Origin of the sequence: Leifsonia araucanica (genome assembly GCF_051161895.1) — a bacterium.
Lineage (GTDB): Bacteria > Actinomycetota > Actinomycetes > Actinomycetales > Microbacteriaceae > Leifsonia.
Genome location: NZ_JBMBTW010000002.1, coordinates 452,385 through 508,922 on the forward strand (window position 1 = coordinate 452,385; position 56,538 = coordinate 508,922).

Annotated in this window: 52 protein-coding genes and 2 tRNA genes (2 of these 54 running past the window's edge); 34 read left to right on the forward strand and 20 right to left on the reverse strand. The window is 70.2% G+C overall.

Features of this window, described 5'->3' with window-relative positions; genetic code table 11:
- The 5 genes from ilvD to ACN6M5_RS02150 all read left to right on the forward strand — a co-directional run.
- Positions 1-1,361, forward strand: the 3' portion of a protein-coding gene (gene ilvD / locus ACN6M5_RS02130) for a dihydroxy-acid dehydratase (RefSeq protein ID WP_434948345.1). 334 nt of this gene lie to the left of the window's left edge; the window shows 1,361 of its 1,695 coding nt (coding positions 335-1,695); the start codon falls outside the window, past its left edge; the stop codon is at positions 1,359-1,361.
- Between the two features lie 49 nt (positions 1,362-1,410).
- Positions 1,411-3,219 (forward strand): acetolactate synthase large subunit, encoded by a 1,809-nt coding sequence (locus ACN6M5_RS02135; RefSeq protein ID WP_247597363.1) that lies wholly within the window; start codon positions 1,411-1,413, stop codon positions 3,217-3,219.
- Between the two features lie 2 nt (positions 3,220-3,221).
- Positions 3,222-3,731, forward strand: a complete 510-nt coding sequence (gene ilvN / locus ACN6M5_RS02140; RefSeq protein WP_055892785.1) for an acetolactate synthase small subunit — start codon at positions 3,222-3,224, stop codon at positions 3,729-3,731.
- A 39-nt stretch (positions 3,732-3,770) separates the two neighbouring features.
- The gene (gene ilvC / locus ACN6M5_RS02145; protein ID WP_085370264.1) at positions 3,771-4,799 is read left to right on the forward strand and encodes a ketol-acid reductoisomerase; all 1,029 of its coding nucleotides are present in this window, start codon (positions 3,771-3,773) and stop codon (positions 4,797-4,799) included.
- Between the two features lie 131 nt (positions 4,800-4,930).
- Entirely contained in the window at positions 4,931-5,659 is a 729-nt protein-coding gene (locus ACN6M5_RS02150; protein ID WP_434948346.1) for a copper homeostasis protein CutC, read from the forward strand.
- A 76-nt stretch (positions 5,660-5,735) separates the two neighbouring features.
- On the opposite strand, the gene ACN6M5_RS02155 is transcribed toward ACN6M5_RS02150, so the two are convergent.
- Positions 5,736-6,197, reverse strand: coding sequence for an anthrone oxygenase family protein (locus ACN6M5_RS02155; RefSeq protein ID WP_434948347.1), 462 nt, complete (start codon positions 6,195-6,197; stop codon positions 5,736-5,738).
- 60 nt (positions 6,198-6,257) lie between these two features.
- Here ACN6M5_RS02155 and ACN6M5_RS02160 point away from each other — a divergent pair, with 60 nt between their 5' ends.
- Positions 6,258-6,947: a TetR/AcrR family transcriptional regulator gene (locus ACN6M5_RS02160; protein WP_434948348.1), complete on the forward strand. Its 690-nt coding sequence runs from the start codon at positions 6,258-6,260 to the stop codon at positions 6,945-6,947.
- 51 nt (positions 6,948-6,998) lie between these two features.
- Here the strand turns inward: ACN6M5_RS02160 and ACN6M5_RS02165 are convergent, their stop codons facing one another.
- Entirely contained in the window at positions 6,999-7,388 is a 390-nt protein-coding gene (locus tag ACN6M5_RS02165) for a DoxX family protein (RefSeq protein WP_434948349.1), read from the reverse strand.
- Between the two features lie 259 nt (positions 7,389-7,647).
- Here ACN6M5_RS02165 and serA point away from each other — a divergent pair, with 259 nt between their 5' ends.
- From serA to ACN6M5_RS02180, 3 genes are all read left to right on the forward strand, one after another.
- The gene (gene serA, locus ACN6M5_RS02170; protein WP_085370271.1) at positions 7,648-9,240 is read left to right on the forward strand and encodes a phosphoglycerate dehydrogenase; all 1,593 of its coding nucleotides are present in this window, start codon (positions 7,648-7,650) and stop codon (positions 9,238-9,240) included.
- Between the two features lie 233 nt (positions 9,241-9,473).
- Positions 9,474-9,839 carry a YciI family protein gene (locus tag ACN6M5_RS02175; RefSeq protein WP_434948350.1) on the forward strand — a complete coding sequence of 122 codons (366 nt, stop codon included), beginning with the start codon at positions 9,474-9,476 and terminating at the stop codon, positions 9,837-9,839.
- A gap of 34 nt (positions 9,840-9,873) precedes the next feature.
- Complete coding sequence (locus ACN6M5_RS02180) at positions 9,874-11,109, forward strand: RNA polymerase sigma factor (protein WP_434948351.1); 1,236 nt, start codon at positions 9,874-9,876, stop codon at positions 11,107-11,109.
- Here the strand turns inward: ACN6M5_RS02180 and ACN6M5_RS02185 are convergent.
- Positions 11,106-11,648, reverse strand: a complete 543-nt coding sequence (locus tag ACN6M5_RS02185; RefSeq protein ID WP_143465954.1) for a TetR/AcrR family transcriptional regulator — start codon at positions 11,646-11,648, stop codon at positions 11,106-11,108. The two genes, ACN6M5_RS02180 and ACN6M5_RS02185, sit on opposite strands and share 4 nt — an antisense overlap.
- 59 nt (positions 11,649-11,707) lie before the next feature.
- On the opposite strand from ACN6M5_RS02185, the gene ACN6M5_RS02190 reads away from it, so the two are divergent.
- From ACN6M5_RS02190 to ACN6M5_RS02200, 3 genes are all read left to right on the forward strand, one after another.
- Positions 11,708-13,240 (forward strand): MFS transporter, encoded by a 1,533-nt coding sequence (locus ACN6M5_RS02190; protein ID WP_434948352.1) that lies wholly within the window; start codon positions 11,708-11,710, stop codon positions 13,238-13,240.
- 100 nt (positions 13,241-13,340) lie between these two features.
- On the forward strand, positions 13,341-14,405 hold the full coding sequence (locus ACN6M5_RS02195) for a 3-isopropylmalate dehydrogenase (RefSeq protein WP_085370277.1): 1,065 nt from the start codon (positions 13,341-13,343) through the stop codon (positions 14,403-14,405).
- A 38-nt stretch (positions 14,406-14,443) separates the two neighbouring features.
- A complete protein-coding gene (locus ACN6M5_RS02200; RefSeq protein ID WP_434948353.1) occupies positions 14,444-15,574 on the forward strand; it encodes a branched-chain amino acid aminotransferase in 1,131 nt (376 codons plus the stop codon).
- Here the strand turns inward: ACN6M5_RS02200 and ACN6M5_RS02205 are convergent.
- Positions 15,571-16,677 (reverse strand): aminotransferase class V-fold PLP-dependent enzyme, encoded by a 1,107-nt coding sequence (locus ACN6M5_RS02205; RefSeq protein WP_434948354.1) that lies wholly within the window; start codon positions 16,675-16,677, stop codon positions 15,571-15,573. The two genes, ACN6M5_RS02200 and ACN6M5_RS02205, sit on opposite strands and share 4 nt — an antisense overlap.
- A gap of 74 nt (positions 16,678-16,751) precedes the next feature.
- Here ACN6M5_RS02205 and ACN6M5_RS02210 point away from each other — a divergent pair, with 74 nt between their 5' ends.
- The 6 genes from ACN6M5_RS02210 (at position 16,752) to ACN6M5_RS02235 (ending at position 22,004) form a co-directional block, all read left to right on the forward strand.
- Positions 16,752-17,702, forward strand: coding sequence for a LysR family transcriptional regulator (locus ACN6M5_RS02210; protein ID WP_434948355.1), 951 nt, complete (start codon positions 16,752-16,754; stop codon positions 17,700-17,702).
- Entirely contained in the window at positions 17,699-18,595 is an 897-nt protein-coding gene (locus ACN6M5_RS02215) for a ketopantoate reductase family protein (RefSeq protein ID WP_434948356.1), read from the forward strand. Before ACN6M5_RS02210 ends, ACN6M5_RS02215 begins: the two co-directional genes overlap by 4 nt.
- 24 nt (positions 18,596-18,619) lie before the next feature.
- Complete coding sequence (locus ACN6M5_RS02220) at positions 18,620-19,387, forward strand: fumarylacetoacetate hydrolase family protein (RefSeq protein WP_085370284.1); 768 nt, start codon at positions 18,620-18,622, stop codon at positions 19,385-19,387.
- A gap of 12 nt (positions 19,388-19,399) precedes the next feature.
- On the forward strand, positions 19,400-20,917 hold the full coding sequence (gltX, locus tag ACN6M5_RS02225) for a glutamate--tRNA ligase (RefSeq protein WP_434948357.1): 1,518 nt from the start codon (positions 19,400-19,402) through the stop codon (positions 20,915-20,917).
- A 7-nt stretch (positions 20,918-20,924) separates the two neighbouring features.
- Positions 20,925-21,875 carry an NAD(P)/FAD-dependent oxidoreductase gene (locus ACN6M5_RS02230; protein WP_434948358.1) on the forward strand — a complete coding sequence of 317 codons (951 nt, stop codon included), beginning with the start codon at positions 20,925-20,927 and terminating at the stop codon, positions 21,873-21,875.
- 57 nt (positions 21,876-21,932) lie between these two features.
- Positions 21,933-22,004, forward strand: a tRNA-Gln gene (locus tag ACN6M5_RS02235).
- A gap of 58 nt (positions 22,005-22,062) precedes the next feature.
- Here the strand turns inward: ACN6M5_RS02235 and ACN6M5_RS02240 are convergent.
- The 5 genes from ACN6M5_RS02240 to ACN6M5_RS02260 form a co-directional block, all read right to left on the reverse strand.
- Positions 22,063-26,247 (reverse strand): SdrD B-like domain-containing protein, encoded by a 4,185-nt coding sequence (locus tag ACN6M5_RS02240; RefSeq protein ID WP_434948359.1) that lies wholly within the window; start codon positions 26,245-26,247, stop codon positions 22,063-22,065.
- 180 nt (positions 26,248-26,427) lie between these two features.
- Complete coding sequence (locus ACN6M5_RS02245; protein ID WP_434948360.1) at positions 26,428-27,354, reverse strand: Ppx/GppA family phosphatase; 927 nt, start codon at positions 27,352-27,354, stop codon at positions 26,428-26,430.
- A gap of 32 nt (positions 27,355-27,386) precedes the next feature.
- The gene (locus ACN6M5_RS02250) at positions 27,387-27,584 is read right to left on the reverse strand and encodes a hypothetical protein (protein ID WP_085370292.1); all 198 of its coding nucleotides are present in this window, start codon (positions 27,582-27,584) and stop codon (positions 27,387-27,389) included.
- Positions 27,585-27,606: 22 nt separating this feature from the next.
- On the reverse strand, positions 27,607-28,113 hold the full coding sequence (locus ACN6M5_RS02255) for a hypothetical protein (protein WP_434948361.1): 507 nt from the start codon (positions 28,111-28,113) through the stop codon (positions 27,607-27,609).
- Between the two features lie 56 nt (positions 28,114-28,169).
- Positions 28,170-29,849 carry an HAD family acid phosphatase gene (locus ACN6M5_RS02260; protein WP_434948362.1) on the reverse strand — a complete coding sequence of 560 codons (1,680 nt, stop codon included), beginning with the start codon at positions 29,847-29,849 and terminating at the stop codon, positions 28,170-28,172.
- A gap of 176 nt (positions 29,850-30,025) precedes the next feature.
- On the opposite strand from ACN6M5_RS02260, the gene ACN6M5_RS02265 reads away from it, so the two are divergent.
- The 3 genes from ACN6M5_RS02265 to sufU all read left to right on the forward strand — a co-directional run bounded on the left by ACN6M5_RS02265 (position 30,026) and on the right by sufU (position 32,149).
- Positions 30,026-30,352: a hypothetical protein gene (locus tag ACN6M5_RS02265; RefSeq protein WP_434948363.1), complete on the forward strand. Its 327-nt coding sequence runs from the start codon at positions 30,026-30,028 to the stop codon at positions 30,350-30,352.
- Between the two features lie 76 nt (positions 30,353-30,428).
- Positions 30,429-31,706 (forward strand): SufS family cysteine desulfurase, encoded by a 1,278-nt coding sequence (locus tag ACN6M5_RS02270; RefSeq protein ID WP_434948364.1) that lies wholly within the window; start codon positions 30,429-30,431, stop codon positions 31,704-31,706.
- A complete protein-coding gene (gene sufU / locus ACN6M5_RS02275) occupies positions 31,703-32,149 on the forward strand; it encodes a Fe-S cluster assembly sulfur transfer protein SufU (RefSeq protein WP_434948366.1) in 447 nt (148 codons plus the stop codon). Before ACN6M5_RS02270 ends, sufU begins: the two co-directional genes overlap by 4 nt.
- A gap of 113 nt (positions 32,150-32,262) precedes the next feature.
- On the opposite strand, the gene ACN6M5_RS02280 is transcribed toward sufU, so the two are convergent.
- The 4 genes from ACN6M5_RS02280 to ACN6M5_RS02295 form a co-directional block, all read right to left on the reverse strand.
- Positions 32,263-33,024: an amino acid ABC transporter ATP-binding protein gene (locus tag ACN6M5_RS02280; protein WP_085370301.1), complete on the reverse strand. Its 762-nt coding sequence runs from the start codon at positions 33,022-33,024 to the stop codon at positions 32,263-32,265.
- On the reverse strand, positions 33,021-33,908 hold the full coding sequence (locus ACN6M5_RS02285; RefSeq protein ID WP_434948367.1) for an amino acid ABC transporter permease: 888 nt from the start codon (positions 33,906-33,908) through the stop codon (positions 33,021-33,023). Before ACN6M5_RS02285 ends, ACN6M5_RS02280 begins: the two co-directional genes overlap by 4 nt.
- A 25-nt stretch (positions 33,909-33,933) precedes the next feature.
- Complete coding sequence (locus ACN6M5_RS02290) at positions 33,934-34,782, reverse strand: ABC transporter substrate-binding protein (RefSeq protein ID WP_434948368.1); 849 nt, start codon at positions 34,780-34,782, stop codon at positions 33,934-33,936.
- Between the two features lie 113 nt (positions 34,783-34,895).
- Positions 34,896-35,864, reverse strand: a complete 969-nt coding sequence (locus ACN6M5_RS02295; protein ID WP_434948369.1) for a Dyp-type peroxidase — start codon at positions 35,862-35,864, stop codon at positions 34,896-34,898.
- 448 nt (positions 35,865-36,312) lie between these two features.
- On the opposite strand from ACN6M5_RS02295, the gene ACN6M5_RS02300 reads away from it, so the two are divergent.
- The 3 genes from ACN6M5_RS02300 to ACN6M5_RS02310 are packed head-to-tail and all read left to right on the forward strand — an operon-like array spanning position 36,313 to position 40,300.
- Positions 36,313-37,635 carry a quaternary amine ABC transporter ATP-binding protein gene (locus tag ACN6M5_RS02300; RefSeq protein WP_434948371.1) on the forward strand — a complete coding sequence of 441 codons (1,323 nt, stop codon included), beginning with the start codon at positions 36,313-36,315 and terminating at the stop codon, positions 37,633-37,635.
- Positions 37,635-39,341 carry an ABC transporter permease/substrate binding protein gene (locus ACN6M5_RS02305; RefSeq protein ID WP_168689243.1) on the forward strand — a complete coding sequence of 569 codons (1,707 nt, stop codon included), beginning with the start codon at positions 37,635-37,637 and terminating at the stop codon, positions 39,339-39,341. The genes ACN6M5_RS02300 and ACN6M5_RS02305 overlap by 1 nt, the downstream gene beginning before the upstream one ends.
- 23 nt (positions 39,342-39,364) lie before the next feature.
- Positions 39,365-40,300, forward strand: a complete 936-nt coding sequence (locus ACN6M5_RS02310) for an alanyl-tRNA editing protein (RefSeq protein ID WP_434948372.1) — start codon at positions 39,365-39,367, stop codon at positions 40,298-40,300.
- On the opposite strand, the gene ACN6M5_RS02315 is transcribed toward ACN6M5_RS02310, so the two are convergent.
- Positions 40,260-41,036, reverse strand: a complete 777-nt coding sequence (locus ACN6M5_RS02315; RefSeq protein WP_434948373.1) for a nuclease-related domain-containing protein — start codon at positions 41,034-41,036, stop codon at positions 40,260-40,262. The genes ACN6M5_RS02310 and ACN6M5_RS02315 overlap by 41 nt on opposite strands.
- A gap of 65 nt (positions 41,037-41,101) precedes the next feature.
- The gene (locus ACN6M5_RS02320) at positions 41,102-41,323 is read right to left on the reverse strand and encodes a hypothetical protein (protein ID WP_434948375.1); all 222 of its coding nucleotides are present in this window, start codon (positions 41,321-41,323) and stop codon (positions 41,102-41,104) included.
- 48 nt (positions 41,324-41,371) lie between these two features.
- On the opposite strand from ACN6M5_RS02320, the gene ACN6M5_RS02325 reads away from it, so the two are divergent.
- Positions 41,372-41,635 carry a hypothetical protein gene (locus ACN6M5_RS02325; protein ID WP_085370315.1) on the forward strand — a complete coding sequence of 88 codons (264 nt, stop codon included), beginning with the start codon at positions 41,372-41,374 and terminating at the stop codon, positions 41,633-41,635.
- A gap of 3 nt (positions 41,636-41,638) precedes the next feature.
- Here ACN6M5_RS02325 and ACN6M5_RS02330 read toward each other — a convergent pair whose 3' ends face one another.
- On the reverse strand, positions 41,639-43,027 hold the full coding sequence (locus ACN6M5_RS02330) for a cryptochrome/photolyase family protein (protein ID WP_434948376.1): 1,389 nt from the start codon (positions 43,025-43,027) through the stop codon (positions 41,639-41,641).
- 4 nt (positions 43,028-43,031) lie between these two features.
- Positions 43,032-43,670, reverse strand: coding sequence for an MBL fold metallo-hydrolase (locus tag ACN6M5_RS02335; protein ID WP_085370316.1), 639 nt, complete (start codon positions 43,668-43,670; stop codon positions 43,032-43,034).
- A gap of 77 nt (positions 43,671-43,747) precedes the next feature.
- Here ACN6M5_RS02335 and ACN6M5_RS02340 point away from each other — a divergent pair, with 77 nt between their 5' ends.
- From ACN6M5_RS02340 to ACN6M5_RS02350, 3 genes are all read left to right on the forward strand, one after another.
- Positions 43,748-45,919 (forward strand): heavy metal translocating P-type ATPase, encoded by a 2,172-nt coding sequence (locus ACN6M5_RS02340; protein ID WP_434948379.1) that lies wholly within the window; start codon positions 43,748-43,750, stop codon positions 45,917-45,919.
- Between the two features lie 345 nt (positions 45,920-46,264).
- Entirely contained in the window at positions 46,265-47,167 is a 903-nt protein-coding gene (locus tag ACN6M5_RS02345; RefSeq protein ID WP_434948380.1) for a YegS/Rv2252/BmrU family lipid kinase, read from the forward strand.
- A gap of 86 nt (positions 47,168-47,253) precedes the next feature.
- Positions 47,254-47,326 (forward strand) — tRNA-Glu (locus tag ACN6M5_RS02350).
- A gap of 68 nt (positions 47,327-47,394) precedes the next feature.
- On the opposite strand, the gene ACN6M5_RS02355 is transcribed toward ACN6M5_RS02350, so the two are convergent.
- From ACN6M5_RS02355 to ACN6M5_RS02365, 3 genes are read right to left on the reverse strand one after another with little or no spacing between them, the layout of a single operon-like run.
- Positions 47,395-47,982 (reverse strand): DUF5666 domain-containing protein, encoded by a 588-nt coding sequence (locus tag ACN6M5_RS02355; protein ID WP_434948381.1) that lies wholly within the window; start codon positions 47,980-47,982, stop codon positions 47,395-47,397.
- Positions 47,983-48,006: 24 nt separating this feature from the next.
- Entirely contained in the window at positions 48,007-49,401 is a 1,395-nt protein-coding gene (locus ACN6M5_RS02360) for a sensor histidine kinase (RefSeq protein WP_434948382.1), read from the reverse strand.
- Complete coding sequence (locus ACN6M5_RS02365) at positions 49,394-50,083, reverse strand: response regulator transcription factor (protein ID WP_434948383.1); 690 nt, start codon at positions 50,081-50,083, stop codon at positions 49,394-49,396. Before ACN6M5_RS02365 ends, ACN6M5_RS02360 begins: the two co-directional genes overlap by 8 nt.
- Before the next feature lie 260 nt (positions 50,084-50,343).
- On the opposite strand from ACN6M5_RS02365, the gene ACN6M5_RS02370 reads away from it, so the two are divergent.
- The 6 genes from ACN6M5_RS02370 to ACN6M5_RS02395 form a co-directional block, all read left to right on the forward strand.
- The gene (locus tag ACN6M5_RS02370; RefSeq protein ID WP_143465958.1) at positions 50,344-51,450 is read left to right on the forward strand and encodes a TerC/Alx family metal homeostasis membrane protein; all 1,107 of its coding nucleotides are present in this window, start codon (positions 50,344-50,346) and stop codon (positions 51,448-51,450) included.
- On the forward strand, positions 51,447-52,259 hold the full coding sequence (locus ACN6M5_RS02375) for a PP2C family protein-serine/threonine phosphatase (RefSeq protein WP_168689248.1): 813 nt from the start codon (positions 51,447-51,449) through the stop codon (positions 52,257-52,259). The genes ACN6M5_RS02370 and ACN6M5_RS02375 overlap by 4 nt, the downstream gene beginning before the upstream one ends.
- Positions 52,260-52,270: 11 nt before the next feature.
- Positions 52,271-53,536, forward strand: coding sequence for an FHA domain-containing protein (locus ACN6M5_RS02380; protein WP_434948384.1), 1,266 nt, complete (start codon positions 52,271-52,273; stop codon positions 53,534-53,536).
- A complete protein-coding gene (locus ACN6M5_RS02385; RefSeq protein WP_434948385.1) occupies positions 53,533-55,236 on the forward strand; it encodes a serine/threonine-protein kinase in 1,704 nt (567 codons plus the stop codon). Before ACN6M5_RS02380 ends, ACN6M5_RS02385 begins: the two co-directional genes overlap by 4 nt.
- Complete coding sequence (locus ACN6M5_RS02390) at positions 55,233-55,958, forward strand: hypothetical protein (protein ID WP_168689251.1); 726 nt, start codon at positions 55,233-55,235, stop codon at positions 55,956-55,958. The genes ACN6M5_RS02385 and ACN6M5_RS02390 overlap by 4 nt, the downstream gene beginning before the upstream one ends.
- Positions 55,959-56,119: 161 nt before the next feature.
- Positions 56,120-56,538, forward strand: the 5' portion of a protein-coding gene (locus tag ACN6M5_RS02395) for an Ig-like domain-containing protein (protein ID WP_434948386.1). It continues 4,798 nt past the right edge of the window; the window shows 419 of its 5,217 coding nt (coding positions 1-419); its start codon is at positions 56,120-56,122; its stop codon lies beyond the right edge, outside the window.

The following is a 56,538-nucleotide window of genomic DNA, read 5'->3' on the forward strand; positions in this document are numbered from 1 at the left end:
TGATGGCGGAACGCCTCGACGGCACCGTTCTGCTCGCCGGCTGCGACAAGTCGCTCCCCGGCATGCTGATGGCCGCGGCGCGTCTCGACCTCTCCGCCGTCTTCCTCTACGCGGGCTCGATCGCCCCCGGCTGGGTCAAGCTCTCCGACGGCACGGAGAAGGACGTCACGATCATCGACTCCTTCGAGGCCGTCGGCGCCTGCAAGGCGGGCAAGATGAGCGAAGAAGACCTCAAGCGCATCGAGTGCGCCATCGCCCCGGGCGAGGGTGCCTGTGGCGGCATGTACACCGCCAACACCATGGCCTCCGTCGCAGAGGCGCTCGGCATGAGCCTCCCCGGCTCGGCAGCGCCGCCCTCGGCAGACCGCCGCCGCGACTACTTCGCCCACCGCTCGGGCGAGGCCGTGGTCAACCTGCTGAAGCTCGGCATCACCGCGCGCGACATCCTCACCAAGAAGGCGTTCGAGAACGCCATCGCGGTGGCCATGGCGTTCGGCGGCTCCACCAACGTCGTGCTCCACCTGCTCGCCATCGCCCGCGAGGCGGAGGTCGACCTCACGATCGACGACTTCAACCGCATCGGAGACAAGGTCCCGCACATCGGCGACCTCAAGCCGTTCGGCAAGTACGTGATGAACGACGTCGACCGTCACGGCGGCGTCCCCGTCGTCATGAAGGCGCTGCTCGACGCCGGTCTCCTGCACGGCGACTGCCTCACCGTCACCGGCAAGACCGTCGCGGAGAACCTCGCAGAGATCAACCCGCCCGCTCCGGACGGCGAGGTCATGCGCAGCCTCGACAACCCCATCCACGCCACTGGCGGCATCACGATCCTCAAGGGGTCGTTCGCTCCGGAGGGCGCCGTCGTCAAGACCGCGGGCTTCGACGCCGAGGTCTTCGAGGGTCCCGCCCGCGTGTTCGAGCGCGAGCGCGGAGCAATGGATGCTCTGACGGAAGGCACGATCAAGGCCGGCGACGTCGTGGTCATCCGCTACGAGGGTCCGAAGGGCGGCCCGGGGATGCGCGAGATGCTCGCCATCACCGCCGCCATCAAGGGCGCGGGCCTCGGCAAGGATGTACTACTATTGACGGACGGACGATTCTCAGGCGGCACAACCGGCCTCTGCATCGGCCACATAGCACCCGAAGCGGTGGACGCAGGTCCCATCGCCTTCGTGCGCGATGGTGATCTGATACGGGTCGATATCGCGGCTCGCTCCCTCGACCTACTTGTCGATGAGTCAGAGCTGACCGCCCGCCGTGAAGGCTGGGCGCCTCTTCCCCCGCGCTATACCCGTGGCGTTCTCGCGAAGTACTCCAAGCTCGTGCACTCCGCTGCGGAGGGCGCGGTCACGGGGTAGCTCCGCTTCCTCGCATCATCCGTTTCGTACGTAAGGGACTCGCCCACACATGTCCTCGGAACCCAGTTCTCCTAGTACCGTGTTGCCATCCGCGACGCCTGGAAAGGCGTCGCCCGAATCGCTGACGGGCTCCCAGTCCGTCGTCCGCACCCTGGAACTCCTCGGCGTCACCGACGTCTTCGGGCTCCCGGGTGGAGCCATCCTCCCCATCTACGACGCGATCATGGACTCCACCAAGATCCGTCACATCCTGGTCAGGCACGAGCAGGGCGCCGGCCACGCCGCAGAGGGCTACGCCTCGTCGAGCAATAAGGTCGGCGTGGCGATGGCCACCTCCGGTCCCGGAGCGACCAACCTCGTCACGGCCATCATGGACGCCCACATGGACTCGGTCCCCGTGGTGTTCATCACGGGCCAGGTCTTCTCCACCCTGATGGGTACGGATGCGTTCCAGGAGGCGGACATCGTCGGCATCACGATGCCGATCACCAAGCACTCCTTCCTGGTGAAGCGCGCGGAGGACATCCCGTCCACCATCGCAGCGGCGTACCACATCGCGGGAACCGGCCGTCCCGGCCCGGTGCTCGTCGACATCACCAAGGACGCGCAGCAGAACACGGTGCCGTTCATCTGGCCGCCCAAGGTCGACCTGCCCGGCTACCGTCCGATCACCAAGGCGCACGGCAAGCAGATCCTCGCGGCGGCGCAGCTGCTCGCCGAGGCGAAGAAGCCGATCCTCTACGTGGGCGGCGGCGTCATCCGCTCCCGCGCGTCCCAGGAGCTCCTCGAGCTCGCCGAGGTCACCGGGGCGCCCGTCACCACCACGCTGATGGCGCGCGGCGCGTTCCCCGACTCCCACAAGCAGCACCTCGGCATGCCCGGGATGCACGGCACCGTCCCCGCGGTGCTCGCGCTCCAGGAGTCCGACCTCATCGTGTCGCTCGGCGCGCGGTTCGACGACCGCGTCACCGGCAACACCTCGCTGTTCGCTCCGAACGCGAAAGTCGTCCACGTCGATGTCGACCCGGCTGAGATCTCCAAGATCCGGATCGCCGACGTGCCCATCGTCGGCGATGCCAAAGACGTCATCGTCGATCTGACCGCCGCCTTCAAAGAGGCCGCGAAAGACCAGGCGCCCGACACTGTCGAATGGTGGACGTACCTGAACGGGCTCCGCGAGGAGTTCCCGCTCGGGTTCTCGCCGACGACGGACGGCCTGCTCGCCCCGCAGCACATCATCCAGCGGATCGGCGAGCTGACCGGACCGGAGGGCATCTACACCGCCGGGGTCGGCCAGCACCAGATGTGGGCGGCGCAGTTCATCAAGTACGAGCGGCCGAACGCGTGGCTCAACTCGGGTGGGGCTGGCACGATGGGATACTCGGTGCCCGCCGCGATGGGTGCCAAGGTGGCCCAGCCCGACCGCGTGGTGTGGTCGATCGACGGCGACGGCTGCTTCCAGATGACCAATCAGGAACTCGCCACCTGCACGATCAACAACATCCCGATCAAAGTCGCGATCATCAACAACTCGTCGCTCGGCATGGTCCGCCAGTGGCAGACGCTGTTCTACGACGGCCGGTACTCCAACACCGACCTGAACACCGGCCACGACACCGTGCGCGTCCCCGACTTCGTGAAGCTGGCAGAGGCGTACGGCGCTCTCGGCATCCGCGTCACCAAGGAAGAGGAAGTGGATGCGGCGATCAAGCTGGCGCTGGAGACCAACGACCGTCCCGTGGTCATCGACTTCGTCGTGAGCGCGGACGCGATGGTCTGGCCGATGGTTCCGCAGGGCGTCAGCAACAGCTACGTCCAGTACGCCCGCGACCACAGCCCCGCCTTCGGAGAGGAGTAGACATGAGCACGCACGTTCTGAGCCTCCTCGTCGAGGACAAGCCGGGTCTGCTGACCCGTGTTGCCGGTCTGTTCGCGCGCCGCGGCTTCAACATCGAATCCCTGGCGGTGGGTACGAGCGAGGTCGACGGCCTCTCCCGCATCACGGTCGTCGTCGACGTCGAAGACCTGCCGCTCGAACAGGTCACCAAGCAGCTGAACAAGCTGATCAACGTCATCAAGATCGTGGAGCTCGACCCTGCGCAGTCCGTGCAGCGCGAGCACCTGCTGATCAAGGTGCGCGTCGACAACACCACCCGCTCGCAGGTGCTCGAAGCCGTCAACCTGTTCCGCGCCCGCGTCGTCGACGTGGCCACGGACGCCCTCGTGATCGAGGTCACGGGTGACAGCGGAAAGACCCAGGCGCTGCTCAAGGTGCTCGAACCGTACGGGATCAAGGAGATGGCGCAGTCCGGCCTCCTCGCGATCGGCCGCGGCTCGAAGTCCATCACCGAGCGCGTTTTCAAGAACTAACCGTTTCTGCAGAACCACACGAACAAGGAGAATCCCCCAGTGGCTGAGATCTACTACGACAACGATGCTGACCTGTCGATCATCCAGGGCAAGAAGGTCGCCGTCATCGGCTACGGCTCGCAGGGTCACGCGCACGCGCAGAACCTCCGCGACTCCGGCGTCGAGGTCGTCATCGGCCTCAAGGAGGGCTCGAAGTCGAAGCCCAAGGCCGAAGAGGCAGGCTTCCAGGTCCTGAGCGCCGCGGACGCGGCGAAGTGGGCCGACGTCATCGTCATCCTCGCGCCGGACCAGGTGCAGCGTCACCTCTACGCCGACGACATCCAGCCGAACCTCGAAGAGGGCAACGCGCTCGTCTTCGGCCACGGCTTCAACATCCGCTTCGGCTACATCGAGGCCCCGGAGGGCGTCGACGTCATCATGGTCGCCCCGAAGGGCCCGGGCCACACCGTGCGCCGCGAGTACGAGGCCGGCCGTGGCGTCCCCGTGATCGTCGCCGTCGAGAAGGACGCCACCGGCAACGCGTGGCCCCTCGTCCTCAGCTACGCCAAGGGCATCGGCGGCCTCCGCGCCGGCGGCATCAAGACCACCTTCACCGAGGAGACCGAGACCGACCTGTTCGGTGAGCAGGCCGTGCTCTGCGGCGGTGTCTCGCAGCTCGTCCAGTACGGTTTCGAGACCCTGACCGAGGCGGGCTACCAGCCGCAGGTCGCATACTTCGAGGTTCTGCACGAGCTCAAGCTCATCGTGGACCTGATGTGGGAGGGAGGCATCGCCAAGCAGCGCTGGAGCGTCTCCGATACCGCTGAGTACGGCGACTACGTCTCCGGCCCGCGCGTCATCGACCCGCACGTCAAGGAGAACATGCAGGCCGTTCTCGCCGACATCCAGTCCGGCGCGTTCGCCGAGCGTTTCATCGCCGACCAGGATGCAGGGGCGCCGGAGTTCCTCGCTCTCCGCAAGAAGGGCGAGCAGCACCCGATCGAGGCCACCGGCCGCGAGCTGCGCAAACTGTTCGCCTGGAACGCGTCGAACGACGACGACTACGTCGACGGCGAGGTCGCGCGCTGATCGTCGCCTAGCGACCGACTGGCTACTCTGAAGAGGTGCCGCTTCCGCCCCGGCGGAGGTCGGCACCTCTTCTGCTTTTCACGCTCTAATCGCGCGCGTTCCACGCTCGCGCCCACACCCCGGAGGTTCCCGTGTCCCGTCGTCTCGCCGTCGAGATCGCTGTCCAGGACAGGGCGGGCGTTCGCGTCGCCCTGGAGGCGGGCGCCCACCGCATCGAGCTCTGCTCCGCGCTCGGCGTCGGCGGCCTCACGCCCTCCGCCGGCCTCATCGAGGCGGCGGTCGCCGAAGCGCAGAGCGCGGGGCACGACGGTTTCGTGCACGTCCTGATCCGCCCCCGCGCCGGAGGTTTCGTCTACGACGCCGACGAGGTGGAGCTGGCGCTGGCCGACATCCGCTACGCCAGGCGCGCAGGCGCATCCGGTGTCGTGGTGGGCGCGCTGGACGCCGTCGGGGCCGTGGACACGGACGCGGTCGCCCGCTTCGTCGCCGAGGCCGGCGACCTCGACGTCACCTTCCACCGCGCCATCGACATCGCGCCGGACCCTCTCGGCGCCCTCGACACGCTCGCCGCGCTCGGCGTCCGCCGCATCCTGACGTCCGGAGGAGCATCCCGCAGCATCGACGGCGTCGGGATGCTCGCCGCCCTCGCCGCCGAGTCCGCCGGCCGCGTGCAGGTGATGGCAGGCGGGGGAGTCGGCGTCACCGACATCGCAGGCATCGCGGCGACCGGCGTGGATGCGGTGCACCTCTCGGCGCGCACGACCGTGACGGGCTCGCCGTCCGGCCCCGGCGGCGGTGCGGCCTCGTACGACGTGACGGACGCCGCGGTCGTGCGGGAGGCACTGGCCGCCGCGTACTGAGCGGGGGAGCGTGCGGCGGCGGCAACGCGGCCGCGCCGTGTCAGCGGTGCCGCGCCAACGCATCCGGTGCGCGGGGTCAGAGCGGGTACGTCACCGCGGCCGCGGCGAGCAGCGCGAGCGCCACGACGCCGGGGACCACGCGCAGCAGGTGGAACGACACCCAGCGGTCGCGGTGTGCGCGCCAGTTGGGTGGGAGCGTGTCGACGGTCCAGGATTCGATGGTCTTGACGATCGGCACCTCGACCGCCATCGTCACCACCAGGGTGAGCGCAAGGAGCACGAACGCGACCGCAACCAGGATGAGCGTGACCGGATGCCCGAACGCCGCGACCGCGACCGCGGCCGCCACCACGAGCAGCGCGAGCGGCATCAGCACGGTCATCACGGGAGCGAGGTTCGCGCTGAGCCGCGCGACGAGCGGCAGGAGCACAGCAGGCTCGAACGTCGCGATGGTGCGGGTGAGCGCGATCCACGGCCCCCAGTACACGCCGACGACCAACCCCACCAGCACGATGCCGGCCACCAGAAGAGCGGACACGCTGACTCCTTTCGATAATTACAGTGACAGTATAAATATGGTTGCTGTAAAATCAATGGCATGAGCGACCGAACGGTGGTCTGGGACCACGACGACGCGGGGGAGCAGCTCGGCCTCCGCGAGCAGAAGAAGCGCAGGATGCGTCGGCTGCTGTCCGACACCGCCACCGAACTGTTCGTCGAGCGCGGGTTCGCGGCGGTCCAGGTCGCAGAGATCGCCCGCGTCTGCGGCGTCTCCGAGAAGACGGTGTTCAACTACTTCCCCAGCAAAGAGGCCCTGCTGCTCGACCGCGGCGACGCCACCGAGGCAGGACTGCGACGCGCGCTGGCCGACCACACCACCCCGGCCGCCGCCGCGGTCGCGACGATGCTCGACCGGGAACTCGGACGTCTCACCGACTGGATCGCCGCCCAACCGGATGAGCGCGCGGCATACGACAAGACCGCCAGGTTCGGCGCCCTCATCGCCGAGACGCCGTCGTTGCGCGCCCACCAGCGCGAGCAACAGGATGCGCTGGTCGCCCTGGCCGCCGAGTCGCTCGCCGCCCGCTACGGCTTCGAAGCCGCCGACCCTGAGCCACAGATCGCGGCCACGGCGCTCGTCGGGCTGACCGACATCCAGGCCGTCGCCCTGCGCCGCGAACTCGCGGCGCGCACACCGGTCGCGCACCTGCGCGCGGCGGTCGCCGCCGACGTGACCCGCGCGGCCACCGTTGTCGCCGGGCTGGAGGCTTCCCTCAGAGCTCGCTGAAGACGCGCGGCGCGATCAGCGACCCGGCGCGGGATGCACCGGAGGCGGCCTTCAGAGCGCGCAGAACACGCACAGCGCAATCAGCAGCACCTGCAGCAGCAGGCGCGGGATGAGCGGGGTGCCGAACGCGCCGAACCGTTCCTTGTGCCGCGCCGCGTACGCGTTGGCGGGGAACACCGCGACGAGGAACACCGCGAGGCAGATCGCCGCCGCCACCCGCGTCCACGGCACGAGCAGGCCGATGCCGCCCGCCAGCTCGCACACACCCGTCAATACGACGAGGACGCTTGGACTGAACGGCGCACCCCAGCGCATCCTGGGCGGGATCATCGCGGCCATTCCGCGGGCGGGCCCGGGAACGAAGTGCAGGACGCCCATCCCCACGAACACGCACGCGAGCGCGATCCGCACGACGAGCTGGACGGTTTCGAAGGCGGTCACGCCTCCCAGTCTGCCCTGCCTTCCACAGTGCGCCGCGCGCGAGGCGAGCCAAACGCGCGGTTTCTGGCGCACGGATCGTCATTCCTGCATGAGTCGTGCGTGCCGTGGGGCGCTGGACGCGGAGGTGTTGACGGGCCGCGCAGCCAGACGTAACGCGGCGAAAGGCACCCCCGCCCAGCCGGTAGAGTTGTTGCGATCCGCGCCCCAATGGCCAGTGGCGCTTTCTCCCAAGTCTGCTCCGAAACTAAGGAACTGCCACGTGACAAAGCCGGTCGTGCTGATCGCCGAAGAACTTTCGCCCGCCACCGTCGACGCCCTCGGGCCGGACTTCGACATCCGCAGTGTGGACGGGACCGACCGGGCTGCTCTGCTCTCCGCGGTGGCCGACGCCGACGCCATCCTGGTGCGGTCGGCGACCAAGGTCGACGCAGAGGTCATCGGCGGCGCTCCCAAGCTGCGCGTCATCGCGCGTGCAGGTGTCGGGCTCGACAACGTCGACATCAAGGCGGCGACCAACGCCGGTGTCATGGTCGTGAACGCGCCGACCTCCAACATCATCTCCGCCGCCGAGCTCACCGTCGGCCACATCCTCAGCCTCGCCCGGCACATCCCCGCCGCGCACAACGCGCTGGCGCAGGGGCAGTGGAAGCGTTCGAAGTACACCGGCACCGAGGTTTACGAGAAGACCGTCGGCATCATCGGGCTGGGCCGCATCGGCGCGCTCATCACCGCGCGCCTGCAGGCGTTCGGCACCCGCGTGATCGCGTTCGACCCGTACGTCACCTCCGCCCGTGCTCAGCAGCTGGGCGTTCAGCTGGTCACGCTCGACGAGCTGCTCGCCGAGGCCGACTTCATCACCATCCACATGCCGAAGACGCCGGAGACCACCGGCATGATCAGCGACGACCAGCTCGCGCTGATGAAGCCGACCGCGTTCATCGTCAACGTCGCCCGCGGCGGGCTGATCGACGAGGATGCGCTCTACCGCGCCCTGTCCACCAACTCCATCGCCGGCGCCGGGCTCGACGTGTTCGTCAGTGAGCCGCCCACCGAGTCTCCGCTGCTCGCGCTCGAGAACGTCGTCGTCACCCCGCACCTCGGCGCATCCACCGACGAGGCGCAGGAGAAGGCCGGCGTGTCCGTCGCCAAGTCTGTGCGGCTGGCGCTGTCCGGCGAACTGGTCCCGGATGCGGTCAACGTCGCCGGCGGCGTCATCGACCCGTACGTGCGCCCCGGCATCCCGCTGGTCGAGAAGCTCGGCCAGGTGTTCTCCGGTCTCGCCCACAGCCCGCTCACCAGCGTGGACGTCGAGGTGCGCGGCGAACTGGTCGACTACGACGTGAGCGTGCTCAAGCTCGCCGCGCTGAAGGGCATCTTCACCAACGTCGTCAGCGAGACCGTCTCGTACGTGAACGCACCGCTGCTCGCCGAGCAGCGCGGCATCGAGGTGCGCCTCATCACCGACTCGGTCAGCGAGGAGTACCGCAACCTGATCACCCTGCGCGGCGCGCTCAGCGACGGCTCGCAGGTGTCGGTGTCCGGCACGCTCACCGGCACGAAGCAGATCGAGAAGGTCGTCGAGATCAACGGCTACGACGTGGAGGTCCCGATCGCGGAGCACCTCATCGTCATGGTCTACGACGACCGTCCCGGCATCGTCGCCGTCTACGGCCAGGAGTTCGGCGAGGCGGAGATCAACATCGCCGGCATGCAGATCGCCAGGACCTCCGCGGGCGGCAAGGCGCTCAGCGTGCTCACGGTCGACTCGCGCATCCCGGATGGGCTGCTCGAGAAGGTGCGCATCGCCATCGACGCCGACCTGATGCAGGAGATCGACATCACCGAGTCCTGACCGGACCCGCACTCGTTCCCGCTCCGTCCGAGCGGAGTCTCCGGCCGCCACGCCGCCGAGGACTCCGCTCGGGCGGAGTTTCGTCGTTCTGCCGGCCGCTTCTCCGCGAGAACGGATGCACCCGAGGAGGCAGGCGCAGAAAAAAGTGGGGCGGGCTGTCGATTTTCGCGGTTGACTGACGTCGTAGTGGTGTTCACACCGATGCGCGCGAGCGCGAGACGTAAGGAGACATCATGTCCGACGAGTACGTTCTGCTGATCAAGGAACCGAACTGGGACCCGGCCGCGATGACCGAGGAGCAGTGGGCGGCAGGCATGGCCGGCCACCGGGCGTTCCAGGATGCGGTGGTCGCCGCCGGCGAGAAGATCGTCGCGAGCGCCGCCCTGCAGCCGATCAGCGCAGCCACCAGGATCACCCCGAGGGACGGCGACAGCCCGCTCTTCACCGACGGGCCGTTCGGCGAGACCAAGGAGGTCGTCACCGGGTTCTACAGCTTCACCGCCGCCACCCCGCAGCAGGCCCGCGAGCTGGCTGCGCTCGTGCCGACGGAGGGCTGGAACGAGCTGTTCCCAGTCCTCGTCCTGAGCTCGGTCAACTGATTGTGCCGGTGGTCACCGCTTGCTTGAATGGGCTGTGACCACCGCCACCGAGCGTGCCTTCCGCACGGATGCGCCGCGCATCCTGGGCGCTGTCGCCCGCTCGACCGGCGACCTCCAGGTCGCGGAGGACGCCGTGCAGGAGGCGTTCGCCCGCGCCGTCGCCGAAGAAGCGGCCGGACGGGAGCCCGCGAACGCCGCCGCCTGGATCACGACGGTGGCCAAGCGCATCGCCGTCGACATGCGGCGGCGCGAGGGCACCGCCGTTCGCGCGGCGCCGATGCTCGCCGCCGAGGCTGCGCGCGCGGCCGACCGGCAGGCGGAGATCGACATGCAGGCTGACGAGGTGTTCACCGGCGACGAGCGACTGGAGCTGATCCTGCTCGTCTGCCACCCGGACGTCGCAGAGGAGACGCGGGTGGCCCTCGCGCTGCGTTTCGTCTGCGACGTGCCGACGGCGCAGGTCGCGGAGGTGTTCCTGGTGCAGGAGCCGACGATGGCCGCGCGGCTCACGCGGGCCAAGAAGCGCATCCACGACTCCCGGCTGCGGTTCACCGCCGGCGACGACGCGGCTCTGACGGCGAGGCTCCCGGATGCGCTCACCACCGTCTACCTGCTCTACACCGTCGGCCACGCCCGCGCGGACGGACGGCTCCGCACCGACGCGATCGAGCTGGCCAGGGACGCGTACCGCCTCCGCCCCCACGACGAGGAGGCGGCTGCGCTGCTCGCCCTGCTGCTGCTCACCGAGGCGCGGCAGACGACCAGGATCTCCGACGCCGACGAGTTCGTCACGCTCGCAGACGCCGACCGGTCGCGCTGGAACGCGGGGATGCTGGCGGAGGGGGAGCGCCTCGCCACCGTCGCGCTGAGCGGGGCGGCCGGGCTGCCCGGCCGGTTCGCGCTGCAGGCGGCCATCGCCGGGCTGCACGGCATCGCGCCGACCTGGGAGGCCACGGACTGGCCGGCGATCGCCCGGCTCTACGACGGGCTCGTGCTGGGGTGGCCGTCCGCTGCCGCGCAGCTCGGGCGCGTCGTGGCGCGCGGCTACAGCGCGGACGCGGGGCCGGAGGCGGCGCTCGCCGACCTGGATGCGCATCCCGAGCTGTTCGACGGGGTGGTCGCCGCGCAGGCGCTCGCGGTGCGCGCCGACCTGCTGCGGCTGGCGGGGGACGCGCGGGCGGCGGACGCGTACGCCGCGGCGATCGAGGCCGCCCAGGATGCGCGGGTGCGGCGGTTCCTGCAGGCCCGGCTCGAGGGGCTCGGCTCCTAGGAGTCGGCCAGCCGCTTCACCAGCTCGATCACCCTGTCCATGTCCGTCTCACTGCGCAGGACCGCGTTCGTGTCCGGCAGGAGAGCGGTGTTGTAGTACATCCCGTCGCCGATCAGCATGATGATGCGGGCCACGAGCGGGTCGCCGACCGACGATTCGAGGATGGACAGCCAGGAGCGCTGCATCGCGGACAGCGCATCCCGTGCCCTGCTGTCCGCACTCTGGGCGAGGCGGGCGACGGCGACGATGGAGCGTTCGAGGTCGTTGTCGGTGGGCACCGAGGTGCGGATGAAGTAGGCGACGGGGCCTTCCGGGGCGGAGCGCATCCGGTCGAGGTCGGCGTCGACGTGCGCGCTCAGCCGGGCGAGGACGCCGTCGACCATCGCGTCCTTCGAGGCGAAGTGGTAGAGCAGGCCGCCCTTGGAGACGCCGGCGCGGGCGGCGACGGCGTCGAGGGTCGCGGCGCGTTCGCTCTGCTCGGCGAGCAGTTCCTCGAACGCGTCGAGGATGCGGTCGCGGGCGGAGGGGGTTTCTGCCATGTGCACATGGTAGCCGCTCCGGCTTGCTTACTGTACCGTCCAGACGGTACAGTTGCTACATGTCCACGCCGAGCATCATCACGCCAACGCCCGCCGTCGCGCCCCGCGCCGGTGCGCGTCAATGGGTGGCGCTCGCTGTGCTGATGCTTCCCGTGCTGCTGGTCTCCGTCGACAACACGGTGCTCAGCTTCGCGCTGCCCGCCATCTCCCAGGCGCTCGAACCGAGCGGCACGGGGATGCTCTGGATCATCGACGCGTATCCGCTCGTGCTCGCGGGACTCCTCGTCTCGATGGGCAGCCTCGGCGACCGGATCGGCCGCCGCAAGCTGCTGCTGATCGGCGCCACCGGGTTCGCCGTCGTCTCCGTCGGCGCCGCCTTCGCGCCGACGACCGAGTGGCTCATCGCCGCGCGCGCCAGCCTCGGGTTCTTCGGCGCGATGCTGATGCCGTCCACGCTGTCGCTGCTGCGCAGCATCTTCACCGACCGGGAGCAGCGCAGGCTCGCCATCGCCGTCTGGGCATCCGGGTTCGCGGCCGGCTCGGCCCTCGGCCCGATCGTCGGTGGCGTGCTCATCGAGCACTTCTGGTGGGGATCGGTGTTCCTGCTTGCTGTGCCCGTGCTCATCCCGTTGCTCGTGCTCACCCCGCTGCTGGTACGCGAGTCTCGCGACCCGAACCCCGGGCCGATCGACGTCCCGAGCATCCTGCTGTCGCTGCTGACGATGGCGCCCATCGTGTACGGGATCAAGTCGCTCGCCTCCGACGGACTCTCCGTGGCCGGGGTGCTCGCCATCGTGATCGGGGCCGTGTCCGGCTGGCTGTTCGTGCGCAGGCAGCTGCGCAGGCCCATCCCGATGCTCGACATGCGGCTGTTCCGGCGGGCGTCGTTCAGCGGCGCCGTGCTGATCAACCTGCTGAGTGTGGTGTCGCTCGTTGGCTACCTTTTCTTCGTGTCGCAGCATCTGCAGCTGGTGCTCGGCCTCAGCCCGATCGACGCCGGCCTCGTGCTCATCCCCGGTCTCGCCACGATGATCGTGGCCGGACTGGTGGTGGTGCCGATCGCGCGGCGCGTGCGGGCGGCGATCGTGGTGCCCGTCGCGCTGCTGATCTCGGCGGTCGGCTACCTCGTGGTCGCCCTGTCGGGTGGGGATGCGCAGGCCGGGGTGCTCATCCTGTCGTTCGTCCTGCTCGGGCTCGGGATCGGCGCGGCCGAGACGGTCTCGAATGAGCTGATCCTGACGAGCGCTCCCGCCGAGAAGGCCGGTGCGGCCTCCGCAGTGTCGGAGACGGCGTACGAACTGGGCGCCGTGCTCGGAACGGCGACGCTCGGCACCATCCTCACCGCGTCGTACCGTTCGGCGGTGGTGCTGCCGGACGGCCTCACCAGCGCGCAGGCGCACGCGGCGGGGGAGACCCTCGGCGGTGCGACGACCGTGGCCGGTCAGCTGCCCGGCGACCTGGGCGAGCAGCTGCTGGCGTCCGCGCGCGCCGCGTTCGACTCCGGCGTCGCCCTGACCGCCGGCATCGGCGTCGGGCTCATGGTGGCCGCGGCGGCCCTCGCGGTGTTCTCGCTGCGGAAGATCGGGCGCTGACGCGGATCCGGGCGCTGACGCGCATCCGGCTGGCGCGCATCCACCCGGTCGCTCGCCGGTAGTCTGGGATGGTCCGCCCGCAACGAACAGCAGGAGTGCCATGTCCGAGTCCCCGTCCGTCGTCAAGCTCGCCGTCATCCCGGGAGACGGGATCGGACCGGAGGTCGTCGCCGAGGCGGTCAAGGTGCTCGACGCCGTCACGGAGGGCAGCGGACTCACCTTCTCGAAGACCCCGTTCTCGCTGGGCGCTCAGCGCTACCTCGAGACCGGCGACGTGCTCACCGACACCGATCTGGATGCGATCAAGCAGCACGACGCCATCCTGCTCGGCGCCGTCGGCGGCGTGCCGGGCGACCCCCGCCTCGCCGGGGCCAACATCGAGCGCGGGCTGCTGCTGAAGCTCCGCTTCACGCTCGACCACTACGTCAACCTGCGCCCGACCACGCTGTTTCCCGGCATCGCCAGCCCGCTCGCCGACCCGGGCGACGTCGACTTCGTCGTCGTGCGCGAGGGCACCGAGGGACCGTACGTCGGCAACGGCGGCGCCATCCGCCAGGGAACGCCGCACGAGATCGCCAACGAGGTCTCCGTGAACACGGCGTACGGCGTCGAGCGCGTCGTCCGCTACGCCTTCGACCAGGCGGAGCAGCGCAGCAAGAAGCTCACGCTCGTGCACAAGACCAACGTGCTCACCTTCGCCGGCTCGCTCTGGAAGCGGATCGTGGACGCTGTCGCCGCCGAGCATCCGGAGGTGGCGGTCGACTATCTGCACGTCGACGCCGCCACGATCTTCCTGGTCACGAATCCTGCTAGATTTGACGTGATCGTCACAGACAACCTCTTCGGCGACATCCTCACCGATCTCGCGGCCGCAATCAGCGGCGGCATCGGACTGGCGGCCTCGGGCAACATCAACCCTGCAGGCGAATTCCCCAGCATGTTCGAGCCGGTTCACGGATCGGCCCCCGACATCGCAGGCCAGCAGAAGGCCGACCCCACCGCTGCGATCCTCTCCGTAGCACTCCTGCTCCGACACCTCGGACGGGTGGAGCTCGCGGAGCGGGTGGAGCAGGCGGTGACCGCCGACCTCGCCAGCCGCGGCACAGCATCCCGCGCCACCGCCGAAATCGGCGACGCGATCGCCACCGCCGTGGCGCAGAATTAGTTCATCCGCTTCGAACGAGCGCAGCGCAAAGGATTCTCATGACATCTCCGACCAGCATCACCCTCACGGGAGCACCGACCCCCAGCGGTCTCGCTTTCGCCGTCACCAGGAACGAGGAGGCGCGCAGCGCAGCCGAGCGTGAGGAGATCCTCGCGAACCCGGGCTTCGGCAACTACTTCACCGACCACATGGTGGACCTGTGCTGGTCGGTCAAGGGTGGCTGGCACCGGCCGCGCGTCTCGCCGTACGGCCCGATCCAGCTGGAGCCGTCCGCCGCCGTCCTGCACTACGCGCAGGAGATCTTCGAGGGTCTGAAGGCCTACCGTCACGAGGACGGCTCGGTCTGGACCTTCCGCCCGGAGGCGAACGCCGCCAGGATGCAGCGCTCGGCATACCGCCTTGCGCTGCCGGAGCTCCCGGTCGACTACTTCATCGACTCGCTCAAGCAGCTCATCGCCGTGGACGGCGACTGGGTGCCGAGCCAGCCGGAGACGAGCCTCTACCTGCGTCCCTTCATGTTCGCCAAGGAGGCGTTCCTCGGCGTCCGCCCGGCGAACAAGGTCGCCTACTACCTGATCGCGAGCCCGGCCGGCGCGTACTTCTCCGGCGGAGTGAACCCGGTCTCGATCTGGCTCTCCGACCACTGGTCCCGCGCGGGCAAGGGCGGAACGGGAGCGGCGAAGACCGGAGGCAACTACGCGTCCAGCCTGCTTCCCCAGGCCGAAGCGGCCGAGCACGGCTGCGCGCAGGTGCTGTTCCTCGACTCGGTGGAGGGCAAGTACCTGGAAGAGCTTGGCGGGATGAACGTGGTGCTCGTCTACAAGGACGGCACCCTGGTGACCCCCGAGTCCGACAGCATCCTGGAGGGCATCACCCTCGAGTCCGTGCTGCAGCTGGCCCGCGACCGCGGTCACAAGGTCGAGCAGCGCAAGGTGACGATCGACGAGTGGCGCGTCGGCGTGGAGTCCGGCGACATCGTCGAGGTGTTCGCCTGCGGCACCGCCGCCGTGATCACCCCGATCGGCGAGCTCAAGTCGGACACGTTCACCGTCGGCGACATCACCGCCCCTCCCGGGGAGCTCACGATGTCGCTGCGCGAGGAGCTCACCGACATCCAGTACGGCCGCGTGCGCGACCGCCACAACTGGATGATGCGTCTCGACGGCTAGGAGCCTGACGGCCCCGGCCCTGCGCTTCCGCGATCCTTCGCGGGAAGCGCGTCGCCGGCCCGTGCGACGTCGTCGGGCGAGTTCCAGAGGTGGAAGGCCACCCGGGCACGCCCGGCGCGTCCGGACGCCCGGATGCCGGAGGCGGTGAGGGCGGCGAGATCGGAGCCGTCCGCATCCGGCCAGGTGACGATCGCCTGACCGAGGGCCGGAAGGCCGAGGCGGTCGCAGAGGGCGTCGCCGAGGCTGCTCGTGTATGCGTGCACCGCGTTCTGATCGAGCCCGGCGAAGAATGCGAGCGCGGCGGCGGTGCCCGGCCAGACCGGCCAGGCGGGGGAGACGTCGAAGCGGCGCGCATCCCGGGCCAGGTGCATGTCCGGGCCGTAGCAGGACGCCCAGGGATCGTCTCCGGCGAACCAGCCGGCCTGCGCGGGTCGCAGCTCGTCGAGCATCCGGTCGCCCACGGTGAGGAAGGCCGAGCCGCGCGGGGCGCACAGCCACTTGTAGGCGTGGCAGGCGGTGAGGTCGAACCGGGAGGCGTCGACCGGGAGCCAGCCGACGGCCTGGGTGAGGTCGGCGAAGGTGAGCGCGCCGTGCGTGGCCGCGGCGGCGATGATCGCGTCGGCGTCCGCGACAGCCCCCGTCGCTGACTGCACGAGCGAGAAGGCGACCAGCCTGGTGCGCGGGCCGATGGCGTCGGCGACGCGGTCGAGCGGCGCGTGCACGACGGTGACGCGCCTGTGCTTCTGCGCGAGGAACGGGAAGACCATCGAGCTGAAGTCGCCGTCGACGCAGACCACCTCCGCGCCGTCCGGGACGGATGCGGCGACGGTCGCGGCGATGGCGGAGACCTGCGAGCCGATCGCCACCCGGTCGGCCGGGACGCCGACGATGCTGCTGAAGGTGGCCCGCGCCTCCTCGACGGCGGCGCCGTACGCGGCCGGGGTGGCCTCTCCGCGCTCCCAGGCGTCCAGCTCGGCCCGGGATGCGCTGAGCGTCGCCCGCAGCGGAAGGCCCTGCGTGCACGCGGCCAGGTAGCCGGCCCCGCCGACGAAGGCGGCTCGCGCATCGCCGAGCGGCTGCGGAACGATGACGGGTGCTGGCATGCCTCCAGCGTGCCGATCCCGAACCTATTCGAGAAGAGCAGGTGTTGAATCGTATCCATCACCTGTGGTTATGTGTGCGTGTGTCCCTCGACGATCTCGACTCCCACAGCCTGCGCGTCGTGCGCGCCATCGCCGACCACGGCTCGATCACCCGCGCCGCCGACGCGCTCGGCTACAGTCAGCCCGCCATCAGCCAGCACCTCAAACGGCTCGAAGCCCGGCTCGGGATGCCCGTGGTCACCCGGGCGGGACGCGGCGTGCGGCTGACCGAGGCCGGCAGGGTGCTCGCCCGCCACGCCACGACCGTCACCACGGCACTGGATGCTGCGGCCGGGGAGCTCGCCGACCTGCAAGGTCTCCGGTCGGGGCGGATGCGGCTCGCGGCGTTCCCGTCCGCGTCGTCGACCATCGTGCCGCGGCTGCTGCGCACGATGGGGGCGGCGCATCCCGGGGTGAGGATCACGTACACGGAGGCGGAGCCGCCCGAGGCCGTCGCTGCCGTTCGCGCGCAGACAGCGGATCTCGCGATCACGTTCAGCTATCCGGGGGACCGGGTCGACCCGCACCGGGAGAGCGCGCGCGGACTCGCGGTCATCCCGGTCTGGCGCGACGAGATGCTGCTCGTGCTTCCCGCAGGGCACCGGCTCGCGGACGCGGAGGCGGTCGACCTGGCCGACCTGGCGACCGAGTCGTGGATCGCCGGCTGCCCGCGCTGCCGCGGCCACCTGCTCGAACTGACGGACGCACGCGACTTCGTGCCACGGATCGCCTACGAGACGGACAACTTCGTTGCGGTGGTGAGCATGGTCGCCGAGGGCGTGGGCGTCGCCCTGATCCCGTCGCTCGCCATCGGTTCCGCCGGGCACAACGACGGGGTGGTCATCCGGCCCACCGTCAACCACGACCACCGCACGGTGAACCTGGTCGGGGCCGTCGGCGCCGACGCGGTGCCCGCCATCGCGAGCACGGCGTCCGCACTGCTCGAGCTCGACGGGGCCGCCTGGTCGCTAGCATCGGTGTCATGAGCACCGAGCAGCGTCCCGTGATCGCCGTCGTCGGACCGGGGGCGGTCGGGGGACTCGTCGCCTGGCTGCTGCACCGCGCAGGAGAAGACGTGGTCGCCGTCGGGCGGCCGGCGACCGTCTCCGCCATCGAGGCGAACGGCATCGAGCTGCGCGACACGGGAGGGGCCGCCGCGGAGAGGTTCGGCACGGGTGTCGAGCGGGTGCCCGCCAGCGTCGACGTGCCGGAGGGTGCGAGCGTCATCGTCGCGACCAAGACGTACGGGCTCGACGACGTGCTGCCCGGTATCGCAGCGGCGCGGCCCGCCGAGGTGCTGTCGCTGCTCAACGGCGTCGAGCACATGGGGCAGCTGCGGGATGCGCTGCCCGGCGTGCCCGTGGCCGGCGCGAGCATCGCGGTGTCCGCGCTCCGCGCATCCCCGTCGGCGATCGACCTGCGGAGCCCCTGGGTGCGGATCGAGGTGCCCGAGCCCGCTGCCGGGTTCGCGTCGGTCGCGGCGCTGACCGCGGCCGGCCCGGCCGTGCGCGTGCGCGGGACGGAGGGAGAGGTGCTCTGGGGCAAGTTCCGGATGCTCGCGTCGATCGCGCTGCTCACCTCGTACTGGCGGCAGCCGGTGGCCGCTGCCCTCAGCGAGGACCCCGAGCTGACGGAGGCGCTGCTCTCCGAGGTGGTGGCGTGCTCGAACGCATCCGGGGTCCCCGCGACGACGCGGCAGCTCGTCGAGACGCTGTCCGGGGTGCCGGGCGGGATGCGCACCTCGCTGCAGGAGGACCTCGCAGCCGGTGCGCCGAACGAACTGGACGCCCTCGGCGGCGCCCTGCTGAGGATCGGCGCGGCCAACGGGATCCCGACCCCGGCGGTCGAGCGGATCGTCAGTGCGCTGAGCGTGGCCTGACGGCGGGGCAGTAGGCTCGGGAGCGTGAAAATCGCGCGCTTCAGCCATGAGGGATCCATCGACTACGGCATCGTCGACGAGGACGCCCTCGTCGTCCTCGCCGGAGACCCGATGTTCGCCGGATTCGACACCACGGGGGAGCGGGTGCCGCTCAGCAAGGTCGGCGCGCTGCTCGCGCCGGTCATCCCGCGCTCGAAGGTCGTCGCCGTCGGCAAGAACTACCGCGACCACGCCGCGGAGATGGGCGGCGACGCGCCGGAGGAGCCCCTGTTGTTCCTCAAGCCGAACACCGCCGTCATCGGGCTGGGCGACGCCATCGTGCTGCCTCCCCAGTCGAAGCAGGTCGACTTCGAGGGGGAGCTCGCCGTGGTGATCGGGAAAATCGCCCGCAACGTCTCCGCGAAGGACGCGCACGAGTACATCTTCGGATACACGGTCGCCAACGACGTCACCGCCCGCGACCTGCAGAAAACCGACGGCCAGTGGACGCGCGCCAAAGGCTTCGACACCTTCTGCCCGCTCGGCCCGGTGATCGAGACCGAGCTGAAGCCGGACGCTTACCTGCGCACGCGGGTCAACGGCGAGCTCAAGCAGGATGCCACGATCGCGGACATGGTGCACGACATCCCGTCCATCGTCGAGTACGCGTCGAGCGTCTTCACGCTGCTGCCCGGGGATGTGATCCTCACCGGGACGCCGGCCGGCATCGGCCCGATTGTCGCGGGAGACACGGTCGAGGTGGAGATCGAAGGCGTCGGCTCCCTCGTGAATCCGGTGCGGGCCGCCAAGTAGGATTGAGGGAGTATGTCTGACTCCACTTCGCACCCGTTCTCCACCGCAACCGGCTCCGACGTCCGCGTCCGGTTCTGCCCGTCGCCGACCGGCACGCCGCACGTCGGCCTGATCCGCACCGCCCTGTTCAACTGGGCGTATGCGCGGCACACCGGCGGCAAGCTCATCTTCCGCATCGAAGACACGGATGCTGCCCGCGACAGCGAGGAGAGCTACGGCCAGATCATCGAGGCGCTCACGTGGCTGAAGCTCGACTGGGACGAGGGTGTGAACGTCGGGGGACCGGACGGTCCGTACCGCCAGTCGGAGCGCTACGACATCTACCGCGATGTGATCGAGAAGCTGAAGGCGTCCGGCCACATCTACGAGAGCTTCGCCACCGGCGAGGAGATCGAGGCGCGCAACGTCTCGCTCGGCCGCGACCCCAAGCTCGGCTACGACAACTTCGAGCGCGACCTCAGCGACGAGCAGAAGGCCGCGTACCGTGCAGAGGGCCGCCAGCCGGCTCTGCGCCTGCGCGTGCCGGACGACGACCTCAGCTTCGACGACCTGGTGCGCGGCGAGATCACCTTCCCGGCCGGATCGTTCAGCGACTTCGTCGTCGTGCGCCCGAACGGGCACCCGCTCTACCCGTTCGTGAACCCGGTGGACGACGCGCTGATGGGGGTCACCCACGTGCTCCGCGGCGAAGACCTGCTCTCGTCGACGCCGCGCCAGATCGCGCTGTACCACGCGCTGATCGACGCGGGCATCACCACGTTCGTGCCGCGCTTCGGCCACCTGCCGTACGTGATGGGCGAGGGGAACAAGAAGCTCTCCAAGCGCGACCCGGAGTCCAACCTGTTCCACCACCGCGACCGCGGGTTCATCCCGGAGGGGCTGGTCAACTACCTGGCGCTGCTCGGCTGGTCTCTCACGCACGACCGCGACGTGTTCTCGATCGACGAGATGGTCGCGGCGTTCGACGTGGTGAACGTCAACCCCAACCCTGCGCGCTTCGACCAGAAGAAGGCGGAGTCGATCAACGGTGACCACATCCGGTTGCTGGAGGTCGGGGACTTCGCGGAGCGGACCATCCCGTACCTGGTGGCGGACGGCATCCTCACGGAGCCGCTCACCGACGCCCAGCGCGCCATCCTGGCCGAGGCGGCCCCTCTGGTGCAGGAGCGCGTGCAGCTGCTCGGCGAGACCCCGGCGATGCTCGGCTTCCTGTTCACCGACGCTGCGTCGCTCGAGATCCAGGACGACGCGCGCGCCTCGCTGCCCGCCAACGCCGGAGAGGTGCTCGCCGCCTCCATCGGCGCGCTCGAACTGGTGCCGCTCGACGAGTGGAACCACGCGAACATCGAGTCCGCCCTCCGGGATGCGCTGATCGAGGCTCTCGGGCTGAAGCCGCGCGTCGCGTTCGGCCCGCTCCGCGTCGCCGTCTCCGGCCGCCGCATCTCGCCGCCGCTGTTCGAGTCGATGGAGATCCTCGGCAAGGCCGAGAGCATCGCGCGCCTCGACAAGCTGTCCGCCTCGCTCGGATAGGCGCGCCGTGCCACGGGAGTCACACGAGGTCGTCGTCGTCGGCGGCGGCCCCGCCGGGCTGTCCACTGCGCTCAACCTGGCGCGGGCGCGCCGCGATGTGCTCGTGGTCGACAGCAACCGGCCCAGGCACGCGGCGACCCTCGTCGCCCGCGGCTACCTGACCCGCGACGGCATCGCCCCGCTCGAACTGCGCCGCCTCGGCCGCGAAGAGGTCGAGGCGTACGACGGCGGGGAGGTGACGTTCGCCGTCGCCCAGAGCATCGAGGTGGAGGGCGACGGCTTCCGGGTGCGCGCGAAAGGCGTCAGAGGAGCAGCGGACATCGACGTGCTCGCGCAGACGGTGGTGATCGCCACGGGGCTGCAGGAGACGCTGCCCGCCGTGCCGAGCATCCGGGCGTATTACGGCACCCAGCTGCACAGCTGCGTGGAGTGCGACGGCTACGAAAAGGCGGATGCGCCACTCGCCCTGATCGGCGAGACGGACGACCTCGCGGAGCGCGCCATGCTGCTCACGCAGTGGACGGACGATCTGATCGTCTTCACCAACGGCGTCGGAACGATAAGCGACGACGACGAGCGGGTGCTCTCCCGGCTCGGCGTGCGCGTCGAGCGCCGCGCGATCGACGACGTGGTGGGGGAGCGAGGGACAATGACGGGCGTGCGCCTGGCGGACGGCACGGTCATCGACCGCGCGGGCGGCTTCGTGCGCCCGGTCTGGACCCCGTCGCTCGCATACGCGGCCGGGCTCGACCTGGACGCGGACAGCGACGGCTACCTGCTCACGGACGCCCACGGCCGCACCTCGGTGCCCGGGGTGTACGCGGTCGGCGAGACGACGCCTCCCGGCCCCCAGCAGCTCATCGTGGCCGCGGGCTCCGGAGCGGTCGCGGCCTCGGCGATCAACCGTGACCTCATCGGACTCGCGATCGACGGCGCGCCCGGGATCGCCGTTTTGTAATTGAGGGTCGGCGTAGGATAAAGTTGACTCTCGTGCCCGGGCTTCGGTTCGGGACAGTGGGGTATGGTGTAATTGGCAACACGGCGGTTTCTGGTACCGTTGTTCTTGGTTCGAGTCCAGGTACCCCAGCAGTGAAAAACCCCCGGTCGCCCGGGGGTTTTCTTGTTGGTGCCGTGAGGTTCGGTGCTCACCCCCGGCCCGGCCTGCGCCTCCTGCGCGTCGCGAGCAGGACCGCACCGGCCAGCACCGCCACGAGGGCGAGCGACGTCAGGCCTCCGCTGAGGTCCGAGCCGGTGGAGGCGAGGCGGCCAGCGGGGGCGCTGGAGGGCGCTGAGGGCGAGCCTGGCGCGTTGACGGGCGGCGGTGGCGTCAGCGGCGGCGCAGGGGGCGCCAGGGGCGGCACCGGAGGCACTGGCGGAGTGGCCGGCACCGGCGGAACCGGCGGCGTCGCGATCTCCGGCCCCACCACGCCCTGGTCGATATCGGTGCGGTGTTCGCCCGCGCCGAGCGCGATCGTGCCGGTGACGCCCGTGGCGGGGTCGCCGTCCGAGTCCAGCGCGGGGTCCCCGCCCGCTCCCTGCGTCGTGAACGTCTGCCCGGCGCCCAGGCTGGCGGGGGAGAACGTGATCGTGTAGCTGCCCGGTCGCAGCTGGTCGAAGACGTAGTGGCCGAGGCTGTCCGTCGTCGTAGTCGCCGAGACCGGTGCGCCTGTGACGTCGGTACCGTTCAGGGTGACCGCGAAGCCGTCGACGCCGTGCTCGCCCGCATCCTGGAGGCCGTTCGCGTTCGCATCCAGCCAGACCGTGTCCCCGATCGAGCCGAACTGCTGCTCGCCGAAGTCGTAGTGGATCGCCGCATCGCCGGCGGCCAGGTTCACGCCGGTCACGGTGTCGGTGCCCGCCGTGCCTCCGTGGCTTCCGACGAACGACGACGGGGTGGTGGAGGTGAACCCGTCCGGCTGGGTCTGGGTGACCGCGTACGTTCCCGGGATGAGGCCGACGAAGCCCGGGACGGGGGCCGTCGCGGGATGCGCGCAGTCCGGCCGGGCGGCGTACACCGTCTCTCCCGCGGCGAACGCGTAGTACCCGGAGGCGTTGGTGCAGGCGTACAGGGTGACGGCGGCGCCGCGCTCGTCGGTGCCGGTGAGCGTGATCAGGACGCCGGGCAGTCCGGTGTCTTTCGCGCTGAGCGCGTTGTCGTAGTCGGCGTCGACGAAGACGGTTCCCGCGAGGGATGCGCGGCTGAGGAAGGCCGCGTTGGCCTGGGCCTGCGCGTCGCCGTCGCTGACCGCATCCGGCGACTGGAAGAACCGGACGCTGTTCGGAGCGCTCGAGTACCCGCCGAGCGGCGCCGTCGCGGTGTACGTGATCGTGAACGACGAGTGCGCGGGCATCGTGAAGGGCCCAGCGGTGATCCCGTCGGCGGTCGACGCGAGCGAAGTGGGACAGGTCGCGCCGACGACGCCGTCGGTCGCGCGCGGCGACGGGGAGCACGCCACACCGCCGAACCCGGACGGGTTGCCGGCGCGCAGGGTCGCATCCAGTGGGTCGGCGAGGTAGGCCGTGCGGCTCTGGCCGGAGTAGTTCGTGAAGACCGACGTGTACGTGATCGTCTCGCCCGCGTACGCGACCGTCGGGTCGACCGTCTTGGTCACGGACAGGCCGGTGCTGCCCGGACGGGGGCTGACCGTCGCGCTGTCGATGACCGTCGGCCACCTCAGCGGGTCGTCGTCGGATGCGCCGAACATCGCCCGGTTGGTGAGGTCGCCGGTCGGGGTGCGCGGGAGGGCCATCGTCACGGTGAAGGTGACCGAGGATCCTGGCGCCATCGTCGGAGTGCCGTCGCCCGGCGTCGACCAGGAGGCGTCGAAGAACGCGCTGAACGACGGGTTGGCGTCTGCCGCGATCGGCGTGTCCGCTCCATCGACCCCCTGGCTGGACCCGGGATGCACGGTGTAGCTCGGGCAGGACGCGCCAGGACCGGCCGCGCAGGTCACCGTGCTGGCCGCGAGATCCACATCCGACAGGGTGAGGCCGGCGGCGCTCGTGAACGCGTCGCGCAGGCGCGGGACTTCGAGCCCGGAGGTCGAGGTGTTGGTCGCGGTGATCGTGAAGGTCGCGTCCCCGTCGGCGTCGAAATGCGGAGAGGTCGCCGTCTTCACCACGCTCAGCGACGTGGTGCAGGTCGGGTGGTCGATCGAGAACTCCACGAAGTCGGAATTGTTGCCGTACGGATCCCAGTCGACCAGGTCGGGCGCGATGCTGCTGGGGACGCCCACGTCGTTGTAAGCGTCGATGGCGGCGCTCTGCGGGCTGCACTGGGCGAACTCCGGTTTGATCAGCGGGGCTCGGAACGGCACGGTGAGGCGGATCTCGCCGCCCACCGGCATCGCAGCGGGCGAGCCTGCCGGGGTCGTGATGTCGTAGTGGATGAGGCTGACGTCCGTCATCCGGTCGCTCGTGGAGTACCAGTATGCCGGGTCACCGTCCGACTGCGGCGGGGCGGTCGGGCAGGCGGCGCCGTTGGCCACCGACTGGCAGGTGATGCCGTCGGGGACGAGGCCGGTGCCGCTCGTCCCGGTGGCGGTCTGGTACATCGCGTTGAACCCGACGCTGGCCTGATCGTCGATCGAATACTCGGTGAGGTCGGTGCTGTTGACGCTGTTGTTGGTCACGTCGAGCTGGAAGTAGACGAGCTGGCCCGGCTTCAGTGTGCCCGCCGGGGTGGTGCCCGCCGCGTCGAGGAACGGACCCGTCTTGACGACCCCGAGGTCGTACGGCCGCGATGCGCAGTCGCGTCCCTGCAGGGCGTCGGTGCGGACGACGCGGCCGTTGTTGCCTTGGAAGGTGCCGAGGAGTTCGTCGTCGCCGGTCGAGTCGGCGTCCGTGCCGGTGTCCGTCGCGATGAGGGTGCGGAAGTCGACGGTCATCGGCCGGCACTGCGTCGCGTCGTCGATGTTCTGGTACGTGCCGTGATAGGTCACCGTCAGTGTCCCTCCCGCCGGGACGGTGACGGCGCTGCTCCGGATCCTCTGGCTCTCCGGGGTGTCGCCGCTCCCGTCGACCGCCCAGGATGCGGGGCAGACGGCGCCGCCGGTCGCGGTGCAGGTGATCGCGGCCAGGTCGAAGGTGGAGGCCGCGCCGGGGAGCCGCGCGGGCGCCTCGGCCTGCAGGTACGCGTCGGTGATGTCGTCAGGCCCGGCGTTGGAGTACGTGGCCGTGTACGCGAACGGTCCGCCCGGCGCCCACGCTCCGGCCGCGGGGACGGCGTCCGCCGCGTCGGTGCGCAGGTCGAAGTTCCGGCAGGCGGGCGGCGTCCACGTCGTCTCGGCGTGGGCGGTGTTGTCCGCGACAGAGCCGTCGGTCTCCGCCGGGACACCCGCGAGCGTGTCGACGTCGAACGGCCAGGTCACCGGCGCACTGCCGCAGCCGGGGGTTCCCCGCGTGTACGTGACGCGCAGGACGATGGCGCGGCCGGGCTGCAGGCCGGACACCTGCGCGCCGCCTCCCGCTGTCGTGGCGACGATGGGGCCCCCGCCGACACCGGTCACGGCCGCGCAGTCGCCGGTGGACGCCGCCTGGTCGCAGCTGACCCCCGAGAACGCCGGATCGCCCGGACTCGCAGGGGTACCCGCCGCGACCGGGATGCCGGAGGACCACTGCGCGGTGAGCAGGTCGAACGCCTGCGACCCCGTGTTGGTGATGGTCACGTCCGCGACCAGGCCGGCCGGCTCGTGGTCGTCGAGGGTGACGGCGACGCCGTGCGCGAAGCCCGCGAGCGTGTACTGGTAGGTGAGGTCGGCGGTGTTCGTGCCCGGGGCGAGGTCGCCGAGCGGCGAGGAGACCTGGATGGACGCGCGCGCCGACTGCGTGCTGGTCGCGATGTGCTGAGCGGTGGCGGTGAAGGTCAGCTTCCCGCCCTGTGGCACCGCGAGCCCGGTGGCGCCGACGGCCCCCGTGGCGGTGGCGAAGGTCCACGGCCCGGTCGGGCAGACGGCGCCGCCGGTGGCCGTGCAGTGGATGCCCGCTGTCCACCAGTCGACCGGCTTCCCGGATGCGTCTGTTCCGTCGAACGTCGGAACGGTCAGCGTGACGTCGCCGTCGGTGAGCGGCACGGCGACGGAGTTCTCCACGGTGAACGTGAACGTCGAGGTGTCGTGCCACCCCACGGTGGTGCGGTCGGTCGCGATGTTCACCACCGCATCCGGGGCTGCCGTCGCGGCGAGGGCGGCGGGCGCCCAGCCGGCGACGACGAGCAGCGCCGCGGTGGCGGTGGCGATCAGCGCGCGGGCCGCGAGGCGGGGGAGGCGCGCGTGGCGGCGGTGGATGAGCGCGGTGGCGTTGGCACGATGGCGAGGTGGTACGGAGGGCATGACGATGGAGCTTTCCCGGGTGTGCACGGCGATCCCGCGCGGAAGATGCGGTCACGGCCCACGTCGGGTTGGGGCCGATATCCACGGATATTGCTCGCAAGGTTAGGCGGCGGGAAAAGGCCGCGACTATCCCGTGTGGGACGCATCCTGTCCACAATCGGCCACGAGGGCCCAGCCGGGTCAGCCCAGGTGGTCGAGGTAGCGCAGGATGATGCCCTCGCGGAGCGCCCACGGGCACACTTCGAGTTCGTCCACGCCGAAGGCGCGCATCGTCTCGCGGAGGACGACGCCGCCCGCGACGATCTGGAACGTGCGGTCCGCGGTGATCCCCGGCAGCGCCGTGCGGGCATCGGCCGGCAGCTGTGCAAGACGCGGCACCCAGTCGGACAGCTCCGACCGCTTCAGCAGGCTGCGCTCCGTTCCGCCGGGGCCGGGCGCCGTCGACCCGGCGAGGCGGGCCAGGGAGCGGATCGTCTTGGAGGTGCCGACCACGTGGCCGCCGGATGCGCGGGAGCCGAACTGCGACACCGCGTCCTGCAGGACCGAGCGGGCGTGCATCCGGAGCGCGTCGACCTGGGGTGCGGTGGGCGGGTCGTCGTGGAGGAACCCGATGGTGCTGCGGCCCGCGCCGAGCGGGACGGACACCGCGATGTCCGGGTACTCGTCGCGACCGGAGGCGATCTCCAGCGAACCGCCGCCGATGTCGAACAGCAGCAGGTCGCCGGCCGACCAGCCCGACCAGCGGCGCACGGCGAGGAAGGTCAGCTTCGCCTCGTCCTCGCCGGACAGCACCTGGAGGTCGACGCCGGTCTCCGCGGTGATGCGTGCGAGCAGCTCAGGGCCGTTGCTCGCCTCGCGGATGGCGGACGTGGCGAACGGCAGCAGCTCCTCGATGCCCTCCTGCTCCGCCACCCGCATCGCAGACGCGATGGCGTCCAGGATGGCTTGACAGCCCTCGTCGCTGATCGCGCCGTCCGCGGTGATGTAGCGCATCAGCCGCAGCACGGACTTGTGGGTGGCAGCCGGGATGGGGCGGGCGCCGGGGTGAGCATCGACGACGAGAAGGTGGATGGTGTTCGAACCGACGTCGAGAACTCCGAGGCGCATAGTCAGACAGTACTGGCTCAGACAGTGCTGTCTCAGCGCCCCTGCCTGTGACGCACCCAGAACCCGATCAGCACGCCGCCGCCGATCGCGACGAGCACGCCGATCCCGCGCACGATCCATTGGGTCTGGCCGGTCGCCGCGTCGAAGATCAGCGGCGCGCCGAGTCCGACGGCGACGAGGAGGATGCCGCCGATCAAGAACCAGGGGGAACCGTTCGTGCGCTCGACCATGCTCACGAGGATACCGGTGCGGTCACCGCGCGCGGGGCCACCCGTCGTCGAAGGGTGCGGAGAGGGCTGGATCGACCTTCTCCGGTGTGGGCTGCTGGGCCTCGAGTCGCTTGAGGCGGCGTCCGGAGGTGACGTACAGCACGGTGAGGACGAGGAATTCGATCGCCCCGGCCACGGCGCTCGCGGTGGCGCTCTCCGTTCGCGGGTGGCGGCTGTTCCCGACGAACAGGCTGAGCGTCGTCGTGACGGTGAGGAAGCCGAACAGGATGCCCAGGCGGCGGCTCAGTTTCGCCCTCGCGGTCATCCTCCACCAGGGCCGGGGAGGATCGCGCAGCTCGTCCGCTCCGCGGAAAATCCGCGCGCCGACCAGATAGAGCGCGAGGTCGGCGACGGTGGAGAAGACCACCCACGCCAGCGAGTTGCCGGTGGTCGCGATGATCGCTCGCACCCCGAGCCCGACGACGCACCACCCACCGACTGCATAGGCCCACTTGCCCCGCACCGTCGTGATCCTGAGCGGCTTCCGCATCCGCGCACCTCCCTTGCCGGAGTCAGCGTACTGGACGCCGACTCCGGCAGGGGGTTCTACGGCAGGTAGTACGTCGGGTTCGGCAGCTTCACCGCGCGGTCGGCCGAGCCGCCGATCAGGTCGCTGAACTGGTCGCCGTAGTTGGCGACGATGTCGTACTTGCCTCCGGCAGCAGACTCGACGTGGGCCCTGGTCTGCGACTTGTACTCGATCGTCGTGCACTTGGCCGCGGCGCAGGTGATGTACGACGGCTGCTGGGATGCGCCGACGCCCGTCCACTTGGTGTAGTAGTTCTGCGGTGTGAAGCCGGTGTATCCGACCTTGGCGAGGTTGCCGAGGGTGGCGTCCTTCTGGGCGTCGTTGCGTCCGGTGAGGCCGATCAGCGTGCATCCGGACTTCTGGGCGACCGCGGCGAGCGTGGTCATCGACGGGGTGGCGGGGAAGCGCTGGTCCTGCACCCAGACGTCCTGTTCGGCCGGGTTGAAGGTGAAGTGCATGTCCGCCACCTCCATGTCGTACGTCCACAGGGTGGTGTCGTCGGCGTCGAGGACGATGGCGGGGTTCTTGTGCAGCTTCTTCTCCACGAAGCAGGTCGCGGCGAGCACCGGAAGCTGCCGGAGCACCAGGCTGCGCATCTCGCGGATGTACGGGGAGTCCGTCTTGTTCGCGATGCCCGTGCCCGGGTCGCCGTAATAGGTGGCGATCGTGGACTTCACCGAGTCGATGTTCGGGATGCCCTCACCGCCCTGGGTCGCGCCGCTCGTGCCGTCCGGCGCCATCGTGAAGTGCGTGCGCGGCGACAGGGCCGGCTCGCTCACGCCGGGGAGGTCGGGGGAGGGCAGGTAGTACGTGGGGTTCGGCAGCTTCAGCGCGCGGGTGGCGTATCCGCCCTGCAGGTCGGACCACTGATCGCCGACGTTGAGGTCGATCGTGTATCCGAGGTCCTGGATGTGCTTCCTGGTGAGCGCCTTGTACTCGACCGTGGTGCACTTCGCCGTGGCGCAGGTGATGTACGACGGCTGCTGGGAGGCGCCGACGCCGGTCCACTTGGTGTAGAAGTTCTCCGCGGTGAACGGGGTGTATCCGACCTTGGACAGGTTGCCGAGGGTGGCGGCCTTCTGGTCGTCGTTGCGGCCGGTGAGGCCGAAGACGCTGAAGCCGATGGCCGCGGCCTTGTTCACGAAGGCGACCATCGCCGGGGTCGCGGGGAAGCGCTGGTCCTGCACCCACACGTTCTGTTCGGCGGGATTGAAGGTGAAGTGCATGTCCGCCACCTCCATGTCGTACGTCCACAGCGTGGTGTCGTCGGCGTCGAAGACGATCGCGGGCTTCTCGCCCCTGGCCTTCGCCGCCGCGTACTCGGCCGGCAGCTTCGCCGTCTCGCCGGCCACGATCGTCGACATCTCGCTGATGTACGGCGACGCCGTCTTGTTCGCGATGCCGGTGCCGGGGTCGCCGTAGTAGGTGGCGATGGTCTTCTTCACTGAGTCGATGTTCGGGATGCCCTCCCCGCCCTGCGTCGCGCCGCTCGTGCCGTCCGGCGCCATCGTGAAGGAGGTGCGCGGCGCAAGCTGCTGCCCGTGGCCGTTTCCGTGCCCCGGTCCCGGGTCCCAGGCGGACGCGGCGGACACGTCGACGACGCCGAAGCCGACGACGATGGCCAGCACGCCCGCGGCCCCGGCGGCGAGGCGGATGCGGCGCGGATGGGCGGTTCTCTCGGTGGACCTGAGCAACATTGCAGACACCAATCAATCGAGGGGGTCCACCCCCGAACGGGGGTCTGGGAGCACACTAGCCGGATGCGGTCTGACGCGCCAGACGCGCTCGGCCGGCCCGCGCGAATGAGCGGACGCCTCGTGGCTCCCGGTGCCGGGCCTTGTCTGGCGGATCGCGGGTGGCCTAGCATCTCGCCATGACCGACGCATCGCCGACCGTGGCCTTCGACCTGCTCACCACCCGCCTCCTCGACGACCCGGACGACGACGTCGTCGTGACGGAGAAGGGCCTGAACGTCCACGGGAAGCTGTTCGCGTTCCTCGACGGGGACGCCCTGGTGGTCGACCTGCCGGCCGCGAGGGCGCTCGACCTGGTGGACCGCGGGATCGCCTCTCCCGCATCCGGAGGGGTGGTGGATGCGCGCGGCTCGTGGGTCGCGATCGGCGACGTGGAGGACTGGCAGGAGCTCGCCTCCGAGGCGCACCAGTTCGTCGGGGAACCGCCGGTCGGCCGCGACTCCTGACGGGCGGAGTCTGCGCATCCGGGAATGCCGTAACCCTCGACTGCATTGCAGTTTGAGGAAGTAAGGTTTTCAACGCATGCACACCGACACCATCGATCTCACCCGAATCCGCGCGGACTTCCCGATCCTCGGCCGCGAGGTCAACGGGCACCCGTTCGTCTATCTCGACTCCGGAGCGACCTCGCAGAAGCCGCGCCAGGTGCTCGACGCCGAACGCTCCTTCGTCGAGCAGTACACCTCGGCCGTCCACCGCGGCGCGCACACCGTCGCAGGGGAGGCCACCGAGCTGTTCGAGGACGCGCGCGCACGCGTCGCCTCCTTCGTCGGCGTCGACGCCGACGAACTGGTGTGGACGTCCAACGCGACGGAGGGCATCAACCTGCTCGCGTACAGCATCTCGAACGCGTCGCTCGGGCGCGGGGGAGACGCGGCGGCGCGGTTCAGGATCGGGGAGGGCGACGAGATCGTCGTCACGGAGTCCGAGCACCACGCGAATCTCGTGCCGTGGCAGGAGCTCGCCGCCAGGACCGGGGCGACCCTCTCGGTGATCGGCCTGCACGACGACGGACAGCTCCGCCTCGACGAGGCCGCCGCCGTCATCACGCCGCGCACGAAGATCGTCGCGTTCACCCACGTCTCCAACGTGCTCGGCGCGATCAACCCGGTCGAGACGCTCGTCGCCCTCGCCCGCGGGGTCGGTGCGCTCACCGTCCTCGACGCCTGCCAGTCCGCGCCGCACCTGGCGCTCGACCTGCACGCCGCCGGCGTCGACTTCGCCGTGTTCTCCGGCCACAAGATGCTCGGGCCCACCGGCATCGGCGCGCTCTACGGCCGCAGCGAACTGCTGAACGCCCTTCCGCCGTTCCTCACCGGCGGCTCCATGATCACCACGGTCACCCTCACCGGCGCCGAGTACCTCCCGGCGCCGCAGCGGTTCGAGGCGGGGACGCAGCGCGTCTCCCAGGCCGTCGCGCTCGCCGCGGCAGTGGACTACCTCGACGCGGTCGGGATGGCCGCCATCGAGGCGCACGAGGAGGAGCTGGGGGCGCGCATCCTGGACGGGCTGGCCGAGATCCCCGGCGTGCGCGTGCTGGGACCTGGGCGCGACGTGCCAAGGGTCGGGCTCGCGAGCTTCGTGGTGGACGGCATCCACTCGCACGATGTCGGCCAGTTCCTCGACGACCGCGGCATCGCCGTGCGCGTCGGCCACCACTGCGCCCAGCCGGTTCACCGCCGCTTCGGCGCGACGGCCAGCACCCGCATCAGCACATACCTCTACAGCACTGCGGACGAAGTGGATGCGGCCGTCGCGGCCGTCGCTGACGCCCGCTCCTTCTTCGGAGTCGACCGATGAGCACGTCCGACCTTCAGAACCTCTACCAGCAGGTCATCCTCGACCACGCCAAGGAGAAGCACGGCTACGGCCTGCGACCGGATGCGGCGGGAAGCTCGCACCAGCTCAACCCCACGTGCGGAGACGAGGTGACGCTCAACGTGCATCCATCGGCGGAGGGCGGTATCGCGTCGATCAGCTGGGAGGGACACGGCTGCTCCATCTCGACGGCGTCGGCGTCGCTCCTCAGCGACATCGTGCACGACGTGTCGCGCGAGGAGCTGGCCGATGCGGTGGCCGCGTTCCGCGAGCTGATGCAGTCGAAGGGCACGATCGACGGCGACGAGGAGCTGCTCGGCGACGCCGTCGCCCTGGCCGGCGTCTCGAAGTACGTCACCCGCATCAAGTGCGCCATGCTGCCGTGGGTGGCGCTGGAGGACGCGCTGGCCACGTCGGCCGCGTAGTCGCGCTCGGTTCGAACGGAGTTCCCGCCGGACACGCCGTGCGTGCGTCCGCTTGAGCGGAGTTCGGACGCGAATCTTCGCGATTCTCCGCGTGAGCGGTCAGGCGGCGGCCGTCAGGCGACCCAGCCGGAAAACCGGGCGAGGAACTCGCGGGTGCGCTGCTCGCGCGGCGCACCGAACAGTTCCGACGGCGACCCCTGCTCGGCGATCACGCCCGCGTCGAGGAACACCACGCGGTCGGCGACGTCGCGCGCGAACGCCATCTCGTGCGTCGCCATGACGATGGTCGTGCCGGACGCCTTCAGGTCGCGCACCAGTTCCAGCACCTCGCCGACGAGTTCGGGATCGAGGGCGCTGGTCACCTCGTCGAGCAGCAGGAGCTCCGGGTCGGTCGCGATGGCGCGCACGATGGCGGCGCGCTGCTGCTGACCGCCGGAGAGCCGGTCCGGGAACTCCTTCGCCTTGTCGCCGAGGCCGATCGCCGCCAGCAGCTCGTGTGCCTTCGCCTCCGCCGCCCTGCGCGGGATGCGGTGCACGCGGCGGCTGGCGAGCGTCACGTTGTCGAGCACGGACAGGTGCGGGAACAGGTTGTAGTGCTGGAACACCACGCCGATGCGGCCGCGCACCGCATCCATCCGGGTGCGGGGGTCGCTGATGTCGTCGCCGACGAGGAAGATCTGCCCATCGTCGATGGGTTCCAGCAGGTTGATCGTGCGCAGCAGCGTCGACTTGCCTGACCCGCTCGCACCGATCAGGGCCACCACCTCGTGCCGGTGCACGTCGAGGTCGATGCCGCGCAGCACCTCCGTGTCTCCGAACCGCTTGCGCAGCCCGGTCAGCCGGAGCACGGGCTCCGCGGTGTCCTGGTCGCTCATACGACGCTCCCGATCTGCTCGCGCCTGCGCACCCGCGCCGAATACCAGTCGGTGAGCCGGATCATCGGAAGCGCCAGCACCACGAAGAGCAGCCCGGCGAGCACGTACGGGGTGAAGTTGTATGTGGCGGCCGTCTCGATCTGCGCGGCGCGCACAGCATCCACTGCTCCCAGGATGGAGATGAGGCCGACGTCCTTCTGCATGGCGACGAAGTCGTTCATCAGCGCGGGCGTTACCTTGCGGACCGCCTGGGGCAGGATCACCAGCCGCAGCGTCTGGTAGTGGCTGAGGCCGAGGCCGCGGGCCGCCAGCCGCTGCGAGGGATGCACGGCCTCGATCCCGGCGCGGAACACCTCGGACACGTATGCCGAGTAGACCAGGATGAGCGCGATGGTGCCCCAGAACTCGGCGGGCATGCGCGGGAAAACGCCGAGCCCCGGCAGGCCGAAGCCGACGAGATACAGCACGATGATCAGCGGCATCCCGCGGAACAGGTCGGTGTAGCCCGCCGCCAGCGCGCGCAGCGGGAAGAAGATCGGTCCGCGCAGGGTGCGCGTCGTGGCGATCAGGATGCTCACGATCAGCACACCGATCGCGGCGACGATCAGCACCCGGATGTTGAGCAGCAGCCCCTCGAACACCCGCGGCCACGCCTGCACGGCCACGGCGGGGTCGAAGAAGGTCTGCTGGACGGCGGCCCAGCCGGGGGTGTTGATGACGAAGAACCAGGCGACGACGGCGACGACGACGGTGCTGGCGAGGCTGATCAGCACGGAGCGCGTCGTCTGCCTGCGCCGGAACGCGCGCCGGCCGAGTTCGACGGCGCTGGGCTGCTCGACGTCGCTGGGCTGCCCGGCGGCGCCCGGTTGCTGGATGGTGTTCACCCGTTGAACGTTAGCCGGTCGGCCGCTACTTCAGCACCGGGGCGTTGCCGTCGGTGGCGAGCCACTTGGCGGCCAGCGTGTCCAGGGTTCCGTCGGTGCGCAGCGCGTCGACCGCGGCCGTCACCTTCGCGGTGAGCGGGCTGCCCTTGGCGAGCACCAGACCGAACTGGTCGCCGTCCTGCCCGGACGCCTTCGGCAGCTGGCCGACGATCTTCCCGTCCTTCAACTCGGCGTCGCGCAGGTAGAAGGCGGTCGGCAGGTCGACGACGATCGCATCCACCTGCTTGTTCTCCAGGGCGAGCTTGGCGTCGTCGTTGGAGTTGAACGCCTGAACGCCGCCGGAGGGCGCGATCTGCTTCTCCGCCGCCGTGAAGCTGGTGGTGGCCGACTGGGCGCCGATCGAGAGCTTCTTGAGGTCGGCGAGCGAGGTGGCCTTGGCCGCGGGGGAGGCGCCGGTGGTGACGACCACCTGCGTGGTCTCGTAGTACGGAGAGGAGAAGTCGACGGCCTTCTTGCGCTCGTCGGTGATGGAGAACTGCTGCAGGTTGAAGTCGAAGGTCTTCGGTCCGGGAGCGATGGCCTGGTCGAACGTGGTGCGCACCCAGGTGACATCGGTCTTCGCGAAGCCGAGCTTGTCCGCGACCGCGTACGCGACGGCGGCCTCGAAGCCCTTGCCGGACTCCGGCTTGTCGTCGATCACCCACGGCGAGTATGCGGGCTCCGCCGTGGCGATGGTGAGCTTGCCGGGCGTGACGTATGCGTCGTCGGCCTTCGTGCTTGCCGAGCCGGTGGATCCGGAGCCGGACGCGCATCCGGTGAGGGCGAGCGCTGCGGCCGCGACGATGGCGGCGACGGTGAGGATGCGGCGGGACATGGCGGCTCCGGGCTGTGATCGGGGGCGGGGTGCGTGCGGGTCTCTCAGCATGGCGCATCCCGCGCCGCGCGGGCAACGCGGCCGGTCACAGTGTTACGCCGGAGGCACGGCGGTCAGTCGCCCAGCGCGTTCAGGATGGCGCGGGGCGGCGCGAAGAAGGTGGTGCCGGTCGCCGCCGTGGAGAAGTCCAGGATGCGGTCGTAGCTGCCCTCCGGGTCTCCGACGAACATCCGCTGCAGCATCCGCTCGATCACCCAGAGGGCGCGCGAGTACCCGATGAAGTACGTGCCGAACTCGCCGTGCCCGACCCGGCCGAACGGCATGTTGTCGCGCAGGATGTCGTGCTCGACGCCCGCCTCGTCGGTGATCGTGGCGAGGGTCTTGTGGGACTTCTGGCCGTACTCGGCGTCGTCCAGTTCCACGTTGTCGAGCTTGGTGCGGCCGATCACCCCCTCCTGGGCCGGTGTCGGCAGCGCGCCCCACTTCGTGAGGTCGTGCAGGTACTTCTGCACCACGACGTAGCTGCCCCCTGCGAACTCGGGGTCCTCGTCTCCGACGAGCGTCGACGACGCCATCTCCCCGTCGGCCGGGTTCGCGGTGCCGTCCACGAACCCCAGCAGGTCGCGGGAGTCGAAGTAGCGGAAGCCGGTGACCTCATCGACCACCTGGACGCTGTCGCCGAGGGCGTCCAGCAGCAGCCGCTCGAATTCGAAGGTGAAGTCGCCGCGCTCCGCCCTGATGTGGAACAGCAGGTCGCCCGGGGTCGACACGGCGGTGTGCACCGGTCCGCGGATCTCGGCGAACGGGTGCAGCTCGCGGGGGAGACCGCGCCCGGTGAGCCTCGTCCAGATGCCCGCGCCGATCGCGACGTTGCAGGAGAGGTGGGCGTTCAGGTCGCGGAAGCCGACCGTCTTGACCAGGCCGGACAGGTCGGAGAGCACGTCCTTCACCGTGGAGAACGCCTCGTCGGAGTCCGCGACGGACACCACGAGGAAAACGGCGGAACGGGAGAGCGGGGCATCGACGCTCTGGGCGTCGATCGGGACGCGCTGCCAGGCGTGGTCGCCGGTGTCGGAGGTCATGGGGAGAGTCTGCCGCACATCCCCTGCCCGCAGGAAGAGCGACGGCACTCAGGTAACGGAAAGGTAACGATGGCAGGGCCCGAGCGATCCGCATCAGCACGCGGATGTCGGTGTATGCCGCCGACGGAATGTGGTGTGAAATGCAGAATCTCGATTGGCTTTCTGTACAAACACATTGATAACGTCGAGTCGCCCCGTTGGCCGTGACCGGCAGAAACGGGGCCGCAACAACCCAGCCCGCGTTCCGGGAATGAGGGGCCGAGGTGTACACCGGCCCCGCACGCCGGAGCGTACGGTCGGGCGGTGTGGGCGTGCCCCGATGGCGCGTCGGCAGCCGGTGATTCGCGGATCGGACGATCCGCTTGAGTCGACCAGCTGTTCACGCTGCCCACCCGGGCGCAATCACGGGCACGCACCAGGGCATCGCCGCGCGTGCCACGGAGGAAAAGTGAGCGAATCTGCCGCCGTCGAAGCGCGCAATCTGTACAAAGTGTTCGGACGTAAACCCGGCGACGTCGTTCGCCGGCTGCAGGGCGGGGCGACCCGCGACGAGGTCGCAGGCTCGGGAACCGCAGCGGTGATCGATGCGAGCTTCTCCGTGCGCCCCGGCGAGATCTTCGTGGTCATGGGTCTGTCCGGTTCGGGCAAGTCCACGCTGATCCGCTTGCTGAACGGGCTCCTCGAGCCGACCGCCGGCGAGGTGGCGGTGATGGGCACGACGATCACGGGCCTGCCGCCCAAGAAGCTCCGGGATGTGCGGCAGAAGCACATCTCGATGGTGTTCCAGCACTTCGCCCTCCTCCCGCACCGCACCGTGCTCGACAACCTCGCATACGGTCTCGAAGTGCAGGGCGTGCCGATCGCGGAGCGCCGCGCCAAGGCGGAGACCGTGCTCGACCTCGTCGGGCTGTCCGGCTGGGGAGACAAGCTCCCCGGAGAGCTCTCCGGCGGGATGCAGCAGCGCGTCGGCCTCGGCAGGGCACTGGCCGCCGACACCGACGTGCTCCTGATGGACGAGGCGTTCTCCGCGCTCGACCCGCTCATCCGGCGCGAGATGCAGGAGCAGCTGCTCGAACTGCAGAGCCAGCTCGGCAAGACCATCGTTTTCATCACCCACGACCTCAACGAGGCGATGTTCCTCGGGGACAGGATCGCGGTGATGCGCGACGGTCGCGTCGTGCAGATCGGAACGCCGGAGGAGATCCTCACCGACCCGGCCAACGACTACGTCGAGAGCTTCGTGCAGGACGTCGACCGTGCTCGCGTGCTGACGGCGGCGAGCGTGATGGAGCCCGTGCGCGCGCTCGTCACCGTGGCCGCTGGACCGCGCGCCGCCGTGCGCACCATGCGCGACCTGCAGACCTCCGCCGCCTTCGTGGTCGGCCACGGACGCCGCCTGCTCGGCGCCGTGCGCGACCGCGACGTGATGCGCCAGGTGCGGGACGGCCAGTCCGACCTCTCCGCCGTGATCGACGACGGCATCGCCTCCGTCTCCCGCGACGAGGTGCTGAGCGAGCTGGTCGAGCTGTCCGTCGGCAGCGATCTGCCGCTCGCGGTGGTCGACGACAACCACCGCCTTCTCGGCGTCATCCCGCGGGTGACCCTGCTTGCGGCGCTCGGCAACGTCACCAGCGAGACCACCGAGATCCCGATCATCGTCGAGCCCAGGGCGACCATCCCGGTCGACGTGATGAACCAGACGCTGCTCGAGACCGCGCCGGGGGTCGGCGCGCGAGAAGGCGGAGAGCCTGAGCTCGAGGAGGTGCGCTGATGGATGTGCGACTTCCCCTCGGCGACTGGGCGACCAGCGCCGTCGACTTCGTCACCGAGTTCTTCGGTCCTGTGTTCGACGTGATCCGCACGGTCTTCACCGCGCTGTACACGGGCATGGACTGGCTGTTGCAGACGCCTCCGTTCTGGGGCATCATCCTGATCTTCGCCGTGCTCGCCGTCTGGCTGCGCGGTTGGGTGTTCGGTGCGGGAACGGTGGTCGGGCTGCTCGTCATCGCTGGGATCGACCAGTGGACGAACGCGATGGACACCCTCGCGCTCGTGCTCGTCGCCGCGGCTATCGCCGTCGCACTGAGCGTCCCGCTCGGCATTCTGGCCGCACGATCGAAGACGGCGTCGGCGATCATCCGTCCCGTGCTCGACTTCATGCAGACCATGCCGGCGTTCGTGTACCTCATCCCGGCCCTCATCCTGTTCCGGGTGGGTGTCGTGCCCGGCATCGTCGCGACGATCATCTTCGCGATGGCTCCCGGCGTGCGTCTCACGGAGCTGGGCATCCGCGGCGTCGACAGCGAGATCGTCGAGGCCGGTCGGGCGTTCGGCTCGTCGCCCCGGCGCATCCTGCGCCAGATCCAGCTCCCGCTCGCCATGCCGTCGATCCTCGCCGGGGTGAACCAGGTGATCATGCTGTCGCTCTCGATGGTCGTCATCGCCGGAATGGTCGGCGCAGGCGGCCTCGGCCGCGACATCGTCCAGGCGCTCAGCCGGGTGGATGTGGGCCTCGGCTTCGAGGCCGGCCTCTCCGTGGTCATCATCGCGATCATCCTGGATCGGCTCACGGCCTCCGTGGGGGCAGCCCGCAAGCGGATGCCGAAGCGCGCGCTGGCGGCCCTCGGGGCGGCAGCCCTCGTGGCGGTCGGCGGCACCAGCATCGCCGCCGTCTCGCAGGCGGACGCGTCGAAGGGCGAGATCAAGGTCGCCGTCTTCAACGGCTGGCCGGAGGGCGAGGCGGTGTCCTACCTCTGGAAGCACGTGCTGGAGGAGAAGGGCTACGACGTGACGTTCGAGTACGCCGACGCCGGCCCAGCGTTCGCCGGTCTCAGCACGGGCGACTACGACGTGGCGTTCGACGGCTGGCTGCCCACCACGCACGAGGCGTACCTGAAGAAGTACGGAGACTCGCTCGTCGACCTCGGCGCCTGGAACAACGAGGCCAAGCTCACCATCGCGGTGAACAAGGACGCCCCCATCGACTCGCTCGACCAGCTCGCGGCGCACGCCGACGAGTTCGGCAACCGGCTGGTCGGCATCGAGCCGGGCGCCGGGCTCACCGAGGCGACGCAGAAGAAGGTCATCCCGGAGTACGGCCTCGGCGGTCTCGACTTCACGACGTCGTCGACCCCGGCGATGCTCGCCGAGCTGACCAGCGCGATGAAGAGCAAGGACAACATCGCCGTCACCCTGTGGCGACCGCACTGGGCGTACGACCAGTTCGACCTGAAGGATCTGAAGGACCCGAAGAACACGCTCGGGACGGCGGAATCCCTGCACTCGATCGCCAGCACGGACTTCGAGAAGAAGTACCCGGAGGTGGCCGGCTGGGTGAAGTCCTTCAAGCTCGACTCGAAGCTGCTCTACTCGCTCGAGAACGACATGTTCAACGGCGCGAAGACGGACGACTACGACCCCATCGTCACGAAGTGGATGACGGAGCACCAGGAGTACGTCGACACGCTCACGAAGTGAGCGCGACCTCGTACGCTGGAGGGATGAGCTTCCCTCTCGCCCATCCCGTCGACACCACCAGGATCGACGCGGACACCATCGTCACGTACCCGGACGGTGACCTGACCTCGACCGGCACTGTGCTCATCGCACAGCCGGTCGGGGACGGGCGCACCGCGATCGTCCTCGACAGGACGGCGTTCCACGCCGTCGACCCGGTCTGGCCGGACCAGCCCGCCGATGACGGCACGCTGTCGGCGGACGGTGTCGTGAATCCCGTGGTCGGGGCGGTGGTCGGCGCGATCGACGGAGAGAACCTGTTCCTGGGCGACGCCCCGGTGCGGACGGGCACGGAGGGCTGGGCGTTCGTCGTCTGCCATTTCGTGGAGGACGCTGACGGGCTCACCCCGGGCACGCCGGTGACCGTCACCGTCGACCCCGCTCTGCGCCGCGCGCTCTCCGCCGGGCACACCGGTTGCCACCTGGCGTCGCTGGCGCTCAACGCGGCGCTGGCCGGGCTGTGGAGCAAAGAGGTGCAGCTCGACGGCAGGGGCAGCCCCAACTTCGACCAGCTCGCGATCACCGAGTCGCGCATCCTGCCGGACGGCTCGCTCGACACGTACCGCATCGGCAAGAGCCTGCGGAAGAAGGGGTTCCAGGCCGCAGAGCTCGCCGGAGCGCTGGACACCGTGGAGGCCGCAGCCAACGAGCTGCTGGCCGGATGGCTGGCGACCGGAGCCGCGGTGTCGATCGCGCGCGACGGAGACGGCCTGGGGGAGCGGCGCACTTGGCGCTGCGACCTCCCGGATGGCACCGTCGAGATCCCGTGCGGAGGAACGCACCTGCGCTCGCTCTCCGAACTGGCGTCGGTGACGGTCGGCCTCGACCTCCACGAGACGGAAGGTGCGCTCGAACTCCGGATGCGCACCGCCGCGACGCTCAGTGCGGCAGGAACGGCAGAGCCACCGCGAGCGCACTGAGCGCGACCGCGAGCAGCCACCCCAGCCGGACGACGCGCGCCGCCCTGTCCTCGCGGGCGATGGCGTCGAACCGCTCGACGGTGGCTGAGCCTGCGCCGGACGGGCCGTGCACCGCTCGCCAGGTTGCCGGGTCGTCGACGATGCGCACGATCGCATCCACGGTCGCTCGATCGACGCCGGCCGGACGCCGGGTGAGCCAGCGGTTCAGCCCGCCGGCGGCGAGCACGGCGACCCTGGCGGGCTGCTGACGCACGGTCAGCTTCTTCGCGCCGAGCACCGCGACCACGGCGTTCACCGGGGCGACCAGGCCCGCGGTGGCGAGCACCTGCCGGATGCGCGACGCCTCAAGCTCGGAGTTGCGCAGGTACGGCTTCTTCGCCCCGTTCACGAGCACAGCGCGCTCGCCGACCCACACCTCAGCACCCTGGTGGTTCTTGGTGTTCACGACGAACACGCCGCCGGGGCCGACGACGAGATGGTCGATGTCCGCATCCCCGTTCCCGACGGGCAGCGCGTGGAAGACGGTCCATCCGTCCGGCAGGCGGTCGAGCATCGCCCCCACCTCGCGCTCGCCGAGCGCGCCGTCGAACCAGGGCCGGGTACCGGCGCTGAGCGGGCGGACCCCGAACGCACGGGCGACAGCCGACCGCGGAGGGACGTCACCGTGCAACCGGACGACCTGCTCCATCACCGCGTATCCGGCGACCCTGTCGCGCATCCGTCCACTGTTGTCCACCGCGCCACCGTACCGAGCGGATGGGAGCCCTTCCAGGCCCCCAACCAGGGCGCGCTCCGGACGGACTACCCCTTGGTGAGGGGCAGCTCGTCGTCGCCGGGCAGCCGCTCTTCGAGCGAGGCGTTGTGCTCGGCGACGGCGTCGAGACGTTCCTCGTCGTTCGAGCCGAGTTCGGTGACGGCCTCGGTCAGCTCGTCGGCGTCGCGCGGCGCAGCGGGCTCCTGGCTCTGCTGGGTGTCCTGTCCGGTTGCATCGGGGCCGGTGGTGGGCTCATCCTGATCGCTCATGCCGCGCACTGTACGCTCCCGTCGGATGCCGGGACTACACTGCCGCCCATGAGCCGAATCGAGACCGGAATCGTGTCGTACACCCTGTCCGGCGACTACTACGCCACCGTCGGAGCCGACTTCGACACCGAAGCCGTGGACGACGCGATCCTCGCCGAACTGAACAGGATGCTCCCCGTCGGCATCGTCGTGGAGCGCAGCGGCAAGGTGTTCGCCGACGAGGACAAAGCGGACGAGGCGCGCAGGATCGACTGGAACGGCCTGCTCAAGCGGATCGACGTCGACCAGATCCTCGCCGAGCACGGGCGCTGACCCTCAGCGCCCCTTCACCACGTCGTAGGCGGCGAGGGCCGCCCTCCTCGTCTCCGCGAGGTCGACGATCGGCTCCGGGTACGCGTCCGTCTGCCACTCCGGCACCCAGCGGCGCACGTAGTCGCCGTGTTTGTCGAACTTCTCGCGCTGCAGTTCGGGGTTGAACACGCGGAAGTACGGTGCGGCGTCCGCCCCGCTTCCCGCGACCCACTGCCAGTTGAACGGGTTGCTGGCCGGGTCGGCGTCGACCAGCGTGTCCCAGAACCACTGCTCTCCCAGCCGCCAGTCGATCAGCAGGTTCTTGATCAGGAACGACGCGACGACCATGCGCACCCTGTTGTGCATCGTGCCGGTGTGCCAGAGCTCCCGCATCCCGGCGTCGACCAGCGGGATGCCGGTGCGGCCCTGCTGCCAGGCGCGCAGCGCCGTCGGGTGCAGGCGCGGCCAGGGGAAGGCGTCGAACTCACTGCGGATGTTCTCCGTCGCCAGCGCCGGCCGCTGGAACAGCGTGTGGTACGCGAACTCGCGCCAGCCCAGCTCGGAGAGGAAGGTGGCCGCGCCCTCCGCGTTCGTGCGGGTGCGCGCGGCGGCGGTGGCGTGCCAGACCTGGTGCGGGCTGAGCTCGCCCCAGCGCAGCCGCGGCGACAGCCGTGAGGTGGCGTCGATCCCCGGGGTGTCCCTGTCCGCCTTGTATGCGGCGACGTCCTCGTCCAGGAAGCGCGCGAGGGCCTCGTGCGCGGCGTCCTCTCCCGGCTCCCAGGTCTCCTGCAGGCCGGCCGACCAGTCGGGATGCGTCGGCAGGAGCCCGAGGTCGGTGACCGTGAGGCTGTCCAGCGGGGGAGCGCCCGCGATGCTCCCGGGCGCATCCAGCGGCTTGCGCGGCTCCGGCGAGGCGAGGCAGGCGCGCCAGAACGGGGTGTAGACGGAGAACGGCGTGCCGGAGCCCGTGCGAATGGTCCACGGCTCGAAGAGCAGGTTCGCGCCGAAGCTGGACGCCTCGCGTCCGTCGTCCCTGGCCTGCGTCTTGATGGCTTCGTCGACCGTGCGCTCCGCCTCGCCGTACCGCCTGTTCCAGAACACGGCGGCGGCGTCGGTCTCGGCGAGCAGGTCGCCGATGACGCGTTCGGCCGGGCCGCGACGGATCGTCAGGGAGCCGCCGAGCGCATCCAGTGCTGCCGAGAGCGCGGTGAGACTGTGGTGCAGCCACCACCGGGACGCGCCGCCCGGCGCTCGCACGCCGGGCGACTCGTCGTCGAGCACGTAGACGCAGACGACGGGCATCCTGCTGCCTGCGGCGGCCGTCAGTGCCGGATTGTCTGCGACCCGGAGGTCGTCACGGAACCAGACGACCGCCGGGCGGGATCCGGACGCTGCGGCGTGCTGCTCGCTCACGCGCTCAGAGGTCGAGCGTGTCGTTGGGCTCCAGCGGGAAGAACTCGCCGCCGTTCTGCTCCGTCGCCCACTTGATGCGGGCGTTCGCCATGTCCTTGCCCCCGCGGGAGAGCACCATCTCGTGCGTCGGGAAGCTGCGCTTGGGCTTGACGGCGAGCACGTAGTCGATGGTCTCCGCGATCTTCAGCCAGGGGGCGCCCGCCGGGGTGGCGAGCACATCCACGTCGACGCCCTCCGGGATGGTGAACGAGTCGCCCGGGTAGTAGAGCACGTCGTTGATGAGCACGCCGACGTTGTCGACGACGGGGATGCTCTCGTGGATGACCGCGTGACGCCCGCCGAAGAAGCGCAGGGTGAACGGCCCGGCCTCGACGGTGTCTCCGGGGTGCACGACGGTGATGGCGAAGTCGGGGGCTGCGGCGGCGACACCCTGCGGGGCGAAGATCGGCACATCCGGGTTGAGGTCGAGGATGCGGTTCAGCTGCTCGGGGGTCCAGTGGTCGGCGTGCTCGTGGGTGATCACGACGCCGACGGTGCTGTTCGTGTCGGTGAGGGGGGAGGTCAGGCTCCCCGGGTCGACGAACAGCTTCTTTCCGGACTCTTCGAGGAGCAGGGCGGCGTGTTCGAACTTCGTCAGTCTCATGGCACCAGGAAATACCTAAAAGGGTGGTCGTGCAACTTGAGGAATATACCCCTGGGGGGTACTGTTCAAGGGTGGATATGAACGAGACGACGACGAATCAGACGCACCAGCCACACGACGCGCACGATCATGGGGCGCACGAGCACTCGGGTCACGGCGGCGCGGCCGACGATCACTCGGCGCACGACCAGGGCGGTCACGATCACGGCGCCCACGCCGGGCACGATCCGGCGATCTTCCGGCGCAAGTTCTGGCTGACCCTGGTCCTCACCATTCCGACTCTGGTGTTCTCGCCCGGCCTGCAGGAGATCCTCGGGCTCGGCGGACCCCGGTTCCCCGGCAGCCAGTACATCCCCGCGGTCTTCGGCGTCGCCATCTTCTTCTACGGCGGCCTCGTCTTCCTCCGTGGAGCCGTCACCGAGCTGCGGAGCCGTCAGCCCGGCATGATGACCCTCATCTCGCTGGCCATCGTCGTCGCGTTCGGCTACAGCCTCGCCGTGACCTTCGGACTGCCGGGCATGGACTTCTGGTGGGAGCTCGCCACCCTCATCCTGATCATGCTGCTCGGCCACTGGATCGAGATGTCGGCGGTGATGGGCGCCCAGGATGCGCTCGGCCAGCTCGCGAAGCTGCTGCCCGACCAGGCGGAGCGGGTCGGCGACGGGTCGACGTCCGAGCTCGTGCCCGTCAGTGCGCTCGCCGTCGGTGACCTCGTGCGCGTCCGTCCCGGCGCCGCTGTGCCCGTGGACGGGGAGATCGTCGACGGACGGTCCGACGTGGACGAATCGCTGCTCACCGGCGAGTCGAAGCCGGTCACCCGCGGAGTGGGCGAGCAGGTGGTCGCCGGCTCCATCTCCGGTAGCGGGTCACTCGTGGTCCGGGTGACGAAGACCGGGGGAGACACCGCGCTCGCCGGGATCATGCGCCTCGTCTCCGACGCGCAGGCCAGCAAGTCCGGCACGCAGATCCTCGCCGACCGCGCGGCCGGGCTGCTGTTCTACGTGGCGCTCGCCGCCGCATCCCTCACCCTGGTCGTGTGGGCGATCCTGCGGCCGGACGAGCCCGGCTTCGTGCTCGAACGCGTCGTGACCGTTCTCGTCATCGCCTGCCCCCACGCACTCGGCCTGGCCATCCCGCTGGTCGCCCAGATCTCCACGGCGATCGGCGCGAAGAACGGCCTGCTGATCCGCGACAGGCACGCGATGGAGGACGCCCGCCTGATCGACGTCGTCCTGTTCGACAAGACCGGGACGCTCACCGAGGGCCGCCAGGGCGTCGCGTCTGTGGAGGCCACCGACGGGGACGTGAATGCGCTGCTCGCGCTGGCCGCGTCCGTCGAGGCGCCCGCCGAGCATCCCATCGCCCGGGCGATCGTCGCCGAGGCGCAGCAGCGGGGGCTCACCGTCTCCGCGGCAGCCGACTTCGAGGCGTTGGGCGGTCGGGGAGCGACGGCGACGGTCGACGGTGTCGCCGTGACCGTCGGGGCGCCCAGGCTGCTCGCCGAGCGGGGTCTGACGCCGGACGCTGCGGTGGCCGAGGCCGCGCGGGCGGCGGAGGCGGAAGGTCAGACCGTGGTGTACGTACTCGCCGGGGACGGTGCAGCCGGGATGCGGGCGAACGAGACGCTGGCGGCCGGGACGTCCTCGACCGGGACGCAGGCGGCTGGGGTGCAGGTGGCCGGGATGATCGCGCTCGCGGACGTCGTGCGACCCGAGTCGGAGGAGGCGGTGCGCATCCTGCACAGCCGCGGAGTGCGCGTCGCGATGCTGACCGGCGACTCGCGGGCCGTCGGCGAGGCTGTCGCCGCACGTCTGAGCATCGACGAGGTGTTCGCCGAGGTGCTGCCCGGCGACAAGGCGGGCACCGTCGCGCAGTTGCAGCAGGGCGGCGCGAAGGTGGCGATGGTCGGCGACGGCGTCAATGACGCCCCGGCGCTCGCGCAGGCGGACGTCGGCATCGCGATCGGCGCGGGCACGGACGTGGCGATCGAGTCGGCCGGGATCGTGCTCGCGTCCAGCGACCCGCGCGGCGTGGCCAGGGTCATCACGCTGTCGAGGGCCACCTACCGCAAGATGCTGCAGAACCTCGCCTGGGCCGCCGGGTACAACGTGATCGCGCTGCCCCTCGCGGCGGGCGTGGCGACCGGGATCGGCGTGGTCGTGTCTCCCGCGTTCGGCGCCGTGCTCATGTCGGTGTCCACCATCGTGGTGGCGCTGAACGCGCAGCTGTTGCGGCGCGTGCGCCTCTAGGCCGCGGCGTGAACTCCGCTCGGGCGGAGTCCCGGCGCGACACGCCGCGGAAGGCTCCGCTGGAACGGAATCGGCGGGCCCCCGGCCGTGAGAACTCCGCTCAAGCGGATTCCGCGCCCCGGCCGCGAACTCCGCTCAGGCGGACTCCGTGGGCTCGGCCGCGAACTCCGCTCGGGCGGAAGACGCGCGGTGCTCGCCGCGGGAACTCCGCTTGGGCGGAGTGTGGCGCGGCGTGTCGTGCCGGGAGTCCGTTTGAACGGACTCCCGGCTCGGCCCCGCCCGCGACACGGGGACAGCCACGTCTACTCCCGGCCGCGCCCGGATGGTCCGCCATAATCGTGCACTATGGCCGCATCCCCCCGCACCGTCGTCGTCGCGGTCAATCCGATGGCGTCGTTCGGGAAGAGGCGCGAGGTCGGCCCGCGCGTGGTCGAGCGGCTCCGCGCTGCCGGTCACACGGTGGTCGCGCTCGACGAGGCGAACGTGGAGCTCCTGCGGCGCGAAGCGAAGCGTGCGGTCGCTGCCGGTGCCGACGCTCTCGTGGTCGTGGGCGGCGACGGCATGGTCAATCTCGGCATCAACATCGTCGCGCAGACGGACATCCCGCTCGGGATCGTGCCGAGCGGCACGGGCAACGACATGGCGGACGGCCTGGGCATCCCGGTCTCCGACACCGACGCCGCCATCGCCCTCCTGCTCGCCGCGCTGCAGAAGCCGCCGCGCCGGATCGACGCCGGGATCGTGCGGCACGGCGGCCTGAGCACCTGGTTCGGCTGCGTGCTGTCCGCCGGGTTCGACGCCACCGTCAACGAGCGCGCCAACCTGATGACCCGCCCGCGCGGCCGAAGCCGCTACGTGCTCGCCCTGCTCCGCGAACTCGCGACGCTCCGCCCCATCCCGTACCGGGTGGTCGCCGACGGTGTGCCGCTCGACACCGACGCGCTGCTCATCGCCGTCGCCAACAACCGCTCCATCGGGGGAGGGATGCGCGTGGTGCCGCACGCCAGCCTCGACGACGGGATGCTCGATCTCTTCGTCGTCAGGGACATGCCGAAGTGGCGCTTCCTGCGCCTGTTCCCGAAAGTATTCTCCGGAACGCATACGGAGATCGACGAGGTCTCGTTCCTCCCGGCGCGCACGGTCACGATCGACGCTCCGGATGTGGTGGCGTACGCCGACGGGGAGCGCATCGGACCGCTGCCGGTCGAGGTCTCGGTCTCTCCGGGCGCGTTGCTCGTGCTCGCCTGACCGCAGCCTGCGCGCCACGCCCGGGATGCACCCGCCGTTTTGGAACCTGAGCGCAGGGTGTGGCATACTCATTGAGTTGCAAAAACGGCCCCATCGTTTAGCGGCCTAGGACGTCGCCCTCTCACGGCGGTAACGCGGGTTCAAATCCCGCTGGGGTCACAACAGCCCGGATACCAGTAATTTACTGGTATCCGGGCTTTTTTGTGTGCTCGGGCGGATGCGTCGGGTCAGGTGCCCGGGGTGGCGGCGCTGGACGCCGCGGCGGCGTGGGCGCGCACCGGGAGGTGCACGATCCGCTTCGCGGTGACGGTGTCGCCGGAGCGTGTCCCGAGAGCGCCGATCCTGTCGCCGACCGCGAACGAGCCCTCGGTGGCCGGCTTCTTCTTCGTGCCGTATGCGGTGCTGGAGCTGAGCTTGACGGTGACGGTCGCGCCGGAGGCGGCGTGCATCGTCCAGGTGTCTCCGCTGATCGCCGTGATGGTCCCGACGGCGCCGTGCCGATGCTTGCGCTTCGCCTTCGCCTTCGCTTTCGCTTTCGACGTCGACGCAGCCGCGCCGTGGTTCGTCACCGTATTGGAGGCGTTCTCCGCCGTCAGCGGAGCGGAGGCAGAGGTCTGCTCCGCGGCGACCGCGGCGGAGACGCCCCACGCCGTTCCTCCCGCGACCACGACGACGGCCAGCACGGCCGCCGTGATGCCGGAGCCGACGGCGTGACGGCGGAGGAAGGCGGCTGGCGCATCCGGTGTGCGCTGGCTGGGAGCCGAAGAGGGTTCAGGGGTGTGGAGGGGAGTGTTCTCTGGGGTGTTCGTGTCCATGCTCGTCAGCGTCGCAGGCGGATGTCAGCGCTCAGCATCGGCCGTGTACGAGGACGGTAAGGAGACCGTGAACGCCGCCCCGCCCTCCGCGGCCGGCGCGACCGCGATCGACCCGCCGAGGCGGCCGACGAGCCTGCTCGCGATCGAGAGGCCGAGGCCGGTCCCGACCGAGCGGACGTCGCGGTAGCGGGCGTGCAGCGCCCCGCGCTCGAAGGCCACCGCTGCGTCCTCCGTGCTGAGGCCGGGGCCTCCGTCGCGGACGGCGATCCGGATGCCGTCCGCCTCCCCGGTCGCCGCCACCACGATGGGCGCGCCGGCCGGTGTCACGCGCATCGCGTTCTCGATCAGCCCGTCCACCACCTGGCGCAACCGCATCTCGTCGGTCGTGACGGGGACCGGCGCATCCGGGATGTCCGCCCGGAGAGCGACGCCCGCCCGGGCTGCCGCCCCGCTCCAGGCCGCGACGGCCCGCTCGACGGTCCGGCGCGCGTCGAAGCGCTGGCGGTCGATGGCGAAATCGTCCGCCTCCAGCCGGGCCAGCTCCAGCAGGTCGCCGAGGAAGCGGCCGAGCCGTTCCGACTCCGCGGTCAGTGTGCTGCCGACTCCGGCCACGTCGTCCGGAGCGACGACGCCGTCCGCGAGCGCCTCGGCGTATCCCCGGATGGCGGTCAGCGGCGTGCGGATCTCGTGCGACACCGAGAGCAGGAACTCCCGCTGCCTGTCCTCGCTCACCGACAGCGCCGAGTCCAGACCGCGGAGCGCGCCGGCGATGTCCTCGATCTCCGCGACGGACTCGTCCGCGATGGCGACGCCGCGGCGGCCGGCGGCGAGGTCGCGCGCACTCCCGGACAGGCGGCGCAGCGGCCTCCCGATCAGCCGGGCGAGCAGCACTCCGGCCACGGTCGCCACGGCGAGGCCGATCACGAGCGCGACGACCAGCCAGCGCACCAGGTCCGCGTTCGCCGCCGCGATGTCGGCGACCTTCCGCACGCCGACGATGCCGCCGCCGTCCGCGCTCGGGATGCCGACGAGCACAGCATCCGTGCCGCCGAGCGTCGTCGTGGCCGACACCGACCGTCCCGCCTGCAACTCGTGCACGACGGACGGGTCGACGGATGCGCGGGCGCCGCCCGACACGCTGCCGTCGGGGGAGACGACGGCGAACCGGTCGCCGAGCGCCGCCAGCCTGGCCGCCGCGACCCGCGACCCGCTCGCCCGGGCGGCGACGAGCGCCGTGGCCTGCGCCTTCAGTTGCTGCCGCGCCTGATCCTCCGCGACGCGCTGCACCACCTGCAGGGAGACCAGCGCCGTCACCAGCACGGCGATCAGGCCCACCGCGAATGTGGCGAGCATGATGCGGCCGGAGAGCGAGCCGCCCCAGGAGCGAGCCCGGCCGCGGTCCGCCGCCGCGTCACGCATCCTGTTCCGCAGCGCTGTATCCGACCCCGCGCACCGTGCGGATCACGTCGGACGCCCCGCGCAGCTTCACCCTCAGCTGCGCAACGTGCACGTCAACGGTGCGGCTGCTGCTGTAGTCGGCGACACCCCAGACCGAGGAAAGCAGCTGCTCCCTGGTGAACACCCGTCCCGGCTGGGACATCAGGTGCGCGAGGAGGTCGAACTCGGTCGCCGTCAGCTCGACCCTGACCCCGGCCACATCCACGCGTCGGCGCTCCTGGTCGAGCGTCACGACGCCTACCCGTCGCTCCTCCGACCCGTCGCGCACGTGAGAGCGCCGGATCAGCGCCCGCACGCGGGCGACCAGCTCGCGGGGCGAGAAGGGCTTGGTCAGGTAGTCGTCCGCCCCGAGTTCCAGGCCCAGGATGCGGTCCACCTCGTCGTCGCGCGCCGTCACGAACACCACCGGCGTCCAGTCGCCGCGAGCGCGCAGCGTGCGGCACAGCTCGAGCCCGTCGAGCCCCGGGATGCCGATGTCGAGCACGATCGCCGCCGGCCGCAGCCGCGCGACGGCATCCAGCGCCGCCGCCCCGTCCGTCTCGACGTGCACGCCGTACCCGGCGTTCGAGAGGTAGAGCCGTTCGAGGTCGACGATCGTCGACTCGTCCTCGACGACCAGCACCAGGCCCTTGTCTTCCCGCACGGTCCCATCTTCACCGCGCGCGTGCCGGCCCCGGCGCGATTCGCAGGCGCCTTACCGCTTCTTTACATTCCGTTCTCACACCGCGCATCCGGTAGACTGTCCGGAGCGAAGGGGAGTATCCCGGACGACCCACGACGGGTCGGCGCTGTGGACGTCATCACGGTTCGAGTCTTCGAACCCGGGCACAGCGGCACCCGAACGATGGGTGCGGGAGAGACTTTCGGACCCGTTGCCGGTGCCCTTCGAAAGGTTGTCCCCCCGTGGAGCTTGCTCTTCCCGCATGGTTCGAAATCGGATCCATGATCGTCCTGCTGCTGATCCTGGCGTTCGACCTGCTGATCGTGTTCAAGCGGCCGCACATCCCGAGCCCCAAAGAGTCGACCCTGTGGGTGTCGTTCTACGTGGCGCTCGCGCTGCTGTTCGCGCTCGCGATGCTCCTGATCGGAGACGCCGAGCATGCCGGACAGTTCGTCGCGGGCTGGCTGACCGAGTACAGCCTGAGCATCGACAACCTGTTCGTCTTCGTCATCATCATGGCGAGGTTCTCCGTGCCGAGGAAGTACCAGCAGGAAGTGCTGATGGTGGGCATCATCATCGCCCTGGTGCTGCGCGGCGTCTTCATCATCCTGGGTGCGTCGCTGATCGCCACGTTCAGCTGGATCTTCTACATCTTCGGTGCGTTCCTGCTCTGGACGGCCATCCACCAGGCGCTCAGCAAGCACGACGACGAGGAGGGCACGAAGGACAGCTGGTTCGTGCGCTTCACCCGCAAGCGCCTCAAGGTGTCCGACCAGTACGAGGGCAACAAGCTGCGCACCACGGTCAACGGCACCAGGATGTTCACCCCGCTGATCATCGTCTTCCTCGCGCTCGGCACGACGGACCTGCTGTTCGCCCTCGACTCCATCCCGGCCATCTTCGGAATCACACAGAGCCCGTTCATCGTGTTCGCCGCGAACGTCTTCGCGCTGATGGGGCTGCGGCAGCTCTACTTCCTGCTCGGGCACCTGCTCGACAAGCTCGAATACCTCAAGTACGGGATCGCGTTCATCCTGGCCTTCATCGGCGTCAAACTGGTGTTCCACGCGATGCACGAGAACGAACTGCCGTTCATCAACGGCGGCCAGCACATCGAGTGGGCGCCCGACATCAGCACGATGATGTCGCTCGGAGTGATCGTCGGGGCGATGGCAGTCGCTACGATTGCAAGTCTGGTGAAGCTGAAACTCAGCGGAACCTCCGTCGCCGATGCCATCCACGGCGACGATCAGGACGACGTGGACGACCAGGGTGGCGCATCCGGAGCGGACAGCACCGGGCGCGCACCGGCCTCGGCCGCGAAGACGCAGGAGGAAACCGGTACATGACGTCAACCGTCGGCGTGAGCGTACGCAGCGATGTGGGTGCGGTACGACGCGTCAACGAAGACAGCATGATCGCGGCCGATCCAGTGTTCGCCGTCGCGGACGGGATGGGCGGGCACGCCCGCGGGGACGCCGCCAGCCAGACGGCGGTGGAGTCGCTCGCCCGCACCCTCCCGGCCGGCACGCGGCCGACGCCGGAGGAGGTGATCGCCGCCATCGACGAGGCCAACGCCGCCGTGCGTTCGCTGTCGAGCGCCGACGAGTCCGGCGTCGCCGTCGCGGGCACCACCCTCACCGGCGTGGTGCGAGTGCGCGTGCAGGAGACCCTCGACGAACAGTGGATGGTCGTCAACATCGGCGACTCCCGCGTCTACCTCTGGGACGGCAGGGCGCTCACCCGCCTGAGCGTCGACCACTCCGCGGTGCAGGAGCTGGTGGACGCCGGCCTCATCACGGAGGCGCAGGCCGCCGTGCATCCCGAACGCAACGTGATCACCAGGGCGCTGGGAGCGGAGGACTTCGTCGACACGGACTCGCTGCTGCTACCGGTGACCGGGCGGCAGACGTTCCTGATCTGCTCCGACGGGCTCACCAAGGAACTCTCCGACGAGACCATCGCGCGCATCCTCGCCGACGGGGGAGCTGACATCGCCGACCGGCTGGTGGATGCGGCCATCGCGGCGGGCGGGCGCGACAACGTCACCGTGGTCGTGGTTGAATCGACGGCGGGGGACGCGGAACCGGCATCGGATGTCACGAAGGACAGGCCGGAGGGAAGCCGCTCTCTCGAAGACACGCAGCCGAGAGGGTAGGTTTCACCGACGTGTTCGACGTTCAGCAGACGACAGCCGGGGACTGGGCGGTGGTCGCCGCCGGAGCGCGCGCACTCATCGTCGAAGGGCAGGACGCCACGGCGCTGCGCGGCCTCGCCGCCGCCGTCTCCTCCGGGTTCGCCGAGACGCTCGAAGCGCTCGCGGCCGACGGGTTCGCCCGGACGCCGTCGTTCGGCCTGATCGAGGGTGCGACGGGACGCGCGATGATCGCCGTCCGTGGCCCGGTGACGGCGACCGTGCACACGCACGAGGGGGAGCGCAGCATCGACGCCGACGGCGTCTCCACCTGGCTGGAGCAGCAGGTGGCGGAGGCCACCTCGGTGACGCTGGCCGTCACGGGGATGGCGGACGGTGCGGCTTCTCGCCCAGCTCTGCCGCTGGCCGACGGGATCGTGTGGGCGGCGGGCGTGAGCTGGGGCGGCCAGACTGCGGCGCAGGCCGCCGTTCCCGTCGCAGCTCCGGAGGCGAAGCGTGCCCCGATCACGGCCCCGGTGCTGGTGGAGGCGCCAGCGGAGCCGGAACAGCAGCCGGAGCCGGAGCCCGTGCTTGTTCCACAGGCGGAGCCCGAGGTCGAGGCGGGCGAGACCCGCATCCCGGACGCGACTCTCAGTGAGGTGACCCACACAGACGCGGCCGAGGCGGACGCGACCGGTTACGACCACCTGTTCGGCGCCACCATGATGCGCAGCGTCGAGGACGCCGCCGTGCGCCCCGCGGAGGAGGCGGAGCCGGCGCGCATCGACCTGCCGCGGTTCATCACCGACTCCGCCCCGGCCCGCCCGAGTGCGGAGGCGGGCGACCATGACGGTCTCACGATCATGTCCGGCAGCCTCGACGGCCTCCGCGCGCAGGACAGTGCGCAGCACACTGCGGCGGACGGCGCGCAGGATGCGCAGCCGCCCGCCGCTCCGTCCCCGCGCTTCTTCGTCGACCTCGCCGACGGCAGGCGCGAATACCTGGAGCCGCCCATCGTCGTCGGCCGCGCTCCCGTCGCCTCCACGACCGCGCGCGGTCCTGCGCCGCGGCCGGTGACCGTCGACAGTGCGGAGCGCGACATCTCCCGGTCGCACACCACCATCGCGGTCGAGGGCGACACGGTCGTGGTCACCGACCTGCACTCGCGCAACGGCACCATGATCGTCCTGCCGGGCAAGCCGCCGCAGAAGCTGCGCAGCGGCGAGCCGACCGCCGTCATCGCGGGCACCGTCGTCGATCTGGGCAGCGGTGTGACGCTCACGGTCGGTGAGGACGCATGAGGCGTCTCGCCTCCCAGCCGCCCGCGCTGCCGGGCTTCCACTTCATCCGGCTGCTCGGCTCCGGTGGGTTCTCCGACGTGTTCCTGTACGAGCAGGAGCTCCCGAAGCGCAGCGTCGCCGTCAAGGTGCTGCTGACCGACAGCGTCGACGACGCCGCCCGCGCCCGGTTCGTGGCGGAGGCGAACGTGATGGCGCAGCTGTCCGCACATCCGTACATCGTCACCATCCACCACGCGGACGTGTCGGCGGACGAGCGTCCGTACCTGGTGATGGAGTACTGCTCCGGTCCGTCGCTCGGCGACCGGTTCAAGCGGGAGCGCTTCACCGTCGAGGACGCCCTGCGCACCGGCGTGCGCCTGTCGAGCGCCATCGCGACCGCGCACAGCGTCGGCATCCTGCACAGGGACATCAAGCCGGCGAATGTGCTCACCACCGACTTCGGCTGGCCGGCGCTGACCGACTTCGGCATCGCCTCCGCGCTCGAAGAGCTTCCGGTGCACACCGCGTCGCTCGGATCGCTGCGCGGCGGCGACGCGGACACCGGGACGAGCGGCAGCCGGTCGGTGGGGCTGAGCGTTCCGTGGTCGCCCGCCGAGATGTTCGACGACGACCCCCAGCCGGATGTGCGCAGCGACGTGTTCTCGCTGGCGGCGACCATCCACACCATCCTCGCCGGGCGCACGCCGTTCGAGGTGCCGGGCCGCGCCAACGGCACGCTCGACTTGATCGGCAGGATCGAGCGCGGGATGATCACCCCGATCGACAGGGACGACCTGCCCCCGTCGCTGGTCGCCGTGCTGCGCAAGGGCATGGCCACCAAACGCGACGACCGGTTCGCCACGGCGGTCGACTTCGCCAGGGCGCTGCAGCGGGTGGAGCTGGAACTCGGGTTCGCCCCGACCAGCATCGACGTGCCCAACCTGCGCGTGCTCGACGAGTCGCCCCCGGCGTCCGGAGAGGACGAGACGCGCGCCCGGTCGGTGCAGACCGTGGACGCACAGGGGCTCCGCCCCGCAACGCGGCCCTCTCCCTCCCCGACGGCGAACGAGCGCACGGAGACGCGACCGGGGCTGGTAGAGGTGCCTCCCGAGCTTCTGGCCGGTCCGACCGTGGTGCGCGGCGCCATGCCGACCGTGCATCCCGAGCAGCAGAGCGAGTCAGCGCCCGTCGAGCACACGATGCTGCGGCCACGCGGCGCCGCGGCGACGGCGTCCGGCGAAGCGGAGGGGACGGACACCGATGCGCCGGATGCGGAGCACGAGCCCCGCGTATCCCGCCCCGGCACCTCCCGTCCCCGCTGGCTGCTTCCAGTGATCGCGGCCGCCGCTGTCCTCGTGGTCGCCGGCGGAGTGCTCGCCGCCGTGCTCGTCCCGTCACTGAGCCCCGCTGCCTCTCCGACGCAGCGCGCCGGCACGGATCAGGACGGGACGATCGCCGTCACCGTGGTGCCCCCGCCCACCCTTGTCTCCGCCACCAGGGACGCGTCGGGCACGACGGCGACGATCGTCTGGAAGACGGCCAAGCCCGAGAAGGGCGACCAGTATCAGTGGGTGCGCGAGGGCACGACGGACCCTCCCACCGTCACCGCCACCCCGAAGGCGCAGCTGACCGGGCTGACTGCAGGCGTCCCCGTCTGCATCGATGTCGCCACGGTGCGCTCCGGCCGCACCTCCGAACCGCTGAAGGCGTGCGCCAAATGAAACCGCTGACGGTCGACTACTGCGGTGAGCTGTACACGGTCACCGGGCCGGACGAGTTCGGCATCGGGCGCGAGGCCGATCTGAGCATCGACGACAACCCGTACCTGCACCGCCGCTTCCTTACCATCAGCAGCGACTTCGGGATGTGGTGGCTCTCCAACGTCGGGACGCTCCTCACCGCAACGGTCAGCGACTCCACCGGCACCGTGCAGGCCTGGCTCGCCCCGGGGGCGAAGCTGCCGATCGTGTTCCAGACCATGCACGTCATGTTCAGCGCCGGGGCCACGACGTACGACTTCACGATCAGCAGCGAGGACGACTTCTTCAACACGGCCGTGACCGTGAACGACTCCGGCGGGTCGACCACGATCCTGCCGGTGACGCTCACCACGAGCCAGCGCCAGCTGATCGTCGCCCTCTCGGAGGGCGTGCTGACCCAGGCCGTGCCCGGCCGCGGCACCATCCCGACCTCGGCGGAGGCCGCTGCGCGCCTGGGCTGGAGCATGACCACGTTCAACCGCAAGCTCGACAACGTCTGCGACAAGCTCGACAAGCTCGGCGTCGCCGGGCTGCGCGGCGGCAAGGGCAAGCTGGCCACCAATCGCAGGGCCCGGCTGGTGGAGTACGCGGTCACCACCCGCCTGGTCGGGCTCGACGATCTGGCGCTGCTCGACGCGGAGAAGGAGAAGGAGCAGGGCTCGGCGCCGGACGCCGACGACTGATCCTCCTCGGGCATCCGATGGGCAGCACTGCCCATCGGCCTGCGCGCTGCGCCGTGTTAGCGTAGTCGTCGTCTCGTACCCGGGGGGATTTTAGAGTTTTGGTATCGCTGAGCGCATGGATACGGAAGCGTAAGACGCTCGCATCCGTCACCGCTCTCGCCGTGGTCGCGGGAGTCCCGCTGACCATTGCCGTGCTCCACAACGGCTTCCCGGTGAACGCCGTCGACCTCGATACCCGCGACGTCTGGGTGACCAACGGCGACAAGCTGATGGGCGGGCGTCTCAACCACCAGATCAACGAACTGGATGCAGCGGTCACCGGGGCGAGCTCCGACCTCGACGTGCTCCAGGACGGCTCCGCGTACTTCCTCACCGACGCACCGCACGGGACCGTGGACAAGATCGACCCGGCGTTCGTCTCGCTCGGCGGCCGCATCCAGATCCCGGAGAAGTCGCAGCTCGGCTACGGAGGGAACACGCTCTCCGTGCTCTCGCCGGCCGGGCAGCTCTGGGTGCTCGACGCGAGCGGCCGGCTCGACTTCGACAAGACGAAGACCAGGCCGGCGGCCAAGGTCGGCCA

Coding starts and splice junctions, on each gene's coding strand:
- ACN6M5_RS02200 (WP_434948353.1), top strand. CDS start 14,444: ATGACATCTCCGACCAGCATCACCCTCACGGGAGCACCGACCCCCAGC.
- ACN6M5_RS02280 (WP_085370301.1), bottom strand. CDS start 33,024: ATGAGCGACCAGGACACCGCGGAGCCCGTGCTCCGGCTGACCGGGCTG.
- ACN6M5_RS02295 (WP_434948369.1), bottom strand. CDS start 35,864: ATGACCTCCGACACCGGCGACCACGCCTGGCAGCGCGTCCCGATCGAC.
- ACN6M5_RS02355 (WP_434948381.1), bottom strand. CDS start 47,982: ATGGACACGAACACCCCAGAGAACACTCCCCTCCACACCCCTGAACCC.
- ACN6M5_RS02205 (WP_434948354.1), bottom strand. CDS start 16,677: ATGCCAGCACCCGTCATCGTTCCGCAGCCGCTCGGCGATGCGCGAGCC.
- ACN6M5_RS02245 (WP_434948360.1), bottom strand. CDS start 27,354: ATGCGCCTCGGAGTTCTCGACGTCGGTTCGAACACCATCCACCTTCTC.
- ACN6M5_RS02360 (WP_434948382.1), bottom strand. CDS start 49,401: ATGCGTGACGCGGCGGCGGACCGCGGCCGGGCTCGCTCCTGGGGCGGC.
- ACN6M5_RS02290 (WP_434948368.1), bottom strand. CDS start 34,782: ATGTCCCGCCGCATCCTCACCGTCGCCGCCATCGTCGCGGCCGCAGCG.
- ACN6M5_RS02190 (WP_434948352.1), top strand. CDS start 11,708: ATGTCCACGCCGAGCATCATCACGCCAACGCCCGCCGTCGCGCCCCGC.
- ACN6M5_RS02270 (WP_434948364.1), top strand. CDS start 30,429: ATGCACACCGACACCATCGATCTCACCCGAATCCGCGCGGACTTCCCG.
- ilvN (WP_055892785.1), top strand. CDS start 3,222: ATGAGCACGCACGTTCTGAGCCTCCTCGTCGAGGACAAGCCGGGTCTG.
- ACN6M5_RS02340 (WP_434948379.1), top strand. CDS start 43,748: ATGAACGAGACGACGACGAATCAGACGCACCAGCCACACGACGCGCAC.
- gltX (WP_434948357.1), top strand. CDS start 19,400: ATGTCTGACTCCACTTCGCACCCGTTCTCCACCGCAACCGGCTCCGAC.
- ACN6M5_RS02195 (WP_085370277.1), top strand. CDS start 13,341: ATGTCCGAGTCCCCGTCCGTCGTCAAGCTCGCCGTCATCCCGGGAGAC.
- ACN6M5_RS02255 (WP_434948361.1), bottom strand. CDS start 28,113: ATGCGGAAGCCGCTCAGGATCACGACGGTGCGGGGCAAGTGGGCCTAT.
- ACN6M5_RS02325 (WP_085370315.1), top strand. CDS start 41,372: ATGAGCCGAATCGAGACCGGAATCGTGTCGTACACCCTGTCCGGCGAC.
- ACN6M5_RS02385 (WP_434948385.1), top strand. CDS start 53,533: ATGAGGCGTCTCGCCTCCCAGCCGCCCGCGCTGCCGGGCTTCCACTTC.
- ACN6M5_RS02335 (WP_085370316.1), bottom strand. CDS start 43,670: ATGAGACTGACGAAGTTCGAACACGCCGCCCTGCTCCTCGAAGAGTCC.
- ACN6M5_RS02390 (WP_168689251.1), top strand. CDS start 55,233: ATGAAACCGCTGACGGTCGACTACTGCGGTGAGCTGTACACGGTCACC.
- ACN6M5_RS02250 (WP_085370292.1), bottom strand. CDS start 27,584: ATGGTCGAGCGCACGAACGGTTCCCCCTGGTTCTTGATCGGCGGCATC.
- ACN6M5_RS02215 (WP_434948356.1), top strand. CDS start 17,699: ATGAGCACCGAGCAGCGTCCCGTGATCGCCGTCGTCGGACCGGGGGCG.
- ACN6M5_RS02310 (WP_434948372.1), top strand. CDS start 39,365: ATGAGCTTCCCTCTCGCCCATCCCGTCGACACCACCAGGATCGACGCG.
- ACN6M5_RS02185 (WP_143465954.1), bottom strand. CDS start 11,648: ATGGCAGAAACCCCCTCCGCCCGCGACCGCATCCTCGACGCGTTCGAG.
- sufU (WP_434948366.1), top strand. CDS start 31,703: ATGAGCACGTCCGACCTTCAGAACCTCTACCAGCAGGTCATCCTCGAC.
- ACN6M5_RS02175 (WP_434948350.1), top strand. CDS start 9,474: ATGTCCGACGAGTACGTTCTGCTGATCAAGGAACCGAACTGGGACCCG.
- ACN6M5_RS02375 (WP_168689248.1), top strand. CDS start 51,447: ATGACGTCAACCGTCGGCGTGAGCGTACGCAGCGATGTGGGTGCGGTA.
- ACN6M5_RS02320 (WP_434948375.1), bottom strand. CDS start 41,323: ATGAGCGATCAGGATGAGCCCACCACCGGCCCCGATGCAACCGGACAG.
- ACN6M5_RS02135 (WP_247597363.1), top strand. CDS start 1,411: ATGTCCTCGGAACCCAGTTCTCCTAGTACCGTGTTGCCATCCGCGACG.
- ACN6M5_RS02265 (WP_434948363.1), top strand. CDS start 30,026: ATGACCGACGCATCGCCGACCGTGGCCTTCGACCTGCTCACCACCCGC.
- ACN6M5_RS02160 (WP_434948348.1), top strand. CDS start 6,258: ATGAGCGACCGAACGGTGGTCTGGGACCACGACGACGCGGGGGAGCAG.
- ACN6M5_RS02305 (WP_168689243.1), top strand. CDS start 37,635: ATGGATGTGCGACTTCCCCTCGGCGACTGGGCGACCAGCGCCGTCGAC.
- ACN6M5_RS02240 (WP_434948359.1), bottom strand. CDS start 26,247: ATGCCCTCCGTACCACCTCGCCATCGTGCCAACGCCACCGCGCTCATC.
- ACN6M5_RS02260 (WP_434948362.1), bottom strand. CDS start 29,849: ATGTTGCTCAGGTCCACCGAGAGAACCGCCCATCCGCGCCGCATCCGC.
- ACN6M5_RS02345 (WP_434948380.1), top strand. CDS start 46,265: ATGGCCGCATCCCCCCGCACCGTCGTCGTCGCGGTCAATCCGATGGCG.